Source organism: Microbulbifer maximicatervae (SeqCode), assembly GCF_052467615.1.
Genome location: NZ_CP174319.1, coordinates 1,659,236 through 1,716,906, shown reverse-complemented (window position 1 = coordinate 1,716,906; position 57,671 = coordinate 1,659,236). Strand labels below are relative to the sequence as shown.

The 57,671-nt window shown below is 45.1% G+C and carries 49 protein-coding genes (2 of these 49 running past the window's edge); 19 read left to right on the top strand and 30 right to left on the bottom strand.

From position 1 onward, the window contains the following. On the bottom strand, positions 1-126 hold the start of the coding sequence (locus ACJJIM_RS07790; protein ID WP_444912892.1) for a sensor histidine kinase. It extends 1,146 nt beyond the left edge of the window; only the first 126 of its 1,272 coding nucleotides appear in the window; its start codon is at positions 124-126; its stop codon lies off the left edge, out of view. A 188-nt stretch (positions 127-314) separates the two neighbouring features. Here ACJJIM_RS07790 and ACJJIM_RS07785 point away from each other — a divergent pair, with 188 nt between their 5' ends. Beyond that, the gene (locus ACJJIM_RS07785) at positions 315-1,142 is read left to right on the top strand and encodes a DUF2306 domain-containing protein (protein WP_444912891.1); all 828 of its coding nucleotides are present in this window, start codon (positions 315-317) and stop codon (positions 1,140-1,142) included. A gap of 219 nt (positions 1,143-1,361) precedes the next feature. On the opposite strand, the gene ACJJIM_RS07780 is transcribed toward ACJJIM_RS07785, so the two are convergent. The 3 genes from ACJJIM_RS07780 to ACJJIM_RS07770 form a co-directional block, all read right to left on the bottom strand. Continuing rightward, complete coding sequence (locus tag ACJJIM_RS07780) at positions 1,362-1,913, bottom strand: NADAR family protein (RefSeq protein WP_444912890.1); 552 nt, start codon at positions 1,911-1,913, stop codon at positions 1,362-1,364. 201 nt (positions 1,914-2,114) lie between these two features. After that, positions 2,115-2,588 (bottom strand): NINE protein, encoded by a 474-nt coding sequence (locus ACJJIM_RS07775; protein ID WP_444912889.1) that lies wholly within the window; start codon positions 2,586-2,588, stop codon positions 2,115-2,117. 490 nt (positions 2,589-3,078) lie between these two features. Next, positions 3,079-3,978, bottom strand: coding sequence for an ADP-ribosylglycohydrolase family protein (locus ACJJIM_RS07770; protein WP_413665553.1), 900 nt, complete (start codon positions 3,976-3,978; stop codon positions 3,079-3,081). 1,179 nt (positions 3,979-5,157) lie between these two features. Between ACJJIM_RS07770 and ACJJIM_RS07765 the strand changes: the two genes are divergently transcribed. After that, positions 5,158-5,652 carry a DoxX family protein gene (locus tag ACJJIM_RS07765; RefSeq protein ID WP_444912888.1) on the top strand — a complete coding sequence of 165 codons (495 nt, stop codon included), beginning with the start codon at positions 5,158-5,160 and terminating at the stop codon, positions 5,650-5,652. 428 nt (positions 5,653-6,080) lie between these two features. Next, positions 6,081-7,133 carry a DMT family transporter gene (locus ACJJIM_RS07760; RefSeq protein ID WP_413665550.1) on the top strand — a complete coding sequence of 351 codons (1,053 nt, stop codon included), beginning with the start codon at positions 6,081-6,083 and terminating at the stop codon, positions 7,131-7,133. Positions 7,134-7,549: 416 nt separating this feature from the next. On the opposite strand, the gene ACJJIM_RS07755 is transcribed toward ACJJIM_RS07760, so the two are convergent. Further along, complete coding sequence (locus ACJJIM_RS07755) at positions 7,550-9,835, bottom strand: N-acyl-D-amino-acid deacylase family protein (RefSeq protein WP_444912887.1); 2,286 nt, start codon at positions 9,833-9,835, stop codon at positions 7,550-7,552. 869 nt (positions 9,836-10,704) lie between these two features. Here ACJJIM_RS07755 and ACJJIM_RS07750 point away from each other — a divergent pair. The 4 genes from ACJJIM_RS07750 to ACJJIM_RS07735 all read left to right on the top strand — a co-directional run bounded on the left by ACJJIM_RS07750 (position 10,705) and on the right by ACJJIM_RS07735 (position 15,282). Beyond that, entirely contained in the window at positions 10,705-11,736 is a 1,032-nt protein-coding gene (locus tag ACJJIM_RS07750) for an XdhC family protein (protein WP_444912886.1), read from the top strand. Then, the gene (locus tag ACJJIM_RS07745) at positions 11,733-12,404 is read left to right on the top strand and encodes a nucleotidyltransferase family protein (protein ID WP_444912885.1); all 672 of its coding nucleotides are present in this window, start codon (positions 11,733-11,735) and stop codon (positions 12,402-12,404) included. The genes ACJJIM_RS07750 and ACJJIM_RS07745 overlap by 4 nt, the downstream gene beginning before the upstream one ends. A 173-nt stretch (positions 12,405-12,577) precedes the next feature. Continuing rightward, positions 12,578-13,036: a (2Fe-2S)-binding protein gene (locus ACJJIM_RS07740; protein WP_444912884.1), complete on the top strand. Its 459-nt coding sequence runs from the start codon at positions 12,578-12,580 to the stop codon at positions 13,034-13,036. A gap of 2 nt (positions 13,037-13,038) precedes the next feature. Continuing rightward, positions 13,039-15,282, top strand: a complete 2,244-nt coding sequence (locus ACJJIM_RS07735) for a molybdopterin cofactor-binding domain-containing protein (RefSeq protein WP_444912883.1) — start codon at positions 13,039-13,041, stop codon at positions 15,280-15,282. A gap of 400 nt (positions 15,283-15,682) precedes the next feature. Here ACJJIM_RS07735 and ACJJIM_RS07730 read toward each other — a convergent pair whose 3' ends face one another. The 4 genes from ACJJIM_RS07730 to ACJJIM_RS07715 all read right to left on the bottom strand — a co-directional run bounded on the left by ACJJIM_RS07730 (position 15,683) and on the right by ACJJIM_RS07715 (position 19,248). Further along, entirely contained in the window at positions 15,683-16,378 is a 696-nt protein-coding gene (locus ACJJIM_RS07730) for a GlcG/HbpS family heme-binding protein (protein ID WP_444912882.1), read from the bottom strand. A 392-nt stretch (positions 16,379-16,770) separates the two neighbouring features. Beyond that, on the bottom strand, positions 16,771-17,316 hold the full coding sequence (locus ACJJIM_RS07725) for a hypothetical protein (protein ID WP_444912881.1): 546 nt from the start codon (positions 17,314-17,316) through the stop codon (positions 16,771-16,773). A gap of 152 nt (positions 17,317-17,468) precedes the next feature. Beyond that, positions 17,469-17,825, bottom strand: coding sequence for a VOC family protein (locus ACJJIM_RS07720; protein ID WP_444912880.1), 357 nt, complete (start codon positions 17,823-17,825; stop codon positions 17,469-17,471). A gap of 229 nt (positions 17,826-18,054) precedes the next feature. Beyond that, positions 18,055-19,248, bottom strand: coding sequence for a tetratricopeptide repeat protein (locus ACJJIM_RS07715; RefSeq protein WP_444912879.1), 1,194 nt, complete (start codon positions 19,246-19,248; stop codon positions 18,055-18,057). A 725-nt stretch (positions 19,249-19,973) separates the two neighbouring features. Here ACJJIM_RS07715 and ACJJIM_RS07710 point away from each other — a divergent pair. Beyond that, positions 19,974-20,777, top strand: a complete 804-nt coding sequence (locus ACJJIM_RS07710) for a hypothetical protein (protein WP_444912878.1) — start codon at positions 19,974-19,976, stop codon at positions 20,775-20,777. Between the two features lie 23 nt (positions 20,778-20,800). Continuing rightward, positions 20,801-21,697, top strand: coding sequence for a fatty acid desaturase family protein (locus ACJJIM_RS07705; RefSeq protein WP_444912877.1), 897 nt, complete (start codon positions 20,801-20,803; stop codon positions 21,695-21,697). A gap of 199 nt (positions 21,698-21,896) precedes the next feature. Here ACJJIM_RS07705 and ACJJIM_RS07700 read toward each other — a convergent pair whose 3' ends face one another. Next, a complete protein-coding gene (locus ACJJIM_RS07700) occupies positions 21,897-22,610 on the bottom strand; it encodes an aspartate/glutamate racemase family protein (protein ID WP_444912876.1) in 714 nt (237 codons plus the stop codon). A gap of 696 nt (positions 22,611-23,306) precedes the next feature. Continuing rightward, positions 23,307-26,894, bottom strand: coding sequence for a sialate O-acetylesterase (locus ACJJIM_RS07695; RefSeq protein WP_444912875.1), 3,588 nt, complete (start codon positions 26,892-26,894; stop codon positions 23,307-23,309). A gap of 1,636 nt (positions 26,895-28,530) precedes the next feature. Between ACJJIM_RS07695 and ACJJIM_RS07690 the strand changes: the two genes are divergently transcribed. The 3 genes from ACJJIM_RS07690 (at position 28,531) to ACJJIM_RS07680 (ending at position 31,066) form a co-directional block, all read left to right on the top strand. Continuing rightward, a complete protein-coding gene (locus tag ACJJIM_RS07690; RefSeq protein ID WP_413665536.1) occupies positions 28,531-29,604 on the top strand; it encodes a 3-deoxy-7-phosphoheptulonate synthase in 1,074 nt (357 codons plus the stop codon). A 247-nt stretch (positions 29,605-29,851) separates the two neighbouring features. Then, positions 29,852-30,307 carry a hypothetical protein gene (locus tag ACJJIM_RS07685; protein WP_444912874.1) on the top strand — a complete coding sequence of 152 codons (456 nt, stop codon included), beginning with the start codon at positions 29,852-29,854 and terminating at the stop codon, positions 30,305-30,307. 150 nt (positions 30,308-30,457) lie between these two features. Next, positions 30,458-31,066, top strand: coding sequence for an OsmC-related (seleno)protein (locus ACJJIM_RS07680; RefSeq protein WP_444912873.1), 609 nt, complete (start codon positions 30,458-30,460; stop codon positions 31,064-31,066). A 54-nt stretch (positions 31,067-31,120) separates the two neighbouring features. Here ACJJIM_RS07680 and ACJJIM_RS07675 read toward each other — a convergent pair whose 3' ends face one another. Both ACJJIM_RS07675 and ACJJIM_RS07670 read right to left on the bottom strand, forming a co-directional pair. Further along, on the bottom strand, positions 31,121-31,477 hold the full coding sequence (locus ACJJIM_RS07675) for a potassium channel family protein (protein ID WP_444912872.1): 357 nt from the start codon (positions 31,475-31,477) through the stop codon (positions 31,121-31,123). A gap of 334 nt (positions 31,478-31,811) precedes the next feature. Next, positions 31,812-32,732, bottom strand: coding sequence for a LysR substrate-binding domain-containing protein (locus ACJJIM_RS07670; RefSeq protein ID WP_444912871.1), 921 nt, complete (start codon positions 32,730-32,732; stop codon positions 31,812-31,814). Positions 32,733-32,871: 139 nt separating this feature from the next. Here ACJJIM_RS07670 and ACJJIM_RS07665 point away from each other — a divergent pair, with 139 nt between their 5' ends. Further along, positions 32,872-33,636 carry an SDR family NAD(P)-dependent oxidoreductase gene (locus ACJJIM_RS07665; RefSeq protein WP_444912870.1) on the top strand — a complete coding sequence of 255 codons (765 nt, stop codon included), beginning with the start codon at positions 32,872-32,874 and terminating at the stop codon, positions 33,634-33,636. 111 nt (positions 33,637-33,747) lie between these two features. Here ACJJIM_RS07665 and ACJJIM_RS07660 read toward each other — a convergent pair whose 3' ends face one another. Together ACJJIM_RS07660 and ACJJIM_RS07655 are read right to left on the bottom strand one after the other, a co-directional pair. Next, positions 33,748-34,104: a 5-carboxymethyl-2-hydroxymuconate Delta-isomerase gene (locus tag ACJJIM_RS07660; RefSeq protein ID WP_444894103.1), complete on the bottom strand. Its 357-nt coding sequence runs from the start codon at positions 34,102-34,104 to the stop codon at positions 33,748-33,750. A gap of 31 nt (positions 34,105-34,135) precedes the next feature. Then, complete coding sequence (locus ACJJIM_RS07655; protein ID WP_444912869.1) at positions 34,136-35,077, bottom strand: peptidyl-alpha-hydroxyglycine alpha-amidating lyase family protein; 942 nt, start codon at positions 35,075-35,077, stop codon at positions 34,136-34,138. A 117-nt stretch (positions 35,078-35,194) separates the two neighbouring features. Here ACJJIM_RS07655 and ACJJIM_RS07650 point away from each other — a divergent pair, with 117 nt between their 5' ends. Beyond that, the gene (locus ACJJIM_RS07650) at positions 35,195-36,091 is read left to right on the top strand and encodes a LysR family transcriptional regulator (protein ID WP_444912868.1); all 897 of its coding nucleotides are present in this window, start codon (positions 35,195-35,197) and stop codon (positions 36,089-36,091) included. Positions 36,092-36,119: 28 nt separating this feature from the next. Here ACJJIM_RS07650 and ACJJIM_RS07645 read toward each other — a convergent pair whose 3' ends face one another. The 4 genes from ACJJIM_RS07645 to ACJJIM_RS07630 form a co-directional block, all read right to left on the bottom strand. Continuing rightward, positions 36,120-36,566 (bottom strand): GNAT family N-acetyltransferase, encoded by a 447-nt coding sequence (locus ACJJIM_RS07645; protein ID WP_444912867.1) that lies wholly within the window; start codon positions 36,564-36,566, stop codon positions 36,120-36,122. A 233-nt stretch (positions 36,567-36,799) separates the two neighbouring features. Then, positions 36,800-37,168, bottom strand: a complete 369-nt coding sequence (locus tag ACJJIM_RS07640) for a hypothetical protein (protein ID WP_444912866.1) — start codon at positions 37,166-37,168, stop codon at positions 36,800-36,802. A gap of 77 nt (positions 37,169-37,245) precedes the next feature. Continuing rightward, positions 37,246-40,377, bottom strand: a complete 3,132-nt coding sequence (locus tag ACJJIM_RS07635) for an efflux RND transporter permease subunit (RefSeq protein ID WP_444912865.1) — start codon at positions 40,375-40,377, stop codon at positions 37,246-37,248. Then, positions 40,374-41,741 (bottom strand): efflux RND transporter periplasmic adaptor subunit, encoded by a 1,368-nt coding sequence (locus ACJJIM_RS07630; protein WP_444912864.1) that lies wholly within the window; start codon positions 41,739-41,741, stop codon positions 40,374-40,376. Before ACJJIM_RS07630 ends, ACJJIM_RS07635 begins: the two co-directional genes overlap by 4 nt. Before the next feature lie 273 nt (positions 41,742-42,014). Here ACJJIM_RS07630 and ACJJIM_RS07625 point away from each other — a divergent pair, with 273 nt between their 5' ends. Both ACJJIM_RS07625 and pcp read left to right on the top strand, forming a co-directional pair. Next, on the top strand, positions 42,015-42,434 hold the full coding sequence (locus tag ACJJIM_RS07625) for an ester cyclase (RefSeq protein WP_282933128.1): 420 nt from the start codon (positions 42,015-42,017) through the stop codon (positions 42,432-42,434). 95 nt (positions 42,435-42,529) lie between these two features. Then, a complete protein-coding gene (gene pcp, locus ACJJIM_RS07620) occupies positions 42,530-43,198 on the top strand; it encodes a pyroglutamyl-peptidase I (RefSeq protein WP_413665523.1) in 669 nt (222 codons plus the stop codon). Between the two features lie 175 nt (positions 43,199-43,373). Here pcp and ACJJIM_RS07615 read toward each other — a convergent pair whose 3' ends face one another. The 4 genes from ACJJIM_RS07615 to ACJJIM_RS07600 all read right to left on the bottom strand — a co-directional run bounded on the left by ACJJIM_RS07615 (position 43,374) and on the right by ACJJIM_RS07600 (position 45,979). Continuing rightward, positions 43,374-44,120, bottom strand: a complete 747-nt coding sequence (locus tag ACJJIM_RS07615; protein WP_413665522.1) for a putative adhesin — start codon at positions 44,118-44,120, stop codon at positions 43,374-43,376. A gap of 174 nt (positions 44,121-44,294) precedes the next feature. Continuing rightward, positions 44,295-44,732: a hypothetical protein gene (locus ACJJIM_RS07610; RefSeq protein WP_413665521.1), complete on the bottom strand. Its 438-nt coding sequence runs from the start codon at positions 44,730-44,732 to the stop codon at positions 44,295-44,297. A 95-nt stretch (positions 44,733-44,827) separates the two neighbouring features. Further along, positions 44,828-45,334: a DoxX family protein gene (locus ACJJIM_RS07605; RefSeq protein ID WP_413665520.1), complete on the bottom strand. Its 507-nt coding sequence runs from the start codon at positions 45,332-45,334 to the stop codon at positions 44,828-44,830. Positions 45,335-45,649: 315 nt separating this feature from the next. Continuing rightward, positions 45,650-45,979: a DMT family transporter gene (locus tag ACJJIM_RS07600; RefSeq protein WP_444912863.1), complete on the bottom strand. Its 330-nt coding sequence runs from the start codon at positions 45,977-45,979 to the stop codon at positions 45,650-45,652. A gap of 997 nt (positions 45,980-46,976) precedes the next feature. On the opposite strand from ACJJIM_RS07600, the gene ACJJIM_RS07595 reads away from it, so the two are divergent. After that, entirely contained in the window at positions 46,977-48,095 is a 1,119-nt protein-coding gene (locus ACJJIM_RS07595) for a KamA family radical SAM protein (protein ID WP_444912862.1), read from the top strand. Between the two features lie 153 nt (positions 48,096-48,248). Here ACJJIM_RS07595 and ACJJIM_RS07590 read toward each other — a convergent pair whose 3' ends face one another. Next, complete coding sequence (locus ACJJIM_RS07590) at positions 48,249-49,199, bottom strand: D-alanine--D-alanine ligase family protein (protein ID WP_444912861.1); 951 nt, start codon at positions 49,197-49,199, stop codon at positions 48,249-48,251. Positions 49,200-49,401: 202 nt separating this feature from the next. Then, entirely contained in the window at positions 49,402-49,866 is a 465-nt protein-coding gene (locus ACJJIM_RS07585; RefSeq protein WP_413665516.1) for a cupin domain-containing protein, read from the bottom strand. A gap of 125 nt (positions 49,867-49,991) precedes the next feature. Here ACJJIM_RS07585 and hrpB point away from each other — a divergent pair, with 125 nt between their 5' ends. Further along, the gene (gene hrpB, locus ACJJIM_RS07580; RefSeq protein ID WP_413665515.1) at positions 49,992-52,556 is read left to right on the top strand and encodes an ATP-dependent helicase HrpB; all 2,565 of its coding nucleotides are present in this window, start codon (positions 49,992-49,994) and stop codon (positions 52,554-52,556) included. Positions 52,557-52,758: 202 nt separating this feature from the next. Beyond that, positions 52,759-53,754: an endo alpha-1,4 polygalactosaminidase gene (locus tag ACJJIM_RS07575; RefSeq protein ID WP_444912860.1), complete on the top strand. Its 996-nt coding sequence runs from the start codon at positions 52,759-52,761 to the stop codon at positions 53,752-53,754. Between the two features lie 33 nt (positions 53,755-53,787). Here the strand turns inward: ACJJIM_RS07575 and ACJJIM_RS07570 are convergent, their stop codons facing one another. The 5 genes from ACJJIM_RS07570 to nfuA form a co-directional block, all read right to left on the bottom strand. Then, entirely contained in the window at positions 53,788-54,222 is a 435-nt protein-coding gene (locus ACJJIM_RS07570; RefSeq protein WP_413665513.1) for a nuclear transport factor 2 family protein, read from the bottom strand. After that, a complete protein-coding gene (locus ACJJIM_RS07565; RefSeq protein WP_444912859.1) occupies positions 54,206-55,081 on the bottom strand; it encodes a patatin-like phospholipase family protein in 876 nt (291 codons plus the stop codon). The genes ACJJIM_RS07570 and ACJJIM_RS07565 overlap by 17 nt, the downstream gene beginning before the upstream one ends. A gap of 239 nt (positions 55,082-55,320) precedes the next feature. Next, entirely contained in the window at positions 55,321-56,190 is an 870-nt protein-coding gene (locus ACJJIM_RS07560) for a patatin-like phospholipase family protein (RefSeq protein WP_413665511.1), read from the bottom strand. A gap of 310 nt (positions 56,191-56,500) precedes the next feature. After that, positions 56,501-57,373, bottom strand: coding sequence for a patatin-like phospholipase family protein (locus ACJJIM_RS07555; RefSeq protein ID WP_413665510.1), 873 nt, complete (start codon positions 57,371-57,373; stop codon positions 56,501-56,503). 256 nt (positions 57,374-57,629) lie between these two features. After that, positions 57,630-57,671, bottom strand: the final stretch of a protein-coding gene (gene nfuA, locus ACJJIM_RS07550; protein WP_282933143.1) for a Fe-S biogenesis protein NfuA. Its footprint extends 549 nt past the window's final position; 42 of the gene's 591 nt are visible here — the last part of the coding sequence; the start codon falls outside the window, past its right edge; its stop codon occupies positions 57,630-57,632.

The window sequence follows — 57,671 nt, the reverse complement described above, 5'->3', positions numbered from 1 at the left end:
CAAGTCGGTCAGGTGCGGCCATCGCTCAAACGGCCCACGTAAGGGCCGCCACATAGGGAGCTTCGGCAGTTCCGTGCTGGTATTGGGCGGATTCGGCGCAGGCGTACTTAGGGACGAAGATTTCATTTCCGCATGCTAAACCAGGGACAGCCAGCTGTCATGGGACTTTCGGGGGAGACGGATACGGCAAACTCTCCACCTTTTGGGGGAGTTCGATTCCTGCCTGCGGCCGATGTGCGTAGGTCTGAAAAAGCAGAACATGTTCGGCAAGCACATTCAGACCCAATGCGGACCATAATCGCCTGGAGAACCCCATGAACGACGCTGTACTCAGCCAAACACTACCGCGACCACTCGATACCCGGCGGGCAGTTAACCTGTCGGTAAAAACCTGGTTCTGCATCGCGGCTATCGGCCATGCGATCTTCTTCGCCTATATCCTGGCCGTCTTCTACCCACCCATTGCCGAATCAGGAGTGCACGGCTTGAAAGGGCTACATCTGCCGGCAGGCTTCCGCGAGGGAGATATCTTAGGCAACCTGGCTTCGGTGAGCCACGTGCTATTGGCCGCGATTGTCATCGGCGGTGGTCCACTTCAGCTGATCCCTTCGGTGCGACGCCATGCCCCTAACTTCCACCGCTGGCTGGGACGCAGCTATCTGCTGACCGCTGTCATCGCCAGTATTGCGGGGCTCTACATGACCTGGACGCGGCACACCGTTGGCAACCTGGTGTCGCAGATCAGCATTACAATGGACGGCATACTGATTCTGTTATTTGCCTTTCTGGCAGTGCAGACTGCGATGGCCAGACGCATTGCTGAGCACCGCCGCTGGGCCTTGCGCCTTTTTATGGCAGCAAGTGCAGTGTGGTTTTTTCGTGTAGCCTTGATGGGCTGGGCAATGCTAACCGGCGGCTGGGGGATTGACTGGAAATCCTTTACCGGGCCTTTCCTATATGCACTGGGCTTCGGCCAATACCTGCTCCCACTGGCCATGCTGGAATGGTATTTTCACTGTCAAAAGCGTGGAGCCGCACAGGGTGCCCAGATTGCGTTTGTCAGTACATTAGTGCCGCTGACCGTGTTTATGACCATTGGTATTTTTGCCGCTACGATGGGAATGTGGCTACCACGGATCTAAGGCTACTTGGGTTGGTTATCGTGAACTTCTTATGCTGATTTGGCTTTAGAGGTTCACGACTTGGAAATCCCGTTGCTGAGCGAAGAGGTGAGTTAAACAAAGAACTAGAAACTAGAGCACTTAATTAATTTTGGCACTATGCATTTGTGTGATCCGAGGAGTTACCTCGTACTGACAGCTCGGCACCCACCTTCCCCTATTCTACACCCACAAGCTATTTTAGATGCCTGTTAGCCTGGCTCTCACTTCCATAAGTGCGAACCCTAAAAGATTAAGGCCTTTCCAATCGTTGGGATTTTCTGACGCAGAATTATCTTGGGCCAGACCAATGCCCCATATTTTATCTACTGGACTAGCCTCAACTAATACTCTGTCTTCTGTATTAAGCAAAAATTGCTTTAGCTCAGAATTTTGAGAGAACTTGGCCAGATTAGCATTTACTACAATCTCAAATCGTTTCTCATTCCATATTTCTTGCTGGAACCCAAGTACCCCGCGACCAATTGCCTTAGCCTCTCCAGGAGTGCCCGCAAGGAGAACTTTCTTGCACGCGCTGTCATCACCAAATAACTTCGCCTTATGGTACATCATGTAATGCTCTGCAGTGATAAATCTATTTCCATCTTCTACGAACTTTGACTCATACCACTGACTAAAACAGCTCTTTGATACTTGGCTTCCTTTTTCCTGGTGCCCCCAGAAAAAGATATACTTCACCCTATTGCCTTGATTTACAAAATCAACAAGTTCATCTCTAGTTGTGATCTTCACATTTACTGCCATATGCTTAATGTAATACTGTTCTTAACTGTATTTTACCGAGCCACTCACAGAGTGAGCCAAAGTGTTGAACCCTATAGGAATTTAAGGTCGTGAAAACATTTGAATTCCAAGATCTAAATCTATTTATGTAACCCCATTGAGCCTTAATGACGACTCCACTAAGAGAGACCGTCATTAAGTTATTAAAAGCTAACGAGATTCTAATTGTTTTAGCTGAACGCGCTCAACATAGTCTTGATATGCAGGAATTGAAACCGCAGCTAAGATTCCAATTACAGGTATTACTACAAAGAAGAGTATAAGCACTAAAACTAATGCAGAACCTCCACTTTTATGCCCATATTTATCTAACCACTTCTCGTCAGACGTGCATAAGAACACAACTCCTTCGATAAAGGAGATTAGTCCTGGAATTCCCGTCCAGCAGAATAGAAGATAGAACAATCCCCACCACTGCCCTAGATAGAATCGATGAATACCAAAGCCACCTAAGAATATAGCCAGCAACCCTGCAGCCACTTTTCCTTTGCCGCCTACCTGCTGAGCCGCACCGCAACTTGGGCAAGAGGGTGCCGTTCTTGAAATCTGGGACCCGCAGTCTCTACAAAATACTAGGTTTCGTTCAAGCTCAGATGTGGGCTGTTCATAGATATTTCCGTCCACATTAATACTCCTTAATCTACTTCTAAAATATAACAGTTCACTCACAAGTAGCGACTATATATCACGGTTCCCTATAATTCTAAAGCCTACCAAACTGTCCTCCTCCGCACCTCCAGTTTATTCAGTCCACAAGAACCAACTCCCCAGGCATTCTTCAAAGAATGAATACTCATATCCAGAGTTTCAGTGATAAACAACTAGATTTTTCTTCCTAAAAGCGAATGGCAATCAAGTCAAGATAGGCATTCATACCCTCAATTCTCACATCTCCCACGAAGGAAGGAACTACACGGAATGAAAGCGGGTAGTCGACTATCCAAAGCATCAAGCCGAATAGAGGGCCAAACTCTAAGGAAGCGCCACTACCCTTTTAGGTAGCAGCATATAAGTGTATTTACCGTACTCACTCCACCATCATCAGCATAACGTACATTATGTCGCAGACCCGTTGAAAGCCAAACAAGTGGCTAAATCGAGATTTATATCCTGGTTAGATGGTCCTACCTGCATGATATAAGTCGATCGCCAGCTGTCTTATCTCAGCTGACATTACAATCTCCTCTCGCCAATTAACTGGAATGTTGGAGTACCCATAAAAAGCACCCGCCATCTGCCCGCAAATAGCCGCAGTTGTATCTGCATCATTACCGAGATTTGCAGCCAAAAGGATACACTCGCGAAAACTTTTTCCATGATAAAAGCACCAAGCAGCCGCAATCAAACTCTCTATCACATATCCACTGCCATTTATCTCTTTATAGCCAAGTGCGGAGAAATCCTTGTTGGTTAGTGATCGAAGTTCCTCGCAATAATCAGTTGGATCTAACCCATCAAAAACTTCATCTTTACTTCCCGCTCTAAAAGCTCGATAAATCAATAGTGAAAGCATCCGGCAAGAGCTTATGCAAAGATAAGACCCATGTGTTGTCCTTGAGCTTTCTCCAGCATATTTGATACAAAGCTCTTCGCTCTTACTGAAGAAAATAGGTATTGGTGCCAACCTCATTAGCGATCCATTTCCAGATGACCGTATATCTATACTTCCAGAAAATGGGTCTCTAGTTTGAAGGTATTGCTCTAAGGACTTGGATACGGTAATTCCGATATCAAAACATCGTCCGTTACTACTCATATACCCGTATTGATACCAATTACAGTAGCGATTCATTTGGTCTTCTGGATCAAAGTCGAGTTTGCTTAAGAGGCTATGAGCAAGGCAAAGAGCCATAGATGTGTCATCTGTCCATTCTCCACGTTGTAGCCTAAAAGGGCCGCCTCCAACCATATCTTTAATTGGCTCGAACGTACCTCGTACCTCAAACTCCAGCGTAGTACCTACAGCATCTCCGCAAGCTAACCCTACGAGAGATCCAATAATTCTATCTTCCAACTTAAATATTACCTCAATCCTTGTTTGCCAACGCTGTGATAACTACAGCTATTCTGTCATCGTAACTGTGAGACGATAGCGAAGTCATGTACATCTAACACATGAAAAATCCAGCAAGTGAACTGCCTTCTTGTCAAGAACCTCCAGAAAAACCGCTAGCTTTCCTCATGTTCAGATTCCTTTCCACCCCACTCACCTTTAACAACATGATGATACCCTGCTTCAGAAAAGCTTGTTAACAAATGAATACCAGGCTCTACAGCCAGGCTTGCAGATTATAACTTTTTACAGGTTGATAGCCTCTGTTCCGAACAAGAAAATCTTCTAGGTATATCCTATCAAAAGACACACATATCTCATTACTGTGGACTTAAGCTCTTATGGTATAGATGCCACTACGGATAGAATAAAAAAGCACTTAATGAGTTGGTATAAATACAAATTTTGGGTGATATTAACGTCATATATCACTATAAGATATCTAGAAAGAAACTCAAAAGCATGTAACGGTAGTCGGCTTGTCACCAATAGGCCCCAATTTCAAGCTTAGGACTTTTTCAATACTCAGCAAGTAAATTAATTAGTAACGAATACTATTCAGCTCCTCCATTAATATCCAACATTTTATAAAACAATTTTGAGTTCTTATAAGCTCCCTTAACTGATAATAATCAGTAAATATTGGCTAGCTATATAAAGTAATCTTACGCTCCTACCAAGTATGGTTAGTTAGCTAACCAAATTGTCGAGGGCTATCTATTTGGCGTAATCACTATGGTCAAGTATCAATTCGCTTGCCCTGGCGTGTAAGTAAGCTAATATGTTTTAGTTATCTGGATATCGTATCTTTTGTTTTAAACATCTCGCTAGCTCGTGGTAATCCAGCATGCGCACGAACCCAAATGGTTCATTTGGGATGAGGAATGAATGAATTACTGTCATGCAAAGCATCGCTTTCATTATCTTTGCTTGTTAATAAAGAGATGTCTACTATACCGACTGTTATCGGTGAAACCTCAACCCCTCCAGAATTTACAAAAGTACAGTAACAATGACTGATTCAGCTATTCAATTAGATCTTGCTCATATACAACACAGAAATATAAACAATATGTAACTATATGAAAAATAGAGGCCATCCAAGGTCAGGCGCAAAAAACACTCTACTGGAGCGTAAAGATGCTTACAAAATCCTCTCCTCTAATTAAAAAAATACTCGTCGGCAATCCCGGATGGGAGTGGTTACATATTTTAATTACGCGAGTATCACTGGGATTATTTTTTTCAGTATCAGGATACAACAAGCTATTTATCCCTGAGAGGCATGCAGATCTTATAAACTTAATGAATGAAATAGGAGTTCCCTTTCATGAATTTATGGCATTTTTTTTAGCTTCTGTGGAGTTCTTCGGAGGGTTACTTTTAATAGTAGGCCTACTGTCAACACTTGTCGCCGTCATCCTGTCTTTTGTAATGATTGTTGCCATTACTACCGTTGAAATAGAAAGTGTCATCCCTAAAGATATTGGACCATTAGATTGGATGAGCTGGTTTCTTTATTTACCTCAAGTTTTATATATTATTTTATTCATATGGCTAATAATTACGGGCCCTGGAAAATTCAGTTTAGACACTCTAATCGCAAGTAAATTAGGAATTAACAGGATTAAGTAAAAATGGAATGACACCTAAGAAAAGACACTTTGCGTTGAGGTATTATCACTATATTTATACCTAATAGTAACATGCCAATAGAGCAGTAAATGCGCAATCTAATTCACCATACGGTAAACTTACAGAACCTCAATGCTAGTAAAGTAGGTAAAGATCTTACTTCCATATACTCAGGATGAATTGCATAGACACACTCTATCCAGTAAGTTGCTAAAACAAAGATAATACCTACCAACGTCTGCATTCTAGATAAAAAACTCCAATATCGTTATGTTCAATAAAATTCTCTTTTCCCGACAACTATTGGATTTGGTCTAAACTAACCCAGATCAGAGTTAGCTCCCCTTAACAACCAGATAGTAAAGGCGCAATTTGCTTTGGGTGAGGTAAACTCATTAAGGCTTACCATAGCGCTCAAGGGATATGAGATGGAAAATCAGCCCTCCGTAAAAAGTACTCGATTTTGGTTATGGATTTCGATTCTAATTTTTGCTGCCTCCAACGCGGTCGTTGCGAAAATTGGGGAGCTAGGTGCCAGCCACCCCATTAATGGAAACAACCCTATCTCTTTTTGCAACCTCTTGTTCGCTGGAAATCTCTTGGCGGGTATCACCCTTTTAATTATCTATAGAAAAGATTGGCGCCTCAGCATCTTAAAGCAGTATCCTTTCAAAGACTGGTTTTACATGTTCGTGCTTATTTTGATGTCTGGAGTTCTTGCCCCCGCTTTCTTCTTTATTGCTCTGATGCTCACAGAAGTGACCAATGTCGTTTTAATTGCAACTCTAGATGCTCCCTTGGGGCTTTTGTTCGCTTATCTGATGTTCCGGGAGAGGCCTACCGTGTTCTCAATAGTGGGCGCCCTTGTGGTAACGGTTGGTGTTATTGCAATTTTTGCCCTACACCAACCCCCGATGGACGATCCAATGAGTATGAAAATGCTTAATCTTGGAAATCCAGCCATGAACCAATTTCTTCAAGACCTCCCCAAAGCTGGAGAAATTTTAACCGCTTTAGCCACACTCCTAGGGGTCATTGCAGTTCAGGCAAGCCGGAAACTGCTGGATCGCGTCCCTATTGGCGTGTTCTCAGTTTTTCGTATGCTTGCAGGGGTGATACTGTTTTCGATTATTGTCCTCTCTGTATTTGGCCCCCACCACTTTGACGACCTTTTCTCTCCTTTCCTCTGGGTATGGATGCTTGTATACGGAGCAATCATTATTGTCTTTGGGCAGATCACCTGGTTTAAAGGACTCCAAGGAGGGGCGAGCTCTGCTGATATCTCTATCGCGACAGCCATTACCCCCGTAGCCGGTACTTTCTTCGCATTTCTTATCCTGCAAGAGGTTCCCAACTTCGCTCAAATCATTGGGGGTATCATTATTATGTCCGGAATAGGTATCTCATTACTCGGCCAATATCGCGAGCAAAAAGCCATCGAAATGAAGTATGAAAAGCCATGCTCTTTTAAAGGGGTATAGAGCTTAGTAGATGAAACAGATACTAAAGTGGAGACATAGGTGACGATGTAGGCTTTGCATGCTAGGTAGTGGACTTTGCGAAAGCTCAAAGCTATCGCCTTTATTGAGAGAAATCTCTGTTCGCATGGAGCTATAGCTAATAAATATTGGTGAATAATTTCTCATACAAGGAGGCTGACTTACCTGAGGTTGGACTTCTAAATTATCCAATCCTGACTATAAGGCAAAAGCCCAAACTATAATTTAAGACGATAAATACTCACATATACCAATTCAATCCTGACCTTCCAATTACCACTGTTGTGGAAAACACACTGCCAATCAAAATCCTAATTAATACAAGCAAGGCTCACCCTCGGGTCAACCGTAGCCAACTATCTATTCATAGGCGAGAAGCAATGTGTTTTCCTAGTAAACTAATTCTCAGGGAACCAAGATGGTAATTCCACAAACCCTGAACCTGAATTAACCTTTAAAGTGCTGTATCGACCGCTCAGGCTAACTTTACCATTATTTATTACTTTAAATTGATGTGGCCAAACGACGCCTGGCTCAATCCTTCTATAATCAAACTCCTCAACATAAACACCATTTTTATAAAGTACCTTTCTAATATACCCAGTATCAGGGTCTATACCAAGTAAAGGGGTAATCCTTCCCCCTGAGACGAGCTTCCACCAGCTTTCACTTCTGTGCTCAGGCACATCAAATGGACCCTGCACTTCCATCGATGGGTCACGTAGAAAATAAAGGAAATTAAGCCATAATCCCTGAAGCAAATTATCCTTCTTATTTAAGCTAATATAGGCAGCTGACTCAGGGTCAATTGAATTGCCACCTTGATATAGTTCGTATTGACCTTCTACTCCAAAGTGAATTACATTTTCACGACCTGAATATTCAGCGATGGATTCATTTAAAAAATTTAAATATTGAATTTTTGTGCGCGACGGCTTGCTTTCTGAAGATAACTCTATTGTAGACGTTAAAGATTCAATCTTATGTAATAAATCCTTCCCTCCAAAAGCACCTAAGAGATTTTCTTCAACTTGTAGTGCAGTTGGCATTTCATTCACTAGCGGCTGGTGCCTAAGTAAAACCTGTCCTAAATCTGTACTCTTTATCTCACCGTGGTACAAGGCCAACTCGCCATTAACTAATACATGAATAAACCCTTCTGCGAGCTGCTGCGGATCTTCGTAGGTTGCTCGATCATTGACCTGATCCAAATCAAAGATAGCAATATCGGCATAATATCCAGGAGCCAATCGCCCCCGATCCTGAATGCCTAAGAAACTCGCGGGCAATGCTGTCATCCCCCTAATCAAGAATGGTAAAGAAATCAGAGATTCATCAACAACAAACTGCCTTATCTTCTTAGCAAACGCTCCAAATGTTCTAGGATGTGCACGCTGGCCTGGCACAGCGTGTGAGCCTCCATCCGAGCTCGTCATCATCCATTCCTGTGTTGCTAATAAGCGAATATTATCCATATCATATAATTCAAGATTCATCACAGAAGCATCTCTTTGTTCCTTAGCAATATGAAGTACAGTATCTAAAGTTGTTAGATTTAATTCCTCGGATACTTGTGCTAACGTTTTGCCATTGAGGTCTTTATTATTATCAGTAAATAATAATTTTTCCGGACCACCACGAATGTCAAGCATCTGCCTATGTTCTGAATGTAAACGATTTAGGAGATTTTTACTTTGTAACCGTTCAAGTAAAGATGTCATTCCTCCAGCTAAGGCCCAGTCTGGAATAGTATAAGCCAGCAATGAACTCTGCGTTGCAGTATATGGATGTTGTGCAGCAAATACCTGAGCACCATCCGCCCTGGCATTATTGATCAAGTCTATCCCTACGTTAGCTCGTCCGTCGTTATGCTTACCCTGTGGAGTAAAATGGCTAAAGATAATTCTTGCATCTATTGCTGAACCAATTTTGATAGCTTCAGCAACAGAAGCATCGTATCCTATACCGTTTAGAACTGCCCCCAAATCCCTATCATGGGTATCATAAATAGCTTTATACTTATTTAAGAATGACAGGGATTCAATCACTTCTTTTGTTGAGGCATAAGAAGCCGGTCGGTAAAAAAGACCCGTTGAGACCCCAAAAGCACCTTGCTGCATACCACTTTCAAGATACTGCGTCATTTTTGAACGCTCTTCATTGCTGGCAGGTCTATCATTCATCCCCATAACGTTCAAGCGAGCCTGATTAAAACCCACATAGGTTCCTATATTGACACCGGTATCACTGAGCCTTTCACCTCCCCCCTCAGCGATTTTATATTGCTCTAGAACATCATTTTTCCCAAATCCATCTACACCAACAATTACCGAGGTCACGCCCTGAAAGATCTGGGGCAACATTTTTTTGCCCTGCGGGTCATTGAGATCTGCATGGCTATGCATGTCAATAAACCCAGGAGTAACATATAACCCCTCAGCATTAATGGTTAATTTAGCCTTGCTCCTAAGACTATCAGCGTTCCCTACAAAGACTATCTTGTCATCGACCACTCCTACATCTTGCTTTATCCATGGATTACCTGAACCATCGATAACTTTTCCATCAAGAATCAAAATGTCCAAATAATCTATTTTATTGTTCTGTGCCAGAGTTACCGCACTGTAGAAAAGGAACAATAAAACAAGGCAATACTTAACTAATAAACTCTGTGTAAATTTCACAATTACTCCCCATCAACTACATAACTCAAGCCAAGAACTTCACGATACGGCGAAATAGATAATTCCACACCTTTAATACCCCATGCTTTAGAATACCGCTATTTTCAGCAAGAATTGAAACACCAAATAATATGATACCTGCGATGAGAAAATTGAGAATCGACTTGGTATTCATAATCATCCTTATCAATTTATCTTTATATGGCACACCACAAAACACAACTAAACGGACTTAAAATTCACCGCATTCTAACCTTATCTGTTACAACCTTTGAATCAAACACTACTTATCGCTTAAACAAGACCGGCTATCGATAGAATTCATATAAATCTCAAATTTTTCCTGGCATTGCAATACTAACGTTTAGTTAACCTTATAAGTATTGACGTAACCAATGGTTTCCCAGCACTAGCAGCTTAATATGTAATTTTCCATTCTACATCTATTACCCTTTTTCCTTGCTTTACTCTTCTACCAATGATCAATTACAAAAACCTCTACGCACTAAGCCTTTCCTTACCCAAAGAATCACTAGGAAGTAAGTTACTGATTCGACTCGGAACAAGCTAGTGAGCTGGCACCACTATTTCAGAGGCGGCCAAAATAGAAAATAATCGAATATGGGCCATTTAGGACAAATCTCCACTGCCTCGCCTCAGATTCTACCCTTATAGAAGCAGCCCATTATTAGACGAAAGCACACATCAATTTCCGACTATCGCGCTTAACAGCACAGCTGCCGCATTTTCTGGGAACGACCTTGCATTTTATTCACATTCTTGGAGTATCGCTAAATTGTGGTGTTTTACAGTTTACTGGGTTCCAAATAGGTTTGTAGGTCATTTTTCATGTATTCGAGCACAGAGTTATGTCGCACCATATTGAAGCCCTATTAAGTGAATGGCAGGCATCGCCTGAGGATGACTGGGTACTTGCCGTAATCACAAAAGTTCAGGGCTCAGCTTATCGTAAGGCGGGAGCGATGATGTTGTTTCACCCACTAGGTAAGAGTATTGGCCTAGTCAGTGGTGGTTGCTTAGAGGCCGATTTAAAACGATACGCTCAACGCGCTATTCAGTATGATACTTCGATTAAAGTGATTTACGATGCCAGTGATGAGTCGGATGCTAGCTATCAATTAGGCTGTGGTGGCATTGTAGAACTAATTTTATTTCCCCTCACGCATAGAAACCAATATCTTCAGTTACATTGCCTTTTAGAATATTTGAACTCGGGAAACTCCGCTTTCTACGAACTGGAGTTACCTATTCAAAATACCAATTCAAGAGATCTTGTTGCGAGAGTTATTGCCCCAGAAGCAATGGGCTACCAGATTGGTAGCACTACCAAAGCTACCTTATCACTACAAAATGGAAAAGCAGATGCTCTGCATCCGAGATTAATTATTCCCTGCCTACCCCGCTTCCATATTGCTGTTTTTGGTGGCGGGTTAGATGCTCAGCCAGTAGTCAAAATTGCTCAAGAACTAGGCTGGCACATTACGGTGATTGATGAACGCGCAAGTTTTGCCCGTCATTACGATTTCCCTGGTGCAAGTATTCTAAAGAAACCCTATTCACAGCTGACTACATCGCTGCTGAGTCAGTTCGATGCGGCGATTGTAATGCACCACAACTTGGACTTGGATGCGAAGGCGTTACAAGCCGTAAGCCTGACGAAGCTACACTATGTTGCGCTGCTCGGCCCTCCACATAGACGTGATAAAGTTCTTGATAGAGCGAGGATAAAAGTAAGTGATTTCTATGGTGTCTTTTCCGCACCGGCAGGTTTAGCATTAGGTGGTGAGCTACCTGAGTCCATTGCTTTGAGCATCCTGGCTCAATGTCACGGAGTACTGCATCAAGCTAGATTGTTACCTCTAGACAAGGTCGCAACGTGAATAAATTTATCCGGGAGACAGCTAGACAACCTTCAAAACGGATACTGGTAGCATTGCTCGCTGCCGGAGAAAGCCGCAGATTTAATGGTATTAAATTACAAGCAACAGTAGATGTGATTGACTCAAATGGGAAGATTAAGAGTCAGCCTCTGCTGTTGCAAACGCTTGATAAACTAACCAGCCTAAACACAAAAACATCAACCGGGCTAAAAGTAGAGTTATTGGTAGTTCTGGGAGCGCATCAAGAGAAGCTGGCTAATTTGTTGTCTTCCGATGTGAACCGGCGATTTAACACTAACTGGCAAAGTGGTATTGCAAGCTCTATTAAAGAAGCAGTTATCGAAGCCGAGGCCCTTAAGGTAGATGGTTTGCTAATTGCCTTGGCTGATCACATAGGCGTAACTTTGGATGATTATCAAAAATTAATCACTGTGTGGCAGTCATATGGGCAAACTTGCTGCGCCCAATATCAAAATAGTTTTGGCGTACCTGCAGTATTTAACTCCTCAGATTTTACTGATCTCGCATCTCTCACAGGCGATACGGGCGCAAAGCACTTATTGAAAAAGAAATCTAATCTTGATGCTTTATCAATTGTTGAGATCGAGGGTGTCGCCATAGATATAGATCGTAGAGCTGATATAGAAAAATGGCAACAAATGATTTAGGAAAATCTCAGTTAGGGCTTATTTTCAGTTTTTAGTGAGAGTATCAATTTACATAAGTACTTCCGTAAAACTAGCTCTGCGATAGTTAGATTTCCAAGTCAGAGCCAGTTAACGAAAAGAAGCGATTTCGCCACCGATACGCAATTACTAGCGGGATTATCAAGGAGCGGGTAATGTCAGATAAGAAGTTAACCTTAACCATCAACGACGAAAGTTACGCACTAGATGTTGCACCAGAGATGCCACTTTTGTGGGCAATCAGAGATTTGCTTGGACTAACAGGCACTAAATATGGTTGCGGTGCTGGATTGTGTGGAGCCTGCACAATCCACTTGGATGGAACGCCGACGCGAGCATGTTTAACGACGGTTTCGCAAGCCAAAGGCAAGAAAGTAACTACCATCGAGGGGCTGCAATTTGCTGAATTGAAGCAAGCATGGAGCGACAATAACGTTCCACAATGTGGCTATTGTCAGTCTGGCCAGCTTATGACTGCTGCCGCGCTATTGACCCAAAACCCATCACCAAGTGATGAAGAGATTAACTCTGCCATGGCTGGAAATATTTGCCGTTGTGGTACCTACACACGAATTCGAGCTGCTATTCAAGACACCGCTAAAAAGAGAACTTAATAATGAGTAGCTTTACAGCCGTAAAAAATTTCAGCCGCCGGGATGTACTTAAACTATTTGGAGCAACTGGCGGGGGCTTAGCTTTAGGTGCAAGTGGGATGAGCTGGAGTCCGATGGCCATAGCACAAGGAAAGGAGCCGAGGTTAAACCTGTTTGTTGCTGTTGGCGAAGACAATAAAGTCTATCTTACCTGTCATCGTTCAGAGATGGGCCAAGGTATTAGAACCGGGATACCTCAGATACTCGCTGATGAGCTTGAGGCTGATTGGCAACATGTCGTTGTGATTCAAGGGTTAGCCGATAAGCGCTATGGAAGCCAGAATACCGATGGGTCACGCAGTATTCGTAAGCATTATGACAAAATGCGACAAATGGGGGCAATAGCTCGGACTATGCTGGAACAAGCTGCAGCAGACTCATGGCAAGTGCCTGTCGGAGAAGTGGAAGCCAGGAATCATAAAGTTGTGCATGTAAAGTCGGGCAGAAGCTTTAGTTATGGAGAGCTAGCAGTTGCTGCTGCGAAACTGCCCATACCAGAATTGAACCGCGTGAAACTGAAGGAAAACAAGGACTTTAAACATATCGGCAAATCTCACAAGATTGTCGACATGGATAATATGCTATCCGGAAGAGCTAGATATGGCTACGACATTCAAATAGATGGCATGCTGTATGCCAGTATAAGCAGGCCCCCGGTTCTCGGTAGTGATGTAGAAAGTTTAGATGATACCTTGGCTCGCAAGGTTCCCGGGGTTGTGGATGTGATTCAATTACCTGTGCCCGAAGGACCACCTAAGTTTCAAGTTTTAGGTGGTGTAGCAGTTATTGCTACTAACACCTGGAGTGCCTTGCAAGGGCGTAAAGCATTAGAAATAACTTGGACTGCCAGTAAGAATGATAGCCACAGCAGCACAAGTTTTATGGAGTCGTTAATTCAGAGGGTCAAGGAGCCTGGTAAATTAGTTCGCCAACAAGGAGTTGAAAACACCGATTGGCCGGAGGACTCTACCCAGCAAGCCATATACACAGTGCCCTATTTGGCCCACGCACCGATGGAAGCTCCTGCTGCTGTAGCTTCAGTTACACCAAATGGCTGTGAAATCTGGGCATCAACACAAACACCGCAAAGTACGCAGCAAAATGTAGCAACAAACCTCGGGCTCAATGACGAACAAGTGAAAGTTAACGTCACGCTATTAGGGGGCGGCTTTGGAAGGAAGTCAAAGCCTGACTTTAGTGTGGAAGCGGCACTATTGTCTAAAAAGCTTGGACGGCCGGTTAAAGTTAGCTGGAGCCGCGAGGACGATATCCAAAACGGCTACATGCACGCAATTAGTGCCCAATTTTATCAAGCAAAACTTGATAGCGATCAAATGCCAACGGCAATACTACAACGTACCGCCTTTCCATCCATTAGCACTACCTTTGCCGAGAACGTGGAGTACCCGTCCGCTGGAGAGCTGGACCTTGGCTTTGTCGACATTCCATTTACTGTGCCAAGTCATCGTTGTGAAGCGGTTAAAGCATTGGCGCATACCCGTATCGGCTGGATGCGCTCAGTGAGTAATATTCAACACGCCTTTGGTATTGGTAGCTTCGTGGATGAACTGGCACACAATGCCAAAGTATCATGCCCAAAGATGTGGAAAGAAATGTTGGGCCAACCTAGGCATATCGACTTTTCCGGTCAAGAGTTCAAATACGGGAACTACGGAGAGGATCTATCACGTCACCCAGTCGATATTGGTCGCTACCATCAGGTGATTGATATTGTTGAAAGGAATATGGCTGAATTTACACATAACCAGCCAAATCAAGGCTGGGGCTTTGCCGTTCATCGAAGCTTTAATAGCTATGTGGCTATAGCGATTCTGGTGGAGGTGGAAAACACAAACCTTAAGGTACTGCAAGCAATTGCAGCTATTGATGCTGGACTTGTTGTTAACCCTGATAGAGTTGTCTCACAAACTGAGGGCGCGGTGATTTTTGGCTTAAGCTTGGCGATGATGGGAGAGGTAGCCTTTGAAGATGGGAAGGTTAAGCAGTCCAACTTCCATGATTACCCTGTACTTCGTATGGGGCAGTGCCCTGACATTTCGGTAACGGTAGTGAGTGCCAACTCTGCTCCAGCAGGCGTTGGTGAGCCTGGTGTGCCACCTGTAGCCCCTGCATTGACCAACGCGATATTTGCAGCAACAGGAACCAGAATTCGCGATCTGCCAGTAAACAAAAAACTTAATGTTTAAGTTATGAGTACAATCGCAAAGGTAGAGCTTTATATCCCCCCCCTACTCGTTCTTCGTGAAGGGGGATATAAAAGAAAACAGCGTAGACTAAGACCCACAGAACTGACTGAATATAATGCAATTCCATTATTGACTCATCAAACTTGTCTCAATCTACAACCTAAAAATTAAATCGCTAAAAAGTTTCTTAATAAAAGCATGGATTGCTACGTAGCAACGGGATACAGGATTAAAAATTTTCGCTTTTTCGACTTCCTCACACAGAAGTCTCATAGTTTTTGGGCCATAGCCTTTACCTTGTTGGGCAACATCAAATAAAGACATATCTACAAAAACCTCGTTCGGCTTGCCATTTTCATTATTGGGATAGTGTTGAATACTGCTCTTACTGGAAACTAAATTACTTTTTTGTTCTAACCGAATAAATTTTAGAGAAGCTTGTCGCTATATCAACTGATTCGGGAGAACATGCGGGATGCCCCCAACCACTAGCGCTAACGCCATCAACAATATCATAGACAATATTGTCATCCTTATTGGGGCTAACTCCTGAAGGCACATAATCTAGCTGGAGGTTGTGGCGCAATTTCCATGCGATATTATGATCTGCACATGAACTATCACCGCTAACCCCTAGAGCGCCGATAAGCTTTCCTTCCTTATTATACAGAGCTAAACCGCCACCAAATACATTAATTCCTCCAATCTTTTTACCCACCATCGGGTCATCTTCTGTGCCAATTTGATTTGATGAACCACCATAAGCGACATTTGTATCAACTGGATTGCTATGCTGTAAGCCATATAAACTACCACCAGGCTGTACAGCCGAAAAAAGGTTCGCCGTTGATAGTGATAGGTCGGGAAGACTGAAAGCATTCGCCGTGTTTGCCTTTTGCGCTGAAATAACTCTACTCCCAGGCCATTGATCACCTCGATCCTTGCCTGAAAAGGCAACCAATTTAACGACACCATCCCTGTCAACGATAGTTGCCCACATATTTAAGTTAAATCCACCATTTTTTTCGCTTACAATATCTTTAAGCACTTTCTGAAGCTCAGAATGCGTTGGGAATTTAACTGAAGCAGCGTCCATACCAACTTCTCCTTTTCTCGCTCAAGTAATTAGCATCCAATCATAGTAGCTTATTGCATTAAATGTGCTTCAACTACTAAAGGTCAGTAGAGCCAACCTATACTCTGCCAACAAGTTTGAAAATTATTTTCTCGCCCACTTGATTGAAGACTACCTCTATTGAGAGTTATGACTAGCTTACAACCAACAAGCAGGATAGATCATATTAATCTCCAACCAACTGGTTCCGAATCATCTAAATTAGACTTAACTATACGAATGATTGACGACCACCAAATAAACACCATCTAAAATATAAAAGCCTATATACACAATAAACGATTTTAAGCTAGAAGAATTACTCAAATAGTAAATTACAGAAAACAATCATGTCTTTTTACAACTGACTCTTATCAATAAGCAGGGTTATAACCGGCCACCCAAAATACATTTTCTTCGCCATTTATACCTATTGTATCGAACGACTCATATACCCATAGGTCTGAATCTAAATTTCTATCTAGCCCATCAGAAAGATACTGTATATTATCTTTAATTGATACGCCCTTTGGATTAGAAGACATTATTAGAGCCAGTCCTTTTGCCGGACTACACTTGCTTAATTTATCAAAGTCACTTCTAATTTTAGGTATTTCAGGACTACCTGTTGAGCTCATCCACCTCTTCACTTCCACCACCACTTCTATTTCTGATGGCACATCTTCCCGGAAAACAACAAGATCAATTAAGTCATACTCGACCTGAATCCTTCTGGCGAAGTATCTAAAAAGGTACCTGGCAATGATGAACTGATAATATCTCTCATTGTTTATTTTTAGAATCCCAGCTTGGTCACACGAGTAGCAAGAATTATTGGAAAGTGACTCCTGAAGATACTGATCCTCCTCCTGCAGAGCCTTGCATGATAAAGAAATTAAATCTTTTAATATTAAATCCACCTATCCTCCAACTCACTATTACGCACCACATTGAAGAGTTACTTTGGAAATCAAACTTTAAAATACAAAACTGTAAAGAAACATATACTCGCCACCAAGCAGCATCAATGAAGGTCATGCTTCACCAATATAGATAAAAACTGACTCTATTACTAAGATTTAGCTTGCCTAAGCTGAACGTGATTCCCCTCAGGATCAGCTACGTTACAAACCTTGAAAATTGGATTTGACCACTCACCTTCCATAGCCCTGCCCCCAAGTGCCTCAGCCTTATTCTTTGCAGCTTCAAGACACTCCACCATGACAAATAATTTAATTGTGTTGAAATTTCGCTCAGGGAGCTCTATGGGCGGGACGTGTACAACAATATTAAATCCATCTTTACCCATACTAATTAACTTATCTGTTTTATGTAGCACATGAAAATCAAACATTTTTAGATAGAACTCGGAGAGACTCCGTATATCTCTTGCATATATTACGACTCCAAACATTGATGTTTCACTCATATCTTACCACTCCTTACCTTACAAGACTTCTAAATATCTCGACTTATATTGCATAAGAAACAGCCTCCAAATACAACAAGTTATTGGCAAACTAAATAAATATTAAACCTTAAATCTCAGTCACAAGCCTCAAACTATAGAGCATTTTCCATCTATATTGAGATAGACCTATAACAACAAGAGACAGTTAAAGGATAGATGCCATCTGCATCCTTCCTTGCCCTAACTGTTAAAGCCCTAATTTAGATAACTCTAACTCCCTCGTATTTGGCTTTTCGTCTAAAATATGATCGATATATCCTTTAATTGAATCTGAGTAGCTTGGATCTATTTTTGCGGAATGAATCAACAAAGTGTAAGCAGCTGGATAATTATCGAGGTAACCATATGCTTTACCCAGATTAAAGAACGACCAAGCATTTCCTCCTGTCATTTGAATATATCTAGTGAAAGCATGCTTAGCTTCACCCCATTTTTCTAACCGAAGCGAGCACCACCCCATCCTCTTTTGATAATCGTAATAATATTGATAATTATCAGAAAATTGCTTGACGACATCATAGCACTCTTGATATTTCTTCTGGTAGGAGTATGCGTTTGCAAGTTCCATATATAAGCCATAATACCCAGAATCAATGTGCTCCCTGGCTAAGCTTTCAGCCAACTCATATTTTTTCTTAGCGTTTGCTCTGTTTACTTTATCGGCAATAATATACCCCTTCATCTGCCGATGAGTGCTTTCAGTTATTAAATTTTCTCTCTGTGCCAACTTCAACATTTCTTCCATAGAGAAATAACTGCCCCCCCATCGGGGCTTTAATCCATGCATATACGTATGCCAAAGAGGGAAATCATTTTGAGTATGTTTTACACCTTTGAGCAACAATTCAAAAGCCTCTTCTGCATTATTCCCTTTACTATATATTGATATTCCGATTGAAGTGTCATAAGCCCTAATTAAATCAGGGTCTATTTCCAGAGCTTTTACTACCAATGTATTTGCTAGCTCCAAATCAGCGTAAAGTTTTTTAAAGCTTGACTCTGACGTTTGAGAAGCCCATTTGTTACCCCGATGATATTGGCCTCTCCTATAGTAATATCTGCCCAAGGCTGAATAGGCAAAAGCGGACTCCGGAAATTCCTCGAGCCACATCTTGAGTTTGCTCTCGATCAAACCTGACTTGTGATCACTGGTAAACCAGAGCGTCCCAAACACATCTATATAAATCGCATCACTGACTTTACCAGATATATATGCCTTATTTGCCGTTGCTTGGATATTTTCAAGTTCTTGAAATCTTTCTTCTAACAGCAATTGCCTGTAATATCCATGCGGCATTACTTTAAATGAATCTGCTTTGGGCGCCTTTGCACATGACAATATCAATGGCAACATAATTAACAAACAAAATTTAAGCTTCACTATATTTATCCTTACTACTTTTAAAGCGCATAATTATTATAACATCTTACCGTGTGGCAACTTCCATTTATGGCTCTTAAGCAATCTACCCTGGCCTACAAACAATTAGAGCGCAAATGCTCAGAAAAACCTAGGTTATAGGTACAATAACCCAAGATAACACCCTGACTGACCGCTCCAGTTACAGATTTTATCTTTCAAAGCTACATTTCAAACTGGCTCTAACTATCATCAATGTGACGTAAATCATGAAGGGATAATCGACAGTTACATATGGAACTTATGTTACATTCATGGGACGTCTCTGTCGATTATTATCTAACTTACTAATAATTGGTTTTACAAGAGCACCAATCCATAGACACTAGCCTTAAAAATACTCTTCAAGCACTACACAAAGTTATCCCTGTAGAATTTCTAAAATAAACACTTTTGCACAAGCTTCCTTTTTGTTAGCTATTAACATCTACAACTTTAACTGCCTTAGCAACAAAGCTTGAAATTATCATCTCATCCTCGCACAGAGAGCTTATCAAGCACTTGAATATAATCCTCCCCCATAGATTTCTATCACGATGATAAGGATATCGGATAGCAGTAGATGGCATTACCGTGGATTTAAGCGTCTATTTGTTTAACCCAAAGATTACAATGTCTTGCAAGTTGTGCTCTACCCTGTAATATCACGTAGAACAAATACCAGGATTATTGTCAGAAATATCATTATGTATCAGTTTACGTATGAGCCTACCCCCAAAAATGTCCTACTGGACCTGATGGGCGTTAACAAGCGACACGAGCTTGGAACCAGTCAGCTCAGCTTTATATCTGATGCATTTGACATTTCTATCAATAGTCTACGAGTAACATTAAATAGATTGGTGAGTACCGAATTGGTCAGCCATGATGGGCGGGGAGTGTACCGTTTAACAGAAAAAGCGATCGCCAAACGCGCTTTTATCAACCGCTGGCAACATGATACTTTTCATTATGAAACTTGGGACGGTAGTTGGCTTACTTGTCACTTACCTAAAGGAATATCACGTACGGTTCGTAGAAAGTCATTATCGGTTCTCCAATGGTATGGTTTTTCCGTAGGCCTCGACCACCTGTGGGTACGACCTAACAATCTAAAACTCGCCCATACTGAAATAATCGCTTCATTAGATACTCTTGGACTTGAGGTAGGGGCTAACTGTTTTGTATTGCATGAGGTTCCGGATTCATTAGTCTCTCAATGGGCTCACCAGCTATGGGATATCGAAAGGCTTGATAGCGAATATGACGATCTCGTACGGTCCCTTGAGAACAGCCTTAAGACTCTGTCAAATAAACCTATTTATACAACATTATCAGAAACATGCCGGTTGGGTGGTGAGGCCATTCATCGCCTAGCGATTGATCCTCTACTCCCAAAGATAATAAGACCGCAAGAGAAGTACCAAGAATTGAAGAATATCGTGCGTAAGTACGATCGTGTTGGCCGTAACATTTGGCTGGAACAGTTGAAGAAGTTAGGTGTTGACTAATAATCACAACAAGGTACTCCTCAATGAATATCCCAATTAGCAAAGAAGAACTCAAGCCTTTTCTGCAGCGTAGTGATGCCAGAGCTTGGTGGATAGTAGCAAGCGCTTGGATTGGCATCGTTAGTATTTTTGTTATTGCAGCACTATTACCGTATTGGTACGTATATATTGCAGCAGTATTCTTGCTTGCTGGGCGTCAACAGGCCTTAGCTGCAATCATGCATGAAGCCAGTCATAAAACGCTTTTCGCAACCCGGGCCTATAATAAATTCGTTGCCAAGTGGTTATCTTCGCCATTTTTATTGATGGATGGTGATACCTATATTAAGAGCCATCTAAAACATCATCGAAATGCTGGCACAGATAAAGACCCGGATCTGAAGAACTATAAAGACTATCCTGTAAGTAAAAGGAGTCTAGCGAGAAAATTCATTAGAGATTTTTTGGGAATCACTGGTTTAAAGGCAAACCTATATCTTTTTTTAAGCGGTCGAGATTTGTTGAGCAGAAATAAGAGAGTTAATTATCAGTTGACACGGGGCCTATTTGTTAACGGTATCATGTTTGCGGCGTTGTGGGCCTCTGGCTTTCCGCAGTTGTATATCCTATGGGTGATAGCCTACTTTACAGTCTATATGGCAATCATTCGAATGCGTCAAATCGCTGAGCATGCCGGGGTTAAAGATCTCTATCATCTGGAACCAAAATATAATACACGATCGGTTCCAAGGGGAATTTTAGGCTTACTCTTTGTCAGCCCCACCGATGGATTAAGCTACCATTGTGAGCATCACGCTTTTATGGGTGTGCCCACCTATAACTTAAGGGCACTCCATAAGTTTCTTAAGGCTCGCGGGTACTATGATGACGTAGAGCTGGCCGATAACTACCTTGGCGTGTTAAGGCAGGTGTTAAGATAGCAACTGAAACTGAATACTTCGCGGCAATACAGCTTAAGATAAGTATGATTCTTACGCCGTATTTTCCATACAGGCAGCAGCAAAAGCCATAATAACCTATCCGTGAAATGGTTTTTTGCTTTGCTGCCATCTAAATCCATACATTAGGGCTTCGCTTTATATGTGATAAATGCCGATCGAGCACCCACTATTGCGCTTACTAGGAATATTCTGCACGCCCAATAGCCAACCTAATTGCTGCCTCCGCTAATAAATGATTGGAGTTCAAGGTAGGCAGAGGAGAGTTGGAGTCACTAATTATTAGTGGTATTTCTGTACACCCAAGTATAACGGCATCACAACCATTAGCCTTCAAACTTTGAATTACCTCTTGAAAGTAAGTTACTGAATCTGGCGCCGAGACACCACAGACCAATTCTTCCATAATTAAGCGGTCTATATTGTGTACCTGCTCATTTGTAGGTCGCAGCCAACCAAGGTTCTGCCCTTCAATTTTCTTTGGGTAAACATCACTTTCCACCAGCCATTTGGTGCCTAAAATACCAAGCTTTTGATAACCGCGAGATTTCGCACTCTCTGCTACAACTTCAGCAATATGGAGCCAAGGTAGCGGTGATGATTCTTTTACATACACAAACGCCTGATGAATGGTATTATCTGGACAAATTAAGAAATCAGCACCCTGCGCTTTGAGCTTTTTAGCTGAAGAAAGCATTAGGTCACCAACACCCAACAAATCGCTGTTATTCAATCTACCCACATAGTCTGCCAAAGAGTGAGTATGCATGGAGATTTCCGGGTGTGCATACTCCCCCAAAATTTTGGGGCTTTCAGTACATATTGTTCTGTAGCAAAGGGCGGCCCCTTCTGCGGAGCATCCAACTATACCTATATGTTTTGGCAAGGTTTTCATGTTACTAAACTTCTATCTATTAGAATTAATCCGCTACTTAGAATCGTGGCGGTCCCTTATGATACGCACTACTATCGATACTCACTTTAGAGTAACTAAAGGAGTCACTGAATAACTCCGTAATACCTCTGCGGGTCTTGAAGTCTGCAGATGTTAGGCGCAGCTCGCCGCGAATGGCCGAAGCCCTTTGCAAGAGCTGCAACGCAGCAGATACGGCCTTCAAGGCCCGCCCTTCGGGGCTTGCAGAGCGATTCACACTCCGCGTTGTGACTTCTTGAAAGGTCTAGACATTCCTGCGAAGCCGCGCCTTGATTGTGAACCGCTCTGCATGCCAGAGGCATCACGGAGTTATTCAGAGGCTCCTAAACTTAAAACCCAAAGGCTACATCTCTACCGATATCAATATTCCCTTCACATATTTTTTTCAGCAAAAGTAATTTTGAAGACACAGCTAATCAATGTAACGCCTATCTCAAACGCTAAAGTACGCACCTTTTGATGGGGCAAATTAACTACTTGAGTATAGCGCTATTGATATCACGCTATTAGAGCGAGATACAGTATGGTTTGAAAAATCTGACAAGATAAACGGAAGGGATAATACTTGTTTTTTGGCTTTGTGGGCTAGGTGAGCGTAGATAAGACTTTCAGCAGGGAGGCCTTATCTACGCACTTGCTATCGAGTATGATTTTTAATCAGCGCAAGTTGTCTCTCTCTTCCTTCATGCGTTTACCTATCGCTAAATGCGCCGCTGGATCAAAATGGTAATAACCTGAGAGATCATCTGTTTCATGAGCCTCAACATTGTAGATGTTGTCTGCAACAGACTGTTGGGCAGACTGGATAGCTCCACTGGCATCACCATAGTGGCTTTTAGCAATAACAATGGGCAAGTCATAATCATTTAGCGCTTCCCGTAGGCCATTCACCAGACAGGTCAAATTCGCCTCATAGTTGTTTTCATTTACAGTTTGCCCTCCATCATTCCAACCCTGGAACCAGATAAAACTATCGATTTCAATCGATTTATTTTCATACTGCGGAAAGTAACCAGCCAAGACTTCAGGGTCGCGCAAGGCCTCAATCTTCTCCAACATCGCAGTGTAAAGAGACTCCTGATTTTCCTCATCTTGGGTCCACTCATTAGCGGCGGAGTCATGGCAGCCAGGGACCTTCCAGTCAACTCTCAGGTCAGTACCACCCTGAACCACTTTTAAAAGCAACAGATCGTTCTCAGTCTCGTCACCGAGGTAGTGCCCTAAAGTGAGCTCTGGTCCATAGCGGTTAGTAGACACGCCGTAATTGGGGAACAATTCACCATGGCGCTCAGAGAAGGAGAGAGAACCGGTATCATTCAATGAACCCTGATACTGCAGTACAGTAATATCGTCTCGTGTACCTTCAAGAGCTGCGTCCAGGTGACCATCAGTATAAATTTCAGCTACCTCCATAGCAGTACTCATTTGCATCCAGGCATCGTAGTTGTACCCATAGGAGCCATCGCTAGAGGAGAAGTAATATCTACTGATGGTGGCAAAGAGTCGGTCAGTCAGATCAAAGTTACGGCTATCACAGGTTTCACCTGTATGAGAGTCGAGACTGCCTGCACGGCAGAGGAATTGCCCGAGCTTCTGCACCACAGGATCTTCGTTATCATCGCTAAGTCTCTGGTTATAATCGGCTAGCGAATCACTATTATTGATAAACTGCTCTGTTATCTGGTCATCACTAATCGCCGTAGAACCACAGTCGACATCGCCGTAGGTGTAATCTGCATTGGCATGACAAATCAGCTCTTGCAAGCGATCTAACCGGGTGTTGTTGCCTTCCATATTGGACTGGCCTGCCATAACCACAACTTTTACAACATCCTCATATGAAGTATCACCCACTGGATCGGTATTTACGTCACCACCAGATGGATAGATAGCAAAATCATAATCATAAAACTCAAAATCCCTGAAGGTGTCAGGAGTTGTGACTACGAGAGCATAGAGTTCATGATTGGCAGGTACCGGTACTACGGTACTTGAATCTTCCCCGGAGCTATCAATATCAAATGGATAATAGCTACGAGAGCCAGTAGATGGGTTGTAAACCACTGCACGACCACGGAAGTCCGCATGAGCTGGGTTATTTTCAGCATCAACCCTAACCGCAATGGTGTAGTTACTGTCTTCAGTAATACCTTCTACCTTAAAGGCATTAAAAGCCCAAGAGCCTGGTACAAAACCGGTATCCATATCAGTCCAGCTGTTACCCGTCCCCTCCTGATCAAATGTTTGAGTGTACTTATTATCGTGGGTGCTGGCATCAGGGTGCTCACTCAACATCCGACTCAAAGAGGCTGCCTCCGATACCTGGTAGGCCTCACTCTCAACCATATCCCAGGTCGTGATTTGTGCGGCAAAATCTGCAAATAGGGCCTTCATATCGTGCCCTTGTGCTGTTAGATAGGCATCCGCTGCTTCCAGGTCGTTGAGCCCATCCCTGGAGTCACGGAATACACCTCCCATCAGATCCTTACTCACAGCATAATTAGTCAGCCAAGACCAGAAAATATATGCACCGTACTGATGCCCGCCTTTAAAGTCATAACCATATTGGTGATCGACGGGAGAGTCTTGAATGGCCCAAAGGGTAATATGTGGGTGGAGGGTGTAGTAACCCAGCAAGCTATCTTTAACGCCCGGGATATTGTGATCCGCGCCCCAGCTTGCGGAGGATTCCAGGGTGTACTTACCACTGGACTCACCTGTAACCCTGTTTAGCTTACCCTGATAGGAGTGGAAGTTCTCATGCATCCAGTGCTGGGCGTTAGACTGGGTAAGCGGGTTATCCTCCAGGGTGTAATTCTTAACGAACGTATTACTAATTGAGTCATTGAGTTCTAAATCACGGGTGGAACCTTCATCACTGAAGTAAGTGCAAAGCTCGCCTTTTCCATACATGCCGGCTTCAAAGATATTCCTCTCCCATACCCGCTCTTGAGCCACAATATAATGCTCAAAATTAGCCATGGTTTTGTCGGTATCATCCGACCACCATTGGCACTGGTACGTTGAACAAAGATAGTTGTTGTAACCATCATAGGGGCTGGTAGCAATCATGGATTCATTGCACTTACTGCCACCCAGGTCCATGACTTCATCGTATGTCAGCACACGCTCATAGAGTCGCGCATCCCAGATTTTTCCCGCAAAGGGCCCAAATTGCAGCATGTCGCCCAAGTAAGGATAGCTATCACCATCAACAGATATCGAAGTAGAAGCCTCACCGTTTACGTACACGGTTAGCGTGCCATTGTCGACCGTAACTGCGACATGATTACAGCTACGGGTTTTTAAAGTACTTTCTGCGTTAGAAAACTGCTGGCTGTCTTGGCCGCCCAATTGCCCTACAACAACCTCATCACTGATGCCTATATAAAAGCTGCCGGAGTTATTATCACCATTAGTATCGGCAATTGATCTCACCATCACTTCATCGTCTTCAGTACTATCCGGGATGAACTTAAAAGACAAGCTAAAATGCGCGAGGCCATCTTTCTCAGGAAGAGCCACCGTCATGTCTGCATTATTAAAGTCGTTGCGACTGACAAACATTGTGCGCCCTTCTACATCTGGATCCGAAGATGCACTTTCTGTTAGCGCAGTACCCTCAACAATCACAGAATTTCCACCCGCTACATCACGGAATTCCAAGTGAGACGGGACATGCACCAGAAGGCTGTCAGCTGGTCCATCCAGGAAATCGCTGGCACAATCATTTGCCGCAACTTCAATAGTAACTGTCGCAATATTACTAGCACCACTACTATCTGACGCTAGATATGAGAAGCTATCAGTACCCGTAAAGTCTGTTGCAGGGAGGTACTCCCAGCGACGCCCACTTCCTGTTAAAGTGCCATGCGCCGGCTCCGACTGAATAGAATATTCTAGAGAATCCAGATCTTCATCATACGCAGCAAGAAATATAGATTTTGCAAGTCGGCCGTGTGCGGCCATCTGTACCAACTGATCATTGGCAATGGGCAGCGTGTTAGAATCATCACCTTCATCCGGGGTATCTACCACTCCCCCACCCGAATTTCCACCGCCTGAATTTCCACCGCCTGAATTTCCACCACCCGAGTTATCACCGCCAGTGTTCTCTTGCGGTGTCGTCTCATCGTTACTACTACCTCCGCCACCACAGCCAAAAAGTAGTGCGCTTAATAATAATACGAGGGGGGCCTTAAATGCCTTTTCGGAGCGATTTGTTTTGCTGATACGTATAAACATTACTTGTCATTTAGAAATACTGAAATTAACAAACGAAGCTTATCCGTATCTCCTCGCGGGTACCGTGAACCAGTTCTTTGATTGAGTCACCCTGACTTAAAATTAAAGCCACCACTAAAATTTATTGACTTACTTAACTTTTCCACGACGGCTCTTTTTGACTACTAAGGCTTACAAATCTATTGGCTATTTATAGAACATAGAAAATTATCAGTCTTCTCTTGAGGCTTGATAACTAGCTATGTAACGAAAGCAAGGCGTTATAAGTGCACTTAACTTAGCCTTCCCTTGAGTTAGCTTCCCATGCTCATTCATCAGGCAATTAAGGCATACCTTGAGTATTTCAACATCTACCAAGACACTGGACCCTAAGCTTGCTGCCAATGTTGGAAATATATTTGATATCAGAAAGAGTACGACAAGACAGGTTAGACGGTTAACCAAGTCGCACTTAAAAAAACGCTTCTTTATCTCTCAGGTTTTGCAGACCATATCACAGCATTATAAACAAGGCTCTTGCAGTAAATCTTTTGCAAAGCGTTGGGCATAACTTCTCTAGTTATTCACAACACAGCCTAGTCAATTAAAAGTAAGAAGGTATAAATTTTGCTTACCCAATACAGGAAAAAGACACAACCCCAGCTTCATAAGATTGAAAATATAATTATGCTCTTTTCACCCGCAATCAAAAAGTAATTATTGATCACATGGATAGAGGTGAGTGTCCACAAAAATTAATACTCCTATTTTTGCACGATACGAAACCCTAACCCCTTACAAAGAAAAGGAAAGCCAATTTTCTACATTTTGTAGAAATCGATCCGCACCGAAAAAAGAAAATTTATTCGCAACAATCATCAACTTGACTACACTGTAGCTCCTACAAAAAGCCCAATTTGATATAAGAACACCTTTATGTCTAGCAGAGAAGATTCTCATCAAATTAGAATCTGTAATGCTCAGAAATGACAATTGCTGTTCACATGGATGTTTGCGATAACTACAAAATTAGTTGAAAAGACTTACGAGCCCTTTTTGAAATGCAAGATATAGACGATCAGTTTATTATTTCATTTTATGGTGAAGCTTTGAGACTCATATAGGAGGCAATAGCCAGCTCTGTTCTCGAGTACTAGCATCGCAAACTACATAGATATAATCCAGGGATTCACAGACCGCTTGCCCGCCAATTTCAGCGCCCGTGTAGCTTATTCAATGATTTAAATCGCTAATTTAGCTAGTACAAATACCGCCCAGTGACGTTAACTATCGAGCATCCATAATCAAAATTATCCGCGGCTTGTCTTGAATGCCACCCACTCCTGGCACTCGCGAATTGTTTTCAGCTATTACTCTGTAAGGAGCCCTCTGAATACTGCGCTTCTGACTGCATACTCCATAGAAGCGCTAATGCCATCTGCCACCATTTGGCTGCTAAAGATGACGGCAATGGGCACTCTCTACTAACGGATTGCGCCAACCTGTCTAAGGGGCCCTAGTAAATGGCCATCCCAAAAGAAGGCCAATTATTTGGTTGCAAATGAAACCCTCGCCCTATTCTTGATGGCAAAGTAGGATAGGTACTCCGCCTGCAGGTGCAGCGCGGCACTAAGGAATAGAGAAACCAGAAGACGCCATGACCACACAGCAGTTCGACGACTTAAATGTTGTCTCCCAGGAAGTACTGATCAGCCCGGAGACGCTGAAAGCAGAACTCCCCATTAGCGATGCCGCCGAGGCGACTGTCGCTGGAGGACGCGCCGCCGTGCGCGACATCCTAGATCGCAAAGACCACCGCCTGATGGTGGTAATCGGGCCATGCTCCGTTCACGATGTGAACGCCGCAATGGATTATGCCAAGCGCTTGAAGGCGATTGCGGACAAGGTTTCCGATACCCTGCTAATTGTAATGCGCGTCTATTTTGAGAAGCCCCGCACCACTGTTGGCTGGAAGGGCTTGATCAACGACCCTCACTTGAACGACTCCTTCAAGATTGAGGAGGGGCTGCATATTGGCCGCAAGCTGCTATTGGATGTTGCCGAGCTAGGGCTGCCTACTGCAACAGAAGCACTAGACCCAATCTCCCCTCAGTACCTGCAGGACCTAATTTCATGGTCTGCCATTGGCGCGCGAACCACAGAGTCACAGACTCACCGGGAAATGGCCAGCGGCCTCTCCTCTGCCGTTGGCTTCAAGAATGGTACCGATGGTGGCCTGGAGGTGGCTATCAATGCCCTACAATCGGTCGCCAACCCCCATCGCTTCCTCGGCATCAATAAGCACGGTCAAGTTGCGATTATCCACACCGCAGGCAACCCATACGGTCACGTTGTACTTCGCGGGGGCAATGACAAGCCAAATTACGACTCAGTGAGTGTTGCAATGTGCGAGCAGGAGCTGCGTAAGTCCAATATCGTGCCAAACATTATGGTCGACTGCAGTCATGCCAACTCCAATAAAAACCACGAATTACAGCCTCTGGTGGTCGACAATGTGACTCACCAAATCCTCGATGGCAATCAGTCGATTATTGGCATTATGGTGGAAAGTAACCTGAAAGCCGGCAACCAGAAAATTCTGCCAAACCTGAGCGATATGGAGTATGGCGTTTCGGTAACCGATAAATGTATCGATTGGGAAACTACTGAGTCCCTGCTATTAGGCATGGCCGAACAGCTACGCGAACCCCTTAAAGCACGCTCCTCTTAGATCTCCCCCTGGAGAGGCCCAAGCGGGCCTCTTTCCTTCCGAAAAGATAACCGCCACAGCTTGATCTCCCTACAAATTACGCTATCCACTTGATAAAGACCCTACAAAAAGAGTACTTTTGCCCTGCCGTAACAGATAGCTGTCGTATGCTTCCTTCAATCAGCTAAATAAAAATAAGCGGCCTACTAACTGAGGTTGAAATCTGGCACCTAATTTTACATTTATGGGAAATAGGAAAGCAGCACATATGGAACTGCAGTCCAACAAAGTACCAATCTATATCTTTGGTGGGTTTACTCTGACCTGGCTACTTGTCAGCCTAAGTTTTGCTCTCGATGGGGGCTCCACCATCTCCTGGCTGGCCACCGCTCTCTGCACTCTTCTCGCAGTAATCACATTCTCCTTTCGGGCAACACATTACATTGATGGAGAATCAAAAAGCTATGTTTCCAAGAGACAAGCCCTCTGGCATAGCTGGACCGAGAGGCAATCGCTAGCGGCGTTCAAAGGGGTTAAGGTTGTCTCCTACTCACCCCATACCACAGACCGTAAAAGTAGCCACTCCAGCTGGCGGGTAGTACTGGTCCCCCGCCAAAGTAACGGTAGCAATAGTATCCAGGCGCAGGCCTTCCACTCCAAGAATGATGCGCTGGCCTACGCGCATGAACTCGCGCTCTTTACCGCGCTCCCCCTACTGGACTAAAGAGCCAGTACTCTTAAGGCACAAGTGGGGATATAGCCCTTCTCACCCTAACCTCCTTTGTTAAAGCTGTTGCCACCCAACTCCGCAGGGGTGCACAAATCAACTCTACTCGACCCTCCAGTCGAGACACAAAAACAGAGGAGCCTCGAAATGGACCCAATTCAATGGGAAATGTCGAGTTCTACCATCGTTCGCAAGTTGGACGAGGATGCACACCAAGTAACCTTCCCTCCCCCTCATCTCGATAAGGTGAAACAAGGCGAGCTGCTGAAGTTTCACGCTCATATTAATGTCGAACAAATGCCTGAGGGGCATCACCTAAAAAAAGCCACCATATTTTCCAACGTTCCTAATGGTGGAACATGGGAGCTTATCTGTGATGAAGGCACAGCCGTCGGCGGTAGAGGCAGCGCTCCATCTCCAATTATGTACTTCTCTGCAGGGCTAGCCCTTTGCATGATGTCTCACATCGAAATGCTGGCTAAACTTGGCGGGATCAAATTAAAAAGTGTAAGGCTAGAGCAAAAAACTGAGTTCTCAACCACTTTGAATTTTGGGGGTATCAAACCGGAAGAAGTCTTTGGCAAGGGGGATAGAGTGGAAATACACTTGATTGTTGAAAGTGATGAGCCAGAAGAAAAACTTGTAAAATTCATGCATTGTTGCCGGCAGGCCTGTATGTCACTTCAAACCGTTTCCAGTGCTACACCCGTTGATACCCACCTCTTTATCAATAGTAAAGCGATTGAGTTCAATTAAATACCCTGGGATGGCCTCACAGACCAAGAGGCCATAGCCTAATAGCGCTTGTTATTAACCGTTTTCTACATCCTCAATCCGGGCTTTAGATAAGGCAGAAGCGACAAGACCTGTCGGAATTGCAACCACCCCCAAACCAATCAAAAGCACAAAGAAAGTAAATATTCTCCCACCGAGAGTAACTGGATACATGTCACCATAACCCACAGTGGTTAAGGTTGTAACTGCCCACCACAAACTGTGAAAGATAGATTTAAATTGTTCCGGCTGAGCAGCGCTCTCAAAATAATAGATACCTACAGATGACAAATAAAGCAAGATCAGAGCTGTTACTCTAAACAATACCAGTTCCTCTTTAATCATACGAAATGCACGACCGAATCGCGCAACAGCCTTGCTATAGCCGGCCAATGGAACTTTTACGCAAACCAATGGTGTGAATAGTACTGTCCAGCAGCTCGTATGGACCGACTGGAGTTCCTACCTACCCTATTTTGCCTACTAATAATCAGGTTTCTAAAAAGGCCAGATTGGTTGAATAGAGTATCAATCTGGCCAGCAGCGGGTCGCACATAGCATGTACGGAAAAGGATACCTGTTTGACATTGTTGCTGCGCTTGTCTTATGGCTACTGCTTAGATATGTCGACAAGCGCTACTACCAAGAGAAAGGTGAATTGAAAAGAAAGAAGCTTCAGGAAATTCAAAAAAAAGAGATGATACGTAAAACCCTACCATATTTGCTTTTAAGGGTGAATTAAATCCCTCTGCAAGCTCTCAACCAATGCCTGCCAAACTACCTCTACCGCTTTACTTCTTATAGACCTTCCCAAGCACACTAGATGGATCGGTTGCAACTCAGGGCTTCTCCATTGCTGAAAGATAGACATCAACTTGCCCTCCGCTAATTCCCTGCGCACCAGAAGAGGATCAATCATAACTATACCTTGACCCATTGTAGCTAATTCAACCAATGTACGGCCATCATCGACCACCATCGCCGGATCAATGGCAATGGTCTTTATTTCGTTACCTTCGCTAGAAAAGTGCCAGTGATCAATGGTTGTTGTTTGGTTACTAAACACTAAGCATTGATGCTGGCTTAAATCATCTGGAGAATTAGGTTCCCCCCTACTCGCCAAATAATCCGGGCTGGCAAACCACCCCCAACGCTTTTCACCTATTCGGCGCGCTACCAATGAAGAGTCCGGCAAGTGTCCCGTGCGAATGGCAATATCAACGCCTTCATCCAGTAAGTTCACAACCCTATCGCTTAAGTTCACTTGAAAAGTAATTTTTGGGTAGCGTTGCTTTAGTAGTGGTATGGATGGCAATAAGTACCGCTGCCCCATTAAGGTAGAGCAACTTATCTTAACTCTACCAACAGCTTCATCCTGTTGGGAGAGGATCAGGTGTTCGGTATTGCTCATTAGCTGAGCCATAGTCTCCGTTGCTTCCAACAAAGCAGCACCGGCATCCGTAAGGCGCAATTGCCGCGTACTTCTGTGCAATAGACGCTGATCAACAAACCCCTCCAGCTGTGCCAGCTTCTTGCTGACTGATGAGCGAGGTAAGCCCAGCTGATTAGCAGCCCCCTGAAAACTGCCTTGCTCAATGACCAACCGGAAGACGTACAAATGTCCCAAGTATTGATGTAGATGCTGCATTCTGCCTCATTGCTTCCAAATTAGAACCAAAGTGTTGCCCTAACGGTGCCTTATTGATACCAGTCTAACAACATATCCTCCTAAGCCTAATCTTGGCAACTGCCATTCATTGCACCATTACAATCGCAAGAGAGGATCTATGGGACACCAGCAGAGAACAAAAACCATCGCAATCACTGGTGGCACTGCCGGTATTGGACTCGCAACAGCTAAGCACTTTTTATCCGAGGGCTGGCAAGTCATCATCACGGGCCGAAACGCTGAAAAACTGGAACAAACAGCCGAGGATATCGCGGGCCTCTTTGGGAGTAGCGGCCAACTGACATGCCACCTATGTGATAGTGGAAAACTCGACCAAATTGAGCAACTGGGAAACAAATTACAAAACGATGAGGTTAAACTGGATGCCCTTATCTTGAATGCCGGTATTTTCAAGCCTGGGATATTTGAGGAAACCGATGAAGCCCTCTTCGATCACACTTTTGATATCAATGTGAAGGGGCCTTTTTTCACGCTGCAAAAATTACTACCGGTGATGAATAACCCCTCCAGCGTGGTTTTGCTTTCGAGTATTGCCGTAGAGAAAACTTTTTCGGGAACTTCCGCTTATAGTGCGAGTAAGTCTGCCATTGAAGGTTATGCCCAGGTCCTGAATGCGGAGTTAGCGGTGAGGGGAATTCGTATAAATAGCGTACGCCCCGGAATCACCCTGACCGAAATCCAGGAAAAAGCCGGCATGAGCCAATCAGACATTCAAAGTCTCGCAGAGAGTATGATGGTAACGCCACTGGGCCGTGCGCTTGAGGTAGATGACATAGTGCCAGCAATCCACTACCTGGCCACAGATCACTCAGTCGGTATGCGAAATGCACACCTGAAGGTTGATGGGGGCTACTGCCTCTAACCGGCCTGAAAGTGCGCAAGTGGGGGCCAAGCCCTCCACTTGTGCGAATGAGTACCTTTTGCCGAAGCTTTCTTGTAGTTCAACCCAGCACACTTAAACACGGGAAATAAGCTACGCAACGAGCCCCAATGCAGCGCGATTACAATATGTAGCTCGCACGATCTCGCGGACCTCTACAGAAACCATCTCCACATCGGGCACGGCTGCACATAGGGCCTTGGCTAGTAAATGAGCCAAGCTTTGTCGCTGCTCAATACTTCTACCTGAAAGCAGACTGCACTCCAGGTGTACAAACGGTGCTGGTTCAGGTCCAACCAAATAGTGCTCGACAGGTAACAAACGAACTTTAATATCCCCCGGCTCAAAGAGTGCAGACTGATCTGCAGCGGCATGGATAGAAGTCAGTAAGCTATCAACATCTACCGACTCAAGTAGGTTAGAAGGACACTGGATAACACAGTGAGGCATAAATACTCCCAGGTAAATTTTGAAAGAAAAGCTACATGACCGGAGCGGGTAGTGTATCCGCTGGCAGTAAGCGATTGATGCTCCAATTCAAGATATGGGACACCCAAAGTCCGTCGTCATCCACATAGATCCCATGTACGAAGCCAAATTGCTTCTGTCCCCGCCCAGGCTGGCCCTGATAGCGCATCTTGAGATCACCAGACAGGTCGTACTGTCGCACTTCCTCGGCCCGCGCATCTGTCATCCACAAAGCATCACCTTTGAGAAAGAGGACATAGGGGTAACCTATTCCACGCCATTGAGTTAAATATTTACCCTGTGAATCAAAGATCTGTAGCCTGCGGTTTTCACGATCGGCAATATATAACTGCCCCTCAGAATCAATCACAATGGAGTGAGGGAAATTAAACTCTCCAGGGGCCTCCCCCTGACCACCCCAGGTTGTTACCAAAAGGCCATTCTTATCCAGCTTTACGATGCGGCTGTTGCCTTTATCCACCACATAAATAAATCCATTTCTATCCACTGCCACATCTTGGGGCTGATCGAACAGCACCAAGTTGTAGTCGCGATCAAACCAGCCTTCACTGGCTGCACCTCGCTTCCCCAATACCATGGCTACTTCGCCATCAGGTGTAAATTTTAATACCAGGTGCGTGGCAGTATCGGTAGTCCAAATATTGCCCTTATGGTCTATACGAAGACCATGCGGATTTTCAAACATTCCTGCGCCAATTTCGCGAACAAAACGCCGCTGTCCATCGAACTCCAACAGCGAATGAGACCCTCGGTGAAACACAACAAAGTGGCCATTCTCCCTGCGGACCACCCCCGCAACCTCCCCAAAGTGCCAACCCACTGGCAACTTAAAATCACCCCCCTTGACGTGAAATAGCTGGCTGTTTGGCGGTGCCTCGGCCAGCGTAAAAGCGCTGGGAACCAAAATCAGGCATAGCAATACAATCACTCTCATCAGAAACCCTTCTTAACTTGTCGATCTGCCAAGATATTGTGACTTTTTCCTATAAATGCGTTAATAGCATAATTTTGATATTCACTTTTTCCTGCCAGGAAATTATTGGAGGTTCCTTTGGACCGGTTCCACTTAATTCAGGTGTTCACTACGGTGGCGCGATTGGGGTCATTTACCCGTGCCGCCCGGGAATTGGGGTCCACGGTGTCCGCTGTGAGCAAGGCCATCCAACAGCTTGAGCAGCGACTGGGTACTCGGCTAATTCACCGTACTACCCGATCCCAAAGCCTTACGGATGCGGGGCGGGACTACCTGGAAACCACAGAGCGTGTCCTTAATGATCTACGGGAAGTGGAAGAGCGACTAACCAGCTCCAAAGGGCAGCCCTCTGGATTGTTGCGGATTACCGCCCCAACGGCTCTGGGGCAGTTCTGGCTGGCACCTAGGCTACCGAAGTTTACAACTGAGCACCCAGATATCCGTTTGGACCTGATTCTGGATGATCAGCTTCGGGATCTTACCGGTGAAGGGTTTGACCTGGCATTGCGATCCCAACCTGCACAGCCCCAATCAACGCTCTACTCTCATCAAATCGGCCGGCACGATCGGCTCCTGGTAGCATCTCCTGAGTACCTGGCAAGGATTAAGTCCTTTTCCTCCCCGGACCAACTCAATAAATTCCAACTACTGTGTTACAAGTACAGCCGCGATCCACTTTCCTGGACTTTTAAGATGGGGCAGGAATCGATCACGATTGCCCCCAAGCCCTACTTTTCAAGTAATAACTACTATTCCCTCTATCAAGCAGCCCTATCTGGCGCCGGTATAGCTTGCCTTTACGATTATTTGGTAGAGCGGGATATGACGGCGGGTAACTTGGTTCAGGTTCTGCCGGATTGGCAGCAATCAAGCAGGCCACTTTTTGCGGTGTATCAGCAGAGAAGAGCCGCCTCCGCCAAGCTGGATGCCTTTTGGAGGTTTCTGGAGGAATGTTTTGAGAACAACGCCTGCTGACACTCCTGTAGCATAGGCGTTTGTATATTTAGTTGGCGCTGGGGGGGCGAACCATTTCATTGGCAAGTACAGGGACCCCGCTGTAGGTAGTTTGCAGCTCCCTGGTCACCACAAAGCCATATTTGCGATACAGGTTTTTCACCGGGTCATTGGTCTTGGCAACCTGCAGGTGTACAGCGCCACTGATGTCCCCTAACAGGTACTCCAGCAACTCCCGCCCTATCCCCTGACCTCTAAACGAAGGATGCACAAATAGTGCACGAATCTCATTCTTATATCGCGCGCCATAGCCAAGAACATCACCTTTTTCGTACACATAAATATCCGACTCCATCAGCTGGGCCAAACGTTTTTGATCTTTATCCAGTGGCAGTAGATTGAAACTCCGGCTTTCAAACCGTAGCTCATCGAGTTTCGAACGGGCATATATATCCAGCACACGTGGATAGTCATTTTTATTGTATTTTCTAATCATTTTGAGAGTGAATCTGTACAAAAGAAGACAAGTTCAAATTTATCTTCCTGATTATCAATTGAAGTAAAGGGGACAACAAGGGCTGCTCTAAACTAATTAGGTAACCTAACTAAAGGAACAACAACTGTGTTTAAAAAACACCTGCATCTTACCTGAACGAAAGAACCATTTTGAGTTACTGCCTAATCAAAAATTTTCATCAAATTTTTGAGGGGACTAATTTATAGTAAATACTAAGCATGTTCAGAAAGAAAAGAGCTTAGCTGTTCAACATCACTTCTCTCCAGTCTAATTGATAAATTAGCACCAAATACAAGCATCCAGCTGTTTAGTTCAATTTTTACCGGAGAGAACTTGCTTTCTCTTTCAATAAGCAGATACTCTTTAAAAATTCCTTTACTTTGCCCCAGTTTTAACCTATCAATCATTCGAGAGTCGAGAAATCTTTTGAAGCGGCTAATACAATCGACCGGTATTTTTATCACGAGACTATCATAAGATACACCTTCTGCCGGCGTCCTTATTTTAATCGAAAAATGATCGCCCCTAATTCTCCCAAAACTAATTTTTCCAGACTTATTTTGAATAGTAAATGACTTCACAGGTCGTCCTTTCTATATTCCTACATCAACTACTCGTTACAGTAACTTCACACATCAATACTCGGCATTACCCGACTTTAGACACGAGCTGCAGTAGCTGCGCCGACTTGAGATAAATTACTCTGCTGCTCCCGCGTTCGCTCGGTCAAGTCAAAATCCTCAAGAATGCCATAAAGAGCCGGCAGCACCAACAGAATCAAAACGGTTGAACTACTTATCCCAAATACAATACTGGTCACCAGTGGAATCAGTATCTGGGCTTGAAGACTGGTTTCGAACATCAGTGGCAACAATCCGGCCACTGTTGTCAGTGAGGTAAGGAAAATAGCCCTGAACCGGTCGCGACTGGCTTGACTCGCCGCCGAGTGAACGTCCATTCCCTTTCGGACACGAAGCTTCACAAACTCTACTAACAGGATTGAATCATTCACCACAATTCCAGTGAGAGAGACAAATCCCATCATGCTGGGCATCGTCATATTCTGCCCCATAATAATATGTCCCCAGACTACACCTATTAAAGCCAGGGGAATCGCCATCATCACAATTACAGGTTCGGTATAACTACGAAATTGAAGCGACAGTAGTAAATAGATTCCTATTGCCCCGATCAACAAGGCCTTACCCATCGATAGACCTGTAATGAGACTATTCTCAATCTCTCCTTTCATGGTTACCCTTAGGCCCGGAAATTCCTGCTCCAATGGTGCAAAAAAGTTCTGTTGGGTATCCAGCAGAATTTCACTGGCATTGGCCCTCTCTGTAAAAACATCTGCAAAGACCGTAACAACACGCTCACCATTTATTCTCTGGATACGCGCATAGTCCCGGTGCATTTCAATATCGGCAATTGCCATCAAGGGTACACGCTGCCTTGTTTCAGGGTGGATAATGACAAGCTCGTCAAATCGTGACAGCGCACTGCGAGATGGCTCATCCATTCGAACACGAATTTCGTAAGTCTCTCCCTGATACTGCACTTCATCAATCTCTGTGCCCTGATAGGCAGCTCTCAGTTGAGTGGCCACAACACTGGCATCAATACCAGAAGCATAAACCCCCTCCCGCATTCGGACCGTCAGCTGTGGCTTACCAGGACGCAGGTCATCCAGTACATTCACCACTCCTTCGTAACTGCGCAGCCAGTTTTGTAGACGTATAGATATTCCTTTTAGCTGATCAATATCCAGCCCGGCCAAGCGAAGGTAAATAGCTCGTCCAGCTGGACCAGGCGATGGCTCCTTATACAAAATCGCGATCGCACCAGGGATATCGCCAGCAGCCTTACTCCAGGCCTGACGTAACTCACTGATACTTGTATGGCGAACCTCTGCAGCCAGTAGGTCGACATTTATTGTGGCTACATGAGCTCCACTCTCAAAAGCATCGCCATTCACACCGTAAGTAACACTAATGTGCTCGATAAGTGGCGCTACCTCTTTCCCTGAGAGGTTTCCAGCAGCTAAATACAGGGCCTTCTTCTGATACGCCACCAGTTTTTCCATTTCTACGAGGGAGGTTCCTTGAGGCATTAGAATTCGGGCCTGTAGTAAATCTCCCTCCAATGTAGGAAACCCTTGGAATTTAACTAAACCCGCTGGAAGAAGACTCACCGTAACAAAAAATAGCCCCACTACGCCGCCGACAAAAGCATATCGGTATTCCACCGCTTTATCAGCGACACGCCCGACATACTCTCTCCACAACTCAAATCGCTGAGCAAAAGCGACTTTCCAGGCTGATGGGTTTTCCTTGTGCGAAAGGGCATGACGCAAATGGGCGGGGAGAATAAGAAAGGCTTCAATCAGGCTAACCACTAGTACAGAGATTAAAACAACTGGCAAAACTTTGAGGACCTGCCCCATGTCCCCTTTGATAAAAGCTAATCCAGAAAAAACGATCACGGTAGTGACAAATGAGGAGATAACCCCCCTTGCAACACGCTTGGTTCCGATAACCACCGCCTGAAGAGGTGTACGGCCATCTCGGTATTCGGTGGCGATACTTTCCGAAAGCACAATGGCATCATCCATCAAGATGCCAATTGCAATCAGCAGCCCCACCAAGCTGATCATATTGATGGATATACCCAAAGCAGTAATCACAGCAAAGGCGCCGAGAAATGAAACGGGCAGGCCCATAACCACCCAAAACACATATCGCCCGCTAAAAAACAAATAAAGGGTCAGCGCAACAAGAATAAGCCCTTGCCAGGCGTTGGTAATAATCATCCTTAAACGATCAGCAACAATTGAGGCGCTATCCTGAGTAAGAATCAACCGCATTTCTTCCGGCAAACGGGCATTTTCCGCTTGTACAAATTCGCGAACCGCTTCCAACACCCTCAAACTGTCATCCACACTGTTTTTCTGAACAACAAGCAATGCGGCTCGCTGCCCATCAAAAGTGATTTTGTCCTCCTCCTTTTCAAAACTGTCGTAGATAGTGGCAATATCGCCCAATCGCACCTCTGCGCCAGCCATTCCTTTGACAACAATAAGTTCTTCAAGCTCTGCTGCGGTGCGCCGCTTTTCGGTAAAACGAACCTGATACTCCCGATCAGGTGCAGTTACCTTACCGGCGGGCATATCAATTGCCTGCTTATCGATAATTGCGGCAAGATCGGCAACACTCAGTCCATACTGTCGCAAATTGTAATCTGAAATTTCCACTTGCAATTGATGGTCTGAAAAACCGGAAATTTTGACAATGGGCACCAACGGATGACGAAGTAACTCTCGGCGATAGTGCTCGGCCAATTGGTTGAGCTGGATCAAAGGCAAATCTGCGCTTAGGGCAACACTCACCACCGGCTGGGTACGTCCCAGCTCTTCTATTACTGGCCTTTCGCTCTCAGCAGGAAGGGAGTCTATCGCATCTACTGCAGATTCAATGTCGGCAAGAAACTGCCCCATATCACCTGCTTCCTGCATTTTCAGTTTCATCACGCCAAGATTGTCTGCAGCTTCACAGCGGCGCTCATCAATAAATGGGATGCCATCCGTTGCCTCTTCGAGGGGGAGGCAGATACTGTCTTCGACCTCAGCGGTAGCTGCACCAGGATAAAATACTGAGACTTGTACTTCGAACTTGTCGATTTCCGGCATAGTCTCTCGCTTCATCGTCGGCAATACGAAAAAGCCAGCCAGCATTAAACCCACCATAAGCAAATTGGCAGCAGTTGGGTGGATCGCAAAAAAGCGAATCACTCGCCAACTTCCTCTGCTGCCACGGCCAGGTCTGAAACTCCCATTTTGACATCGATGACAGATACTGCCGTCCCACTGATTGCTGGGATAACATCAGTAGTTATCACCTGATCTCCAGGCACCAAGCCAGAGCGGATAACAGCTAGATCACCCAGGTAGTAGTCCACCGTTATGGTGCGAATCTTCAATTGATTATTTTCAGCCAAGTAGACCCGCCCTTCATGCATGGCTCTGCGAGGGATAACTAAAGCTGGCGAAGGAGGTGCAATAAGCTTAATCCGGGCATACATACCACGAAATAGGGGCGGCCGACCCTCGGCTACTATATTTCGATAAGGGTTATCCACTGCAACCACTACGGAGAGAGTTCTGCTTGTGGTATCCATGGTACCTCCAACTCTCACTACCCTGCCCCGCCATTCCACCGGTTCAATACCACCTACCAGTCCAACCCTGGCCTCCAATCCCAATAAGGCATCTGAGAAGTCGTCAGGCGAGAAAGTTTGATCACTGGGAGATTCAATACTCCGAAAAAGAGGCACTATTTGAGCCATCGTCAGTTCGGCTGAAACCTCCACCTGATCCATACCATAAGCGACAAAAAGCGGAGTCCCATGGGCAACAGACTGGCCAGCCTCCACATAGACATCACCGATCCGCACGTTATAGGGCAGGCTTATCCGGGTTCGCGATAACTGGTAGCGACTTTCACCAAGCAGCGCTTCAGCACGACTTATCTGGGCCTTTATCACCTGCCTACGAGTGGGAAAGAGGGAGAGATTACCCTTTTGAAGTTCAACTTCTTGTCGCAACTTCAATACCCGTTGCTCCTCCGCATCAGCCGCTGAGCGAGAAACAATCCCCTTAACCGCCAACTGCTCTTTTCGCTGTAATTCCTGTTCCCCTAATTCCAGTGTCCTCTGAGCTATTTCCAACGAACGCTGGCTATTAGCCTTTTCAACCTCCAGTTCTTGTAATTTTGCACGATAAACAGCCAAGTCACTCTCCGCTTGAGCAACGGCCAATTGATAGCTGGTTTCGTCAATATTTAGGATTGGTGCCCCGGCAGATATTATTGCGCCAGGTTCCAAATCAGCCGACACTGAAACCACACGACCACCAACTTCAGAGTTTGCCTCAAGGATAAGGCTCGGCATCACCTCTCCAAAAGCAACAGTTTCAGCTCGAATAGGCATTCGCTTCACTTCGATGGCTTCCACCAGCAGTTCCGGAACTTGCCCTTCGTATCTTTGTGGTTTCTGTCGACTGGCCACCAGCGACATTGCCATTAAAATTCCACCAAGTATCAAAACGGGTAGCATTCGACGACGCTTTAGTAAGGCTTTGATTGCGCTACTTGTCATAGTTTTACCCATAAAGAACTGGCCGAACCAGACCTTAAAAAGCCTAGTGCCACTAAAACCCAGCAGTTGAATACTCTATTAAAGTTCGCAGAACGCACAACACCCTGTAAAGCTTAAAGTAGTTACTCAATATATTTACCTTGTAATCTGCGCCAACTCATATCAATCGACTATCAATATTGAATCTAATCCCACTTCGATTCGCTCCCCCCTTAAATTCACTGAACTATGCTTGGGCTACCAAATTCCGACCTAACTGACAGTGGGACAAAAATGGCGAACAATCACAAAGAGACATCAAAAGCGATACTGGAATTGTGGGGGGACAACTTCCCCGACAAGGCGACAGATTATTTATCACCGGATTATAAAAATCACCAAATGCCCTATGCTGGCGGTTCCACGTCGGTTTTATCGATAAAAGACTGCCTGGATTTAGTCGCAGAATTTCACCAGGGATTCTCCAACACAAAATTAGAAATTCTGGTACAAGTTGCCGAGGGTGATTATGTTTGTACCCGCTGGAGGATTACCGCCACCCATACGGGTAAATTCCTACAGTATGACGCAACAGGAAAAACCAGCAGTTGGACTGGCGTACATACCGATAGATATAAAGATGGAAAAATGGTGGAAAGCTGGGTGGACTGGGATAAATACACTTTCCTGGAGCAATTAGGTTTAGTTGAATAGCCGACCACAAACCAGTCAAAGGTAGCCTGCGCAACGCTACCTTTGACAACTAACAATATATCAATCTTTCTGTATCTATTTACGATAACATCTCTATGGAAAAAGTTTTATTGACTGGCTTTGAGCCCTTTGGTAACACACCGATAAATCCAGCCGAGTCAGTTATGCGTATGCTGGACGGAACACAAATAGCCAATGGTGATATTCATGGTCTTTTGATACCCAACAACTTCTTTGAAAGCATTGAAGTTGTCACGGATGCTATTGAAGAAATAGAACCGCAATTAGTGGTGATGTTAGGAGAGTACAGTGGCCGTGCAATCATTACAGCTGAGAGAATTGCACAAAATTATAATGACTCCACCAGATATAACCTGAAAGATAACCGGGGAGTTGAAATGCAGGGTGAGCCGACTATACAAAATGGTCCTGTCGCTTATCACAGCACACTCCCTATCCGCGCAATGGTTATGGCAATGCGCAATATTGGTGTTCCTGCCGATATTTCTGATACTGCGGGTACTTTTTGTTGCAACCATATGATGTATGGCGCGCTTCACTATATCGCGACTAATCAACTAAATATCCCCGCCGGCTGGATACACCTTCCTCAGCTACCCCAGATTGCCGCACTACCCGAAAATATCGGCAATCCCAGCATGTCAAAAGAAACTGCCGCCCTTGGGATACAGGCTGCCATTGAAGCCGCACTAGCTAACCCGCGGGACACTGACGATCCGATCCCTTCTCACTTACAAATCTAATCAAATTGAACAGTTTAGTAAGGTCATATTCTCCCTACTAGTAATTTTTATGCAATCAACATACAAAGAAGGAAATATCAACGAGATATTTCAAAGTACCAAGTAGATCAATAAATGCTCTTGCCGCACAAAAAAAGGCCATATCGACACTATAAATCAAACCCTTCTAGTACTACTAATTTATAGCAACATCATCACTATATTTATCCCCTCCAGACAGACCCGACATCACAGCTACTGTGCCAGTCCAAAGAGTATTTCTACAGAAGAGACAATCAATGTCATTAAAGTGATGCCCCTTTTTCGCCAAGGTATCCAAAACCCACTTCAGGTTTACCGCTGCCATAAACTGTCTATTTCTTATGGTTAGAATACTGGGCGGCTGAAAGGACTGAATGCTATTTGCCTTGGCAACCATTCCGATATTATTAGCATTCTGAATTCTGCGTCTTCGACTATCACTATCATTGTGAGACATAATCGCATTAATCGAAGTATAAGTTTCATTGTTAGTATTGTGTCTATTAGTAGCGCTACTGGTATACTTCGTCAGGATGTAGTTAAAACAAGTATCATTTAAACCTAAATCTTCAACAGAATTGGCCCCCCGATCATAAAACCTCCCAAGTCCAGGATCATTCACACTGAATTTATCACGCGAGTAAAAATGCAGGTTAACATTGTGCTCTATTTTGAAACTGGATGTAGTTCTGCGATACCCGTGAGCAGTTACAATTAACCGGTTCGTTGTCATTCCACGAGGAGTCCACAACCAAGCACGACCATCAAGATCTATACACTGATAGTTCCCTGCCACCGCCACTTCAGAATCATCAAAGGTATGCCAAAGTGCTGTTGCCTTATTACCAAAATAATCCTTTAACGCACTTTTGACATTACTGAAAAACTCCTTTGCAGGCATAAACCCTCCCCAGCTTTCAAAGCCTAAGTTAACAAATAGAATTATCTCGAGAAAAATCGTATTCCACCCAACAACCGAAGTAAATGTTTAAAATATGCGATTTTTTAATCAAAAATAACTTTCAATAGCTACAGGAAATATGATCCGGAGCCTATCAGGCAAACCATTAGATACTCACTCTTCAGGAGCAGGAAGCAAAGAGTCGACAGTTAATATAAGTAATTTCGCGGGATCTGTTTTGGAGGGATTAATCGTACAATGCCCCTGCTGGTCAATAGCTATACCATTAACAGGCGTATCTCCCCCAAAATGAACATCTCCAGGCCTATATGTCACCTCAACACCGTCCCGAGTTGTCGTACGCCAACAGCCAGATAATGTAATAACCCATTGAGGGTTCGGAGTAGAGTGAAAATCGCTTTTCCACCCAGGAGGCAAAATTGCAAACTCACTTCGAATAACTTTAGGTAAATCACGATAGTGATATTCGGGCACAGGATTGGAGTATTGAATCAATTCAAAATCTGAAAAATGTCCTACAGTGGTTCTTGACCTTCCTCTTTTATCATACCAAAGATGATAAAAATCTTGGCGAACGATTTCTTCTTGCACTACGAGTATCTCACCTCATCAGCAAAATCTAAAAACTGCCTCATCGATAAGTCACTAATTAGCTATAGGTTATCCCTAGTTTAAGACAATCCAGTTCACCTACTTAGAAACTGTAACACCGAAGAATTTGTCTTCCTCAAGTATTGATCTACAGACCACCTTCTGCCGCCGGTTAACACAAAAGACAAACAAATAAAAGCCCAAAAAAGAGGGTATTCCCACCCACCATAAACGGTTTGTATATTTCCACTAATATCTATACCACTGACATGGCTTGCCCATGAAAAACCTGCGAGATAATGCCGCCCTTCAAATAACGCAATCATCAAATAAAGAGCAGTTCCAACAGCGGCAAACCGCGTAAACAAACCAAAAGTAAATCCAACAAATGCAGAGAACGCACAAATACCAGAGATAATCACCATAGAGGATGAGTATCCAATCCCCTCAAAATAATGAACAACAAAATTGTAAGCGTCTGCGCCCAGCAGACCAAACTTCTCAGCAAAATGATGGGTAAAATTGAGCCCGATATAAATTCGAATCAAGGCCAACTGTAAATCAGCTGCAGTCTCATAGCTTTCGTGCGTGCTCTGCTTCATATAACACTTCCTTAACACACAACTCAACCACAGCCATACCTTCCCTTTTAAGAGATATCATAAAAGGGTTTACAGTCATCTATAATAATAGGCCAAGCCCACCCTGTTGAACCGCAAAAATTGCCTAATTCGCAACACCATATATATTATTGCGGTAAACCAGGTTTACCTAAATGACAAAAGAGGCACTTCAAAGAATGCCCCAAACCTATTCTTCGGAGGAGGCCAGCAGTTCATTGATGCATTTACACCGTAAATCCAATCTCACCGGCCTTTCTCTGAGCAAAGCCGCCCTATAAAAGCTGTAGGAAAAAGCTACTGCTCAAAGACAGTGGATTTTATAGTAATTAGAGCCGTACCCATAAATATCAAAGCAACTCCACTCACAGCGTATACGTCAAATTTTTGCTGCCAAATAACCACAGAAGCTGCACAAACAAGAGCAATACCGACGCCTGACCAGATGGCATAAGTCATTCCCACATTCATATTTTTTAGTACAAACGCAAGAAATAGACTCGCCAGAGAATAAAAAAAGATAGAGGCCATTCCCAGCCACCACTTTTCCCAACCGTTGGAAGCCTTAAGTAGTAGGGTAGCTGTAACTTCAGTAATGATCGCAAAAAATACAAACAAATAGGTCAAGTTCTACTCCATTAGAATTTATTGTAGTCAAATCACTTGATCAGCTAGATACTATCAAATTTATGACGAATAGCGCTATTGGAAAATAGCGGGGATTCTGCTATTTACTATGCGGCTGTACGAAATACAATGCTGGACTTTACAGTCAGCAGTCAGCCCTCTGGCTACCCAAGATAACTCATGTCTTCCCATTGACAAATCAGCAATAAAAGAAGAGCTAGATTTCAGCCCCGACAACTACCTAGCCTATCGATACCAATAGATCTAATTGTAGTATTACAGCTGTTTTTTATACTCCTCCAGAAACAATCGTGACTAATTTTACACTCATATTGGCCCCATACCAGCGATTACTGACTTGTTGAAAAATACTCAATGTGTGCAAATATTTATTAAACAGAGGAGTGCGGACCAAATAACATCTACCTCACGTAGCAGGCAAGTTGCATAGAGCAACAACTAAACGATATTTTGGATATAGGATTGAAATATCGTGAAACCGATACTTGGTATAATTTGTGTGGTTACACCCTATATCGCCAATGACGTACCCCTTTTTAGACCTGTGTTACTACAGGCATACAATCGCGATGATTACAAATTTCTCGATTTAGCGTTTAGAGCGCAAAACACTTCTCTCCCAAGCTATCGACAGAACAGTATTCTTCGTACCTACCAGCTGAAAATCGCATCTTCTTTTTTTATTAGAAAGGCGGCAGATAAAACACAGCCCCCCTACTTCACAAGGGTATTGAAGAAACTAAGTAGTATGGTCTCAAAATGCACTGGAATTGGTTGCTCAGAAGTTGGCTGCCCAAAATATCGCAGAAAGTCCTACAGAGATTTGAAGCATTACGAACATCAAATCCTTCCACAGATTTCATTACACATAATGATTGCTTCACAGTCAATCCATGTTCAAGCCCCTTACAGGCAATCTCGGATATCGAGGCAGACCATCAGCAACAAATGAATGCACAGCAAAGCGGCGATACTTATGCGCAACATTATAGTCCGTTCCGTAACGGGAAACTCTGACGAGGCCTGGTCTGATTGGCGCTGGCAGATGCGCAATCGCATCAGCACATTAGATGGCCTGAAGCAATGGATCAATGTTTCTACTTCTGAATCTGACGCTATCCAAAAGCTCAAAGGAATCTATCGGTGGAGTATTACACCCTACTACGCCTCTTTAATGGACCCTGAGGACCCTAATTGTCCAATTAGATTGCAGGCAGTTCCCTCACTAGAGGAAACCATCGTACCCGACAGTGCAGACGTTGACCCTGTAGGTGATCAGTACTTTCGTAAAACCAACCGCGTCGTACATAAGTACCCAGATCGCGTCATCTTTCTGGTAACGTCTGTTTGCCCTGTTTATTGCCGTCATTGCACAAGGAAATTTCACACCACAACGGTGGGCCCGGAAAGTTATTTTGAACAAGGCGAAGCAACCAGCTGGGATGAGGATATTGCTTACATAGAATCACATCCACAGATTCGCGATGTATTACTCACCGGTGGCGACCCACTGATGTATTCTAACGACCGCTTGGCCAAACTATTGGAGAAGCTGAGGGCAATAAATCATGTGGAAATTATTCGTATTGGCTCACGCTTTCCCGTACTGGCCCCCCAACGTATCACCGACGAATTGTGCGAAATGCTCGCATCATTTCATCCGGTGTGGCTGAACACACACTTTAATCACCCCAAAGAAGTCACAGAAGAAGCCGCCGCTGCATGCGACCGCTTGCTGAGAACAGGCATTCCGGTAGGAAATCAAACAGTGCTTTTAAAAGGCGTGAACAATTCACCGGATGTTATGCGCCAATTGATGCTCGCTCTGGTAAAAATACGAGTCAGGCCCTATTACCTCTATCACTGCGATAATGTGGTCGGTGTCTCTCACTTTATGACAAGCCTGAAGGAAGGACAGGCGATTTATGAATCATTGCAGGGGCACATCACGGGTTTTGCGGTCCCTCAATATGTACTTACTACCGAGCTGGGCAAAAACCCGGTCATGCCCTACGAATATGTAAAGCAAGGTGATATCGAAGGCGAATGGCACATTCGAAATTTCAGAGGGCACACGGGTATTTATCTGGAGTAACAAAGTGCTAACTACCAGAGAGGGTCATCAAAAATCATAAATTTATTGCGCTGATGCCTTTTTGGATGTTCCTGAGATATCCAAAACACCAAGTGTTTGGCAACGGTAGTATGCACCGAAATATATCGCAGAATTTTTCGGAACCCAGGATATCTATAGATAACCGCTTATAGCTGATTCCACAATGCGGTTGATCATGGCCCCATACTGAATACCCGCCAATTCACACATCACGGGCAGTTCAGAAACTTCAGGCCGCAAACCCGGTAAGACATTGACCTCCATAACCATGGGGGCCCCCTGTGCATCAAAGCGAATATCAACTCGACCACCATCACGACACTCAAGTACTTCCCAAGTCTTCTGGGCAATTGCTCGGACCTTTAGCGCCTGATCATCGTCAACCAGCCTGCCGGGGAAAGCTCCATCATACTTGTAATACACAGGTTCATCGCCCAATAACTTTTCCATCACCCCAATGCACTCGGCAGTTGCACCCGTCCCCAAAAAGCCCACAGTAAACTCTCGGCCAGGTAGGAATGTTTCAACCAGTACTGGCTGATTAAACCGATTCAAAAGGTATTCACAGCGGTTTTTCAAAGCTGCCTTGTCGATAACTTTAGATTCAGGCGATATCCCCTTACTGGTTCCCTCCCTGAGCGGCTTTGTCATCAAAGGGTATTCAAGCTCCACTCGATTGACATCTGTAACGCTTCGAACAACTGCAAACTGTGCCGTTGGTATACCCATATCCCGCAATATGCGTTTGGTCATTTCCTTATTAAGGGTCACTGTGTTGGCAAATGGATCAGAAAATGTGTACGGTATCTTCCAGGCGTCCAACAAAGCGGGAACCTGTGCTTCGCGCCCCGTTCCATACATCCCCTCAGCAACATTGAACACTAGATCCCAGGTGTTACCCCCAACCAGTTGCTGCGCCAACCTGTGAATATTGCCGACCCGTTCGATATGGTGGCCTGCGCAGGTAAGCGCATCGTGAATCGCATCTATCGTCTCCAGGTGATCAAGTTCAGCGACGTCCTCTTCACTAAACCCCATCCCGAGATAATCATCACGAAGGTCGTAGACTATACCGATACGCATCAATCATGCTCCGCTGCCACTACACAATCTATCGAATGCCGGGCTGGAATATTAGCTGCGCAACTGGTTTTCACTTTAACGCCCCCCCAGCCTCTACCCGGAAAACTGCACGTAAAAAAGAAGTTAATAACCTTCATTAGTCCTGAGTTTTGGATAGGGTTGAAGTCGAAAGTACTTGCGAATTGACCATTATTAAAGACAGCTAACCAAATGCCGTATTGCCCGTAGAGCTAATTAGCACAAAAGCTATCACGCAAGGTTCTTCACCTCGGTTGACCCAATTATGAACTGTCCCCCGCTGGACAAGTGCATCTCCCGCAGACAGCTTCACAACAACCTCATCTCCCATTTCCATCTCAATATTCCCAGACATCACCACCGCATAATCAATGCTGTCAGTTTGGTGAGATCGTGGCGTAACTCCTGGCCCAAATTCTACGACCTTAAAAACCGAGCCTCCCGGAATCGTAGTTCCATCAAATTTTCTCCCGCCGTTGTCTCTACCATCATCACAAAGCTCTACGGGCAAGTCCTGGGTAGTCCATAACTGCTGCTGAACCATATGAGGCCGCCAACTACTGGTATGCAAACCCTGATCATCTATGAGCACTACTGGCTTTCCCTCTGGGTCGTGCCCTGTTACAACTCGCCGGACATTCACACTCATCGCACTCTCCTCTCTCCTGGGCAGCAACCATCTAGTTACGGGAGAATATAGTTCAGCCAGCAGGTAGCCAGCTTACCGGACAGTGCTGGTATCACCGATGTTGCGAAATCACTATAATCGCGCCCATGTCTGAGTTACCTATTCACAGTATCCTCCCCGAACTGCTCCAGGCCTTGAGAGGGCATAGTAATGTCGTGCTCCAGGCACCCCCCGGAGCGGGTAAAACGACCGCCGTACCACTGGCATTAATAGATGAGCCTTGGTTGAGCGGAAAGAATATTATTATGCTGGAGCCGCGACGTTTGGCCGCTAGAACAGCAGCGGCGCGCATGGCTAACCAGCTGGGTGAGAAAGTTGGTGATACCGTTGGATTTCAGGTCCGGGGCGAGCGGAGGTCAAGCAAGAAGACTCGCATCCTGGTTGTAACCGAGGGAATTCTCACACGCCTCTTACAGGCTGACCCTGAATTGGCATCCAGCGCTCTGGTCATATTCGATGAATTTCATGAGCGCAGTCTGCAAGCCGACCTCTCCCTCGCCTTATGTCTTCAGTCCCAGGAGTATCTTCGCGAGGATCTCAAGATTCTGGTGATGTCTGCCACCCTGGATACCAGCGGCATCTCCTCACTACTAAATAACGCACCCATCATATCCAGTGAAGGACGCAGCTATCCCGTCAATATTGAGTACTTGAACCAACGAGAAGAGCCCGAGGACAAACGACAAATCCCGGCTTTGATGGCAAGTAAAGTTGTCGCATCCTTAGGCAAACAAGAAGGTAGTGTTCTCGCCTTCCTTCCTGGTGTCGCCGAAATCAAACAGGTTGAGAACTTATTGGAGGAGCGACTATCTGAGGAAGCCGAAAAGGGCCGCATTATTATTGCACCGCTTTTTGGGGACCTGAGCCGTGAGCAGCAGGATCAGGCGATAGCACCAACGGCACCAGGCACGAGAAAAATCGTACTGGCTACAAATGTGGCCGAGACCAGCCTGACGATTGAGGGCATCCGAATAGTTATCGACTCAGGATTAATGCGTGAATCGCGCTTTAATCCCAACTGTGGCATGAATCGTTTGGTGACAAGCTCGATTTCCCAGGCCTCAGCTACCCAGCGCACAGGGCGCGCCGGGCGTCTCAGCGCCGGCTACTGTCTGCGACTCTGGAGTGAGGGCCGACAGCGTTCATTGAGCGCCAAAAATACAGCGGAAATCACTCGCAGTGATCTGGCTCCCCTGGCACTTGAATTAGCTAAATGGGGGGTTACCGATGTCAGCGAGCTCAACTGGCTCGACACACCACCCCCAGGACCTATGGCCCAGGCCCATCAGCTCTTGCAGCAACTGGGGGCACTGGATGACAAACTGCGTATTACCCCTCACGGGAATACCATGCTGGCCTTTGGCGCCCACCCTCGCCTCGCACATATGTTAGTTGCCAGTGTCAGCTGGGGATTGCAGGAACAGGCCTGCTTGCTGGCAGCGCTACTATCTGAACGGGATATTTTCCGTGGCGAAGCACGATGGGATCGGGACATTAGCAAACGGATTCAGGCTCTGCAGTCCCAAGGCAACGATCGGCGGGTAGATCGCGGTACTGCTCACAGAATACGCCAGCAGTCTAAAACCTGGCTCTCTCAATTAAAGAAATTTGAGTCAAGTTCAAGTCCTGCACCACAGAGTATCGATCACTCCGATGAAACTGGTGCCCTGCTTGGACTCGCCTACCCAGACCGTATTGCGAAATCGCGCAGTGATACCGGCCGCCGGTTTCTACTCTCCAGTGGCCGAGGCGCACATTTCTCCCATGATGACGCCCTAGCTTTAAGCGAATACCTGGTCATTGCCGAACTGGATGGCCAGGGCCGAGATGCAAGTATCCAGCTGGCAGCAGAGATTTCTCTGCCCGCTTTGAAGTCGCATTTCGCCGCCCAGATCAAAGAAGAGATTTCAGTTCGCTGGGACGAGACTACCGGCCGCGCTGTCGCCCTACAGCAAACGCAATTGGGGGCGCTGGTTTTACACCAGCGGCCTGCAGCAGATATTCCCCCGGAGACCCTCAGTCGCGCATTATTAGAAGCCGTACGAAAGAAAGGTCTCTCCTCCCTCCCCTGGAACACAGAAGCTAACCAGTTACGTTTTCGAGTGGAATTTTTACGCCAAAGTGAAGAGTGCGGGGATTTTCTCGGCGACACTCGAGTACCAAACTGGAGTGATGAGGCTCTATTGGAGACCATGGAGGATTGGCTGCTACCTCATTTGCAGGGGTTCAGCAAACTTGAGCAGCTAGGGCAGCTTGACTTGCAAAGCATCTTGCGCGGACAGCTTGAGTGGGACCTGCAACAAAAACTCGATGACTTGGCCCCCAGTCACTACCTGGTTCCCAGTGGCTCCCGAATAAGAATCGACTACGGAGAAACCCCACCTGTTTTGGCTGTGCGCCTGCAGGAGCTATTTGGATTGGCACAAACTCCAACAATTCTAAAAAACCGCTATCCATTGATGATTCATTTACTCTCTCCGGCACGGCGCCCCGTTCAAATTACCCGTGACCTGGTGAATTTCTGGGCCAATACTTACCAAGAGGTAAAGAAGGAGTTGCGTATCAAATACCAGAAACACTACTGGCCCGATGATCCCCTGACGGCTGAGGCTACTACTAAAACGAAGAAGAGAATGAATATGGGACGGTAGTTCTTTTTTTAGATTCACTGCCCCTGAGGCAGCAAAATTACTTTCTGGGCGGCGGTTAAGTTAACATTCAGCAACAACCGGATAGCATAAGCTGCCGCAAGGGATAGGAACTCGCGCCAATAGAGATAGTCTGAATTATTTTGGCCCGCAGCGACGCCCCAAAACCAGAACAAACTCTAACTCGTAGCAATGGAGATGTATTTTGCGCCGAATACTCATAGCCGCTCTCAGCCCATTACTGATATTTGGCTGTAGCCTCGATGACCTTCCCGATGATTTGAATCAGTCAACTATCAAGTACGATAAGGAAATGCGTTACCTGGTTGAGGATATCAGCGCCTACGCCAAGGACATTAACCGTCACTTTCTCATCGTACCCCAGAATGGGGTTGAGTTGATTACTACGACAACTACTACCACTGGTCCCATCGATGAAGCCTACCTGGATGCCACAGACGGCATTGCGCAGGAGGCTCTCTTCTTTGGCGCAAATGGCGATATCAACGAGCCCACCAGCGAGTCAGAAACCGAGCGCCTGCAAACTTACCTGGATTTGGCGAAAGATGAAGGGGATACAATCCTAATCACGGACTTCACCAATATTGAACGGGATATTGATGAGTCATATGAGAATAACGAAGAGGCTGGGTATATTTCTTTTGCCGCAGATAACGAACTCCTGAACGATATACCTCTGTATCCCGATGAGCCCTTCAATGTTAACTCTCTGGACATTGATGACCTTGAGGAAGCCAAAAACTTTATCAATATTACCAATACCAGCAACTACTCTACGCCTCAAGATTTCATCGATGCCCTGAGTGAAACCGATTACGACATATTGATTATCGACTTTTTCTTTGACGGTGAACCTTACACGGAAGAACAAATTGAGCAGCTCAAGGAAAAAGAAAACGGTGGACGCCGCCTGGTGCTGGCCTATGTCAATATCGGCGAGGCACAAGACGATCGTTATTACTGGAAATCCTATTGGTACAACACCCCTCCCGAATGGCTATTGGGGGAAGTACCCGGCGAACCAGGCAATTACTACGTAAAGTACTGGCAGCAGGGCTGGCAGAAAATTATCTTCGGCAACGATGATTCTTATATTTATATGATCGTTGATGCAGGATTCGATGGGGCCTATATGGATGGGATCGATGCATTTGAATACTTCGATTCCGACGATGAGTAATCATTAGGCCCCAACGCTTTCACTCAGCAGGCATCAGGCCTGCTGAGTTTCCTTATATTGAGTCACATACTGGGAAAGTCGCCCGGACATTTCCTCTGCCAGTTTTTGCAGGGCGTTGAGCGGGCGTATCATCACCTCAAACTCAATAATCTTACCTTCATCATTAAAGCGGATAATATCCAATCCCTTCAGGCTCTTATCACCGATGGAGGCTGCGAATTCAAGAGCCAGATCGTGTCCCGATTCGGTAGTAAATTCACGGTCGTATTCAAAACTCTCAAAAACCTGCATCACCGTATTGAGAATCAGGCACACAGCAGCGGAACTGTGGTAGGGCTTAAAAAATGCCGGTGAACGAAAAACAGCATCTTCTGCAACGATCGCTGGTAAGCGACTCAGATCTCGCGCAGCGACCATCTCGTGCCATAGGGCAATAGATTCCGCTATTTTATTATTGGAATTGTTCATTGGAGACTTCCTCTTCACTCACTTGTTTTTGTAAAAATTCTCTCCCATCAGCACACCCCAACTCGTAAGTTTTTTGGGCCAGCTCAGGATTTGTGTAGTCCCAAACACTGATGAATGGCGGTTTCGAGGGCTGGACATAAGTCCAATCCTGATCGCCGTTACGCTGTGTAAATATGTCTGGGAACTGGTCGTAACGACGGGTCAACAACACCAGCACCCTTCCCTTTCCATCATCCAATCCTGCCACCGGGATATTATCTACCACCCCACCATCGAGTGCTGTTCGCCCCCGCAACTTAAGTCTTGGAGTGAATGGCGGCGTACAGGAGGAGCACAAAATCAGGTCCACCAACTCCTCAATACTGGAACAATCCCGGGCTCGATAAAATTGCTGCTTAAAACCTAGGCGCTGGGCGATCTTGGGGTGAAGGCTACGTAAAAAATGCTTATCGGCATAGTAGGCCATGGCCCCCACTCCAAAAGCCAAACCTCCAGATAGACCTTTTGGTGGGTGAACAACCGCAATTCGCAACTCTGCACCCTGCTGAAGGGTCTCCAGTCCATCGCGAAACAGCTCTAACATCGCATTGCGGTAGATTCCATATTGGGGGAACACAGGTTCTTTACCAAAAAGGTTTCCCCAATAAGCATTTTTTTCATTAGTCTCGAACGCAGTCCAAAAATGCTCTCGAGCCTCCTCCGTCTTACCCATCAGCACCAGGCTCGACATTAGGCCCCCTGCCGAAACCGCAGTAACCACCTTCGGAGAAAGATTAATTTCGTTGGCTATCGACTCCCAAAAGCCAATCTGCCAGGTACACCGCCCACCACCACCGGCAAAAACAACTTGGTCAAACATGATCTCGCTTCCCTGCAGCAGCCTTCCGGCTGGAACCTCCTGAGTCCATTCTGTGTTTTACATCCTCTCAAGTGCAGTTTCAGGCCGCTCTTTGCGTTACCGCCGACACTTTTGACCAATTAGTTTCAGCCTTCATGATGACATATTGATGACGACAACAATATGCAACTAATTGCATAAGCTAATCGAATCACAAGCATTGTGCAACTGATCGTCTTGATCCTGAACTCACTGAATACTCAAATTTCCACCAGGCGTTCCTTACCGGACACCAGCGCATCAAGAAAGGCGTAACCGTCTGCAACCCCAATTTTCAAGGTGTGCCTCATCGCACTGGGGTCAGCAAAATTCCACATCCCGATGGGCAACGGACTGGAAGGCTGAACATAAGTCCACACCTGATCCCCCCTTTGCACACTGAAACTGTTCGGTAGGTGTGGAAAGCTCCCTGTATCCAAAATCAGAACCCGCCCTTTGCTAGCATCCAAGCCGGCGACCGGAGCATTACCTACCAGAGCTCCATCCAGCACCTCTGCACCATCAAGCGACAACCTTGGGGATATGGGGGGGGCACAGCAGGAACTCAAAATAAGCTGCTCAAGATCTGTCCCATCTTTGCATTTACTCACGGGGTGAAACATTTGGCGGAACCCAAGATGTAACGCTGTATTTGGATGCAAGTCGTGAAAGATGTGTTTGTTAGAGTAGAAAATTGCCAGCCCCAGCGTTAGAGCGAGAGGTACAGGCAACCATTCCGGGGGATAAGTCACTGCAATTCTGAGGTCGGCAGATTGACGCAGAGGCTCAAGACTATCGTGAAAAAATTCATGTACCCCTTTGCGATAGATCTCAAAGTGCGGAAAAATTGGTTCTTTGCGGAATGAATTATTCCAGTAGAAATTCCTTTCATTTTTTTTGCAAACAGAGTGAAAGTAATTAACACCCTCACGGCAGCGATCCGTAAGCATGAGTGCCGCTACCATGCTGCCTCCGGATGCAGCACAAACAACTTTTGGCCGGATCGGTAATTCGCGACTTAGGGATAACAAAAAACCAAGCTGCCAAGTGCAACGGCTTCCTCCGCCACCAAAAACCATTTGATCAAACATGACGACACCCTCTAAAAAAGGCTATCGCAACAAATACGGGTATTTTTGATTTTAGGCAGGAGTTTTTGTCTCTATCGCCACCAAGCGTTAAAGCGAGATCACAGTTAATGGCTCTATCCCAACTATTACGCATCTCAATCAGCAAACCTGCCAACCACCTTGATACAAATAGATATAAAAAAGGCTTCACTTTTCAAACCAACTAGGCATTGAGACTAAAGGTGTCTTTATCTCAACACTCAGTGCAAACCTATGAGTAACTTTAAGATCGTAACCTTCCAATCAGTAATTCAAGATATCCCCAGTCACATCAGGGAGGACTCTCAAGTAACCGCCCTTCGCCACTCAGTGCCGCTAAAAATGCACGGCCATCTGCAATCCCCATACGGAAAGTATCTTTCACCTCTTCCGGACTGGCAAAATCCCAAACATTAAGTGGAACATGTCCAGAGGGCTGAACATATGTCCATTCCTGGTTAAATTTTTGTACCGTAAAACGGTCCGGCAGCTGTGGGAAACGTCGGGTTAGCAAAATAAGCACCCGTCCTTCAGCGGTATCCAGCCCACCAATAGGCACACTATCTACAACCCCTCCATCCAATACCTCTGCACCGCCCTGCTTCAGACGCGGCGTCAGAGGTGGCGTGCAGGATGAAGTAATAACCAGCTTCTCTAACTGGGACGGATCCGAACAGTGACGAACTTTATAAAAAGATTGGCGGAAGCCCAATTTAAGTGCTGTAGTGGGGTGAAGGTTCGGGAAAATATAAGTATCAGAGTAATCAATCGCTGCTCCAATCATTAACGCGATCGGACCAGGCAGCCATTTCGGCGAAGTACTGACTCCAATACGTAGGTCTGAGGCTTCCCTAAGTTGATCAAAGCCCCCAGAAAATAAATCGCTTAATGCTCGACGATAAATTGTATAGTGCGGGAATACAGGATCTTTGCGGAACATATTACCCCAATGGATATTTTTCCCATTGGATTTAAATGCCGAAACGAAGTAATCCACTCCATCGAGTGACCTGTCCATCAGAACCAGGCTGGCGACCAGAGCGCCAGCGGATACTGCACTGACCACCCTGGGTGCCAGATCAATTTCCTTTGCAACCGACTCCCAAAAGCCGATCTGCCAGGTACAGCGCACGCCGCCACCGGCAAACACCACTTGGTCAAACATAGATTGTTCTTCCCTGGAGTTGGCGCACAAGCAATCACTAGCATGACCAATCACTGGATCGCTGCACCGGCACTTTACATTGCCCCAGCGCCTCAAAAGCACCGAGGAATATTTCAAATATATACAGTGTGGGAGTAGTTCGTAGGGAGGCTTACGCAGGATCTAACCTGAGAGGTTCACAGCAATAAAAAAGGCGAACACAAGGTTCGCCTTTTTCTTTTGAGCCACTTGGCCGACTCAGAATGGTCTCAGTAACTCAGTAGTAGGCCTGGGACTTGTCGGTGTGGTCAGTAATATC

Coding starts and splice junctions, on each gene's coding strand:
- ACJJIM_RS07785 (WP_444912891.1), top strand. CDS start 315: ATGAACGACGCTGTACTCAGCCAAACACTACCGCGACCACTCGATACC.
- ACJJIM_RS07765 (WP_444912888.1), top strand. CDS start 5,158: ATGCTTACAAAATCCTCTCCTCTAATTAAAAAAATACTCGTCGGCAAT.
- ACJJIM_RS07760 (WP_413665550.1), top strand. CDS start 6,081: ATGGAAAATCAGCCCTCCGTAAAAAGTACTCGATTTTGGTTATGGATT.
- ACJJIM_RS07750 (WP_444912886.1), top strand. CDS start 10,705: ATGTCGCACCATATTGAAGCCCTATTAAGTGAATGGCAGGCATCGCCT.
- ACJJIM_RS07740 (WP_444912884.1), top strand. CDS start 12,578: ATGTCAGATAAGAAGTTAACCTTAACCATCAACGACGAAAGTTACGCA.
- ACJJIM_RS07735 (WP_444912883.1), top strand. CDS start 13,039: ATGAGTAGCTTTACAGCCGTAAAAAATTTCAGCCGCCGGGATGTACTT.
- ACJJIM_RS07730 (WP_444912882.1), bottom strand. CDS start 16,378: ATGGACGCTGCTTCAGTTAAATTCCCAACGCATTCTGAGCTTCAGAAA.
- ACJJIM_RS07720 (WP_444912880.1), bottom strand. CDS start 17,825: ATGAGTGAAACATCAATGTTTGGAGTCGTAATATATGCAAGAGATATA.
- ACJJIM_RS07710 (WP_444912878.1), top strand. CDS start 19,974: ATGTATCAGTTTACGTATGAGCCTACCCCCAAAAATGTCCTACTGGAC.
- ACJJIM_RS07705 (WP_444912877.1), top strand. CDS start 20,801: ATGAATATCCCAATTAGCAAAGAAGAACTCAAGCCTTTTCTGCAGCGT.
- ACJJIM_RS07700 (WP_444912876.1), bottom strand. CDS start 22,610: ATGAAAACCTTGCCAAAACATATAGGTATAGTTGGATGCTCCGCAGAA.
- ACJJIM_RS07695 (WP_444912875.1), bottom strand. CDS start 26,894: ATGTTTATACGTATCAGCAAAACAAATCGCTCCGAAAAGGCATTTAAG.
- ACJJIM_RS07690 (WP_413665536.1), top strand. CDS start 28,531: ATGACCACACAGCAGTTCGACGACTTAAATGTTGTCTCCCAGGAAGTA.
- ACJJIM_RS07685 (WP_444912874.1), top strand. CDS start 29,852: ATGGAACTGCAGTCCAACAAAGTACCAATCTATATCTTTGGTGGGTTT.
- ACJJIM_RS07680 (WP_444912873.1), top strand. CDS start 30,458: ATGGACCCAATTCAATGGGAAATGTCGAGTTCTACCATCGTTCGCAAG.
- ACJJIM_RS07670 (WP_444912871.1), bottom strand. CDS start 32,732: ATGCAGCATCTACATCAATACTTGGGACATTTGTACGTCTTCCGGTTG.
- ACJJIM_RS07665 (WP_444912870.1), top strand. CDS start 32,872: ATGGGACACCAGCAGAGAACAAAAACCATCGCAATCACTGGTGGCACT.
- ACJJIM_RS07660 (WP_444894103.1), bottom strand. CDS start 34,104: ATGCCTCACTGTGTTATCCAGTGTCCTTCTAACCTACTTGAGTCGGTA.
- ACJJIM_RS07655 (WP_444912869.1), bottom strand. CDS start 35,077: ATGAGAGTGATTGTATTGCTATGCCTGATTTTGGTTCCCAGCGCTTTT.
- ACJJIM_RS07645 (WP_444912867.1), bottom strand. CDS start 36,566: ATGATTAGAAAATACAATAAAAATGACTATCCACGTGTGCTGGATATA.
- ACJJIM_RS07630 (WP_444912864.1), bottom strand. CDS start 41,741: ATGACAAGTAGCGCAATCAAAGCCTTACTAAAGCGTCGTCGAATGCTA.
- ACJJIM_RS07625 (WP_282933128.1), top strand. CDS start 42,015: ATGGCGAACAATCACAAAGAGACATCAAAAGCGATACTGGAATTGTGG.
- pcp (WP_413665523.1), top strand. CDS start 42,530: ATGGAAAAAGTTTTATTGACTGGCTTTGAGCCCTTTGGTAACACACCG.
- ACJJIM_RS07615 (WP_413665522.1), bottom strand. CDS start 44,120: ATGCCTGCAAAGGAGTTTTTCAGTAATGTCAAAAGTGCGTTAAAGGAT.
- ACJJIM_RS07605 (WP_413665520.1), bottom strand. CDS start 45,334: ATGAAGCAGAGCACGCACGAAAGCTATGAGACTGCAGCTGATTTACAG.
- ACJJIM_RS07595 (WP_444912862.1), top strand. CDS start 46,977: ATGCGCAACATTATAGTCCGTTCCGTAACGGGAAACTCTGACGAGGCC.
- ACJJIM_RS07590 (WP_444912861.1), bottom strand. CDS start 49,199: ATGCGTATCGGTATAGTCTACGACCTTCGTGATGATTATCTCGGGATG.
- ACJJIM_RS07585 (WP_413665516.1), bottom strand. CDS start 49,866: ATGAGTGTGAATGTCCGGCGAGTTGTAACAGGGCACGACCCAGAGGGA.
- hrpB (WP_413665515.1), top strand. CDS start 49,992: ATGTCTGAGTTACCTATTCACAGTATCCTCCCCGAACTGCTCCAGGCC.
- ACJJIM_RS07570 (WP_413665513.1), bottom strand. CDS start 54,222: ATGAACAATTCCAATAATAAAATAGCGGAATCTATTGCCCTATGGCAC.
- ACJJIM_RS07565 (WP_444912859.1), bottom strand. CDS start 55,081: ATGTTTGACCAAGTTGTTTTTGCCGGTGGTGGTGGGCGGTGTACCTGG.
- ACJJIM_RS07560 (WP_413665511.1), bottom strand. CDS start 56,190: ATGTTTGATCAAATGGTTTTTGGTGGCGGAGGAAGCCGTTGCACTTGG.
- ACJJIM_RS07555 (WP_413665510.1), bottom strand. CDS start 57,373: ATGTTTGACCAAGTGGTGTTTGCCGGTGGCGGCGTGCGCTGTACCTGG.